This is a genomic window from Mycoplasma sp. 773, from assembly GCF_053851515.1.
In genome coordinates this window covers 1-57671 of sequence record NZ_JBSQAV010000001.1, presented here as the reverse complement: position 1 = coordinate 57671, position 57671 = coordinate 1, and the positions used below count along the sequence as shown (strand labels likewise).

Below are 57671 nucleotides of genomic sequence, written 5' to 3'. Positions count from 1 at the left end.
TCGATGACATTTGTTGTATAAATAAGCTTTCTAATTTCGGTCAGAAAGTTAAAGAAAGTAATTAGTTCATCGATGTTTTTTGTCAACTTTTAAGCGCATAGTGATATTTAGAATCTCATTTTTCTTTGAAAATATCTAGGAATCTAGATACTTCATCTTAGGGACTATAGATATTTTTGTTTTGTTTACAATTAATGTTTTATATAGTGCATTTTCTATTAATGTTACTTTAATTTATTTGCTTTATCGCTAAACATAATATAAATATAAGCTTCAATAATTTGATTTATACGTGCATCAATAGATTTTTTTATTTTTTAAAATTTTCTCACTTTTAATATCTTTTCAGCCAAGTGTTGGACTAAAAGATATTTCAGTAAAATTACCATCTTTATCTGGTAGCAAGGACATTAAATCTGGTGTGCTTAATTCAACATTTGTTTTTGATTCGATATTTTTATCGTGTTTAATTTGATCTTTATCATTTTTATTACCTAATCTTGAATTATCTGATTTATACATTAAATCGCCATTACCGATCTTGTAAACTAATGTCATATAGTATGTATTGAAATCCTTATTCATTTTTTAAATATTCACGCACTTCCTTTGAAGCTTTTTGAGGAATTATGTGTTCATAACTTAAATTTATATAGTTTGAATTTAAATCATTTTAACGTTCATATTCACTTCTAAACTTTTCATATCAAAAGGGCTGTTCGCGCTTATTTTTGAAACCGCTAAATACACGTGCAATAATTAATTTATACAGTTTATTTGACACTGGTTTAAATGATGAATTCTCATCAGTTATTTCATAATTAAATTTATTATTAAGATGTTCGCGCAATAACTTAATATTTTTATCGTCTTCATCATTTAACGATAGCATCTTAATAAGTTCTTTATAAATTTGATTTGCAAATTAATAAAATTAATATATTTAATTTTTTGTATTTCATCTTTCGGACTAAAAAAGTGTGTTTTAATTTTGTAATTAAATATATTTGTAACCTTAATATCCCCTATTGCAAAATCTACTATAAAAAAATATAAATATAAAACTTTTTTTACATCATTAATAAACTGTTAGTGTCTATAATTATTAAATATGAAAAATATTAAGCTAAGAATAAAGTCAGCAATGATTTTAGCATTAATTTTATTGCCTTTTTTATTTATAACATATTTTGGAAAAACACCAGGAAAAGTTATTGGCTTCTCCTTCTTTGCTATCATTTCTGCATGAGCAACTTATGAGGTTCTTTCTCATAACATTTTAAAAAGATGGGAAAATATTCTTATAGCTATTTTAACAGTATTAGTTTGGGCTTTTCCGTTGGATTGGTTCTCGGCGCAACCAGAACATAGTAATTTTATAGGTCTCGCAAAAACAACTGGTTCAAATATATTGATAGTAACAAAACAAATAAAAAAATCAATTTTTTTTGGATATGATAGTCTATCTAAATTTAGAGCATTACAGCTATTGCTAATAATTCTCTTTATAACTTGCATATTTCTAGTAAATCTTTTCATTACTAAAACCATAAAAAGAGACTTTATTTTTTCTTATTTTATTGCTATTTTTTCAACATGATTTATCCCACTTGCTTTTAAAAGCTTGTTTATATATAACGCTGCAAATTTATATTTTGTCTTCGCTATTATTATAATACCAGTTATCACTGATACGATGGCCTATGTCGGCGGTTCTTTATTTGGAAAAAAATTAATTAAACGAGGGATGGCTCCTAAAATAAGTCCAAAGAAGTCATGAGAGGGCGCTTTTGTAGGTTTTATATTTGGATCGATTTTTGTATTTATAACAATGTATTTAGGCCATATAACACAAAACAAAACATTTTCTATTTTTACTAATTGAAAACAATTAATAGCTGGCATATTCCTTTTACCATTTATATCTATTCTAGGCGATCTTGTTTTTTCGCTAATCAAAAGATTATATAGAATAAAGGATTTTTCAAATTTAATACCAGGGCATGGTGGTTTTATGGATCGTTTTGATTCAACTTCATTTGTTGTAATCATGACTTCAATAATATTATTTATCAATTAGATTTGGAGGTAATTCATATGATGGATGAATATTTTAAACAACTATGTAAAGAAGTAAAATTTGAGCCATCTAATGAATTTGATGGTGCTAAACTTTTATTAGTACATCCCGCTATTAAAGAGGGATTTGAAAACTGAGTTTTTGATGTACAATTTGATCAACATATTAACATCAATGAATATAAGAAATTTCATAAAGCTGTCGAGTCTCGATTTCCAAAATGCCGCATTAATTTAATTATTCAAAATGTTATTTTAGATAAAAAAAACATTGCTGACTATCTAAAATATGTTATTGATAAAAGTTTTCCTTCATTGAATGACATTTCTGGTTTTATAAATTCGGCTCATATAGAAGTGACTGACAATGAAATAAATTTTCTTATTCCATTAAAAACTGCATATGAAAAATTCAAACAAAATAATAACCTAATTGTTCAAGGACTAGAAAAAATAGGATTTGAATTTCTTAAACCTATTTATAAATTAGCTGATAATTCAAATAATAGTAAGAAAAAAACCATAAACAATTTAATAAACTCCTACTCAATTCAACAAAAAGAGGAATTAAGTTTTTCACAAAAAAATCCAGATAAAAATATAACAAATAGTAGCGGCCAAAAATATTACGCAAAACCTAAGGCTAAATTAGTTGAAATGGATATTGCTACCGCCTTAACAACATTTGAAGAACTAAGAGTTATTGTAAAGGGGGAAATTTATTTTTTAGAATGGAAATCGTTAAAAAATAACAAACGCCTTTTAACATTAAAAATTTCAGATTATAACGAAGCTATTTCTGTCAATTTTATTCAAAACGAATCAGAAGAAAAACCTTCTATCAATGAAGGCGATACGATTTATGTAACGGGTATGCTAACTGATGACAAATTTACACAAGCTAAGGTTATAATGGCATACGGTGCGCAAGCGTTTACCAAAACAGAGCCAATAACTTCATTAGCCGAAGATAATGAGGTTGAAAAAAGAATAGATTTAGCCACAAGAACACACATGAGTGTTCAAGACGGAATTTCTTCCCCAAATGAATATATAAAAGCCGCCATAAAATATGGCCATGAATTTATCGCAATTACGGATTTAGATAATGTGCAAAGTTTTCCATCTTTCTATAATGCCTTAAAAAAAGAAAAAAGAATTAAACCTATATACGGAGCAACACTATCTACAATTTCAAAGAAAAATTTAATTTTTAAAGGATATGAAAAATTTAAGGATTTTGATTTAAAAGAAGCTGAGTACGTTGTTTTTGACCTCGAAACTACAGGACTATCATGCCGCTTTGACGATATTATTGAGTTTGGAGCTACAATAATTAAAAATGGCATAATAGTAGAAAAAATTCAGTTTTTTATCAAAACAAAAAAGACACTAAGCCAAAAAATCAAAGAACTAACCAAAATAAATGAACAACTTTTAGAAGGGGGGCTATCCCCTGAAGAGGGAATTAAAAAAATCCATTCTATTTTAAACGGGCGCATTGGTGTAGCGCACAATGCTGCGTTTGATATAAATATGTGTATGGAAAAATTTAGACAATTAGGTCTTGATACAAGCAATCTAATTTGTGTTGACTCCTTATGGGTTTCATATTTTTTAGATAAAAGTGAAGCAAGGCATAAAATGAATTATGTATGTAAGAGACATAATGTTATTTATACATTTAGCGACGCTCATAGGGCTGATTATGATGCTCATGCTTTGGCTCAAGTCTGATTAAAAATGATCACAAGATTAGCCATTGAAAAAAACATCTTTAGTGCATCCGAGCTGTTAAATGCTGATGCTACACAATGATCAAACAGAATAATGTCTTCCGAAATAAGAGTATTAGCAAAAAACCAAAGAGGGCTTAAAGAATTATTCAATATTCTATCTTCATCACTAACAAAAAATTATAATGACGGTCCAAAGTTTTACATTGAGGATAAAATAAAATACAATAATATTTTGTTTGGTTCAGGGACACATCGCTCAAAATTATGGGACAAAATAATCCTGGGTACAAATGAATCAATAGAAAAAGAAATTGTTAACTTTGATTATATTGAATTGCCACCGATTTCATCTTTTGTGTATTTAGTAGAGGGCGAGGAACTTATCTCATGAGAAAATCTTAAATTCGCATATCATGACTTAATCGAAAAATGCAAAAAGCTTAACAAAATGTGTGTCGCAACATCTGACTCAAGATATGTTTATGATTTTCAAAAAACTATTCATGCCATTTACATTAACGCTCCTTCGCTTGGCGGTGGGGTACATTGATTAAAAAGAAAAACACAACCAAAGTTGCAATATCTAACAACTAGACAAATGTTAGATGAGTTCGCTTTTTTAGGCGATGAAAAATTAATTAAAGATATTGTTATTTATAATCCCAAAAAAATTGCTAATCAAATTGAGAACATACAAGTTATTAAAGATAAATTGTATGTTCCGACCTTTGATGATTCACCAACTAAATTGCGTAATTTAGTATATGAAAATCTTTATAAAAAATATGGAAAAAGTCCTGATCCAATAATCATTGAAAGAATAGAAAAAGAGTTAAACCCTATTATTAAGTATGGTTACTCAGTAATTTATTGAATTAGCCATAAATTAGTTAAACGTTCAAATGAAGATGGTTATCAAGTGGGTAGTCGTGGCTCAGTAGGTTCCTCGATAGTAGCTAACCTATCAGAAATATCAGAAGTTAATCCACTTGAACCACATTATTTATGTTTGGAATGCAAATATTTTGAATGAAATAATGATCCCAATATATATTCAGGATGGGATCTCCCTAATAAGAATTGTCCAAATTGCAATAAAAAACTCTCAAAAGATGGGCATAATATACCTTTCGAAACCTTTTTAGGTTTTGAAGCTAACAAAGTTCCGGACATTGATTTAAATTTCAGTGGTGATTATCAACCAAAAATTCACAATTTAGTTAAGGAATTATTTGGTGAAAATCATTCATTCAGGGCCGGAACTATATCTAAAATTGCCTTAAAAACCGCATATGGTTTTTGCCGAAAATATATGGAAGAAGTGCGATTAAGTGAAACACCGTGATCAAGAACTTTTCTTGATTTCTTAGCAAATAAATCGGCCGGGGTTAAAAGAACAACAGGGCAACACCCGGGAGGAATTATTATTATTCCCAAGGAATTTGATGTTGAGGACTTTACACCTGTTAATTATCCTGCAAATGATGTTAATAGTTCATGAAAAACTACACACCTTAATTTTGAATCCATTCATGATAATGTTTTAAAACTTGATTTACTAGGTCACGATGATCCAACAACAATAAAAATGCTTGAAGATTTAACAAAAACAAATGCCAAAGACATACCAAAATCTGACCCAGAAGTTATGAAGTTATTCTATACAACTGAGTCGCTAAAAATCGATCCAAAAATGATTGATGGTGAAACTACAGGTGCTTATGGTTTGCCAGAGTTTGGAACGGGTTTTGTTAGAAACATGTTAAGAGAAGCGCAACCACGCACATTTAATGATTTAATCTTATTAAGTGGTCTAAGTCACGGAACTAATGTGTGGGCCGGAAATGCTGAAGAGTTAGTCAAAAAAGGATTTAAATTAAAAGATTGTGTATGTTGTCGTGATGATATTATGCAAGAATTAATAAGAAAAAATATCGAACCATTAAAAGCCTTTGAAATAATGGAAAAAGTCCGTAAGGGTAAGGGCTTATCCGCAGAGCAAGAGGAACTATTAATAAAAAATAATGTTCCAGACTGATACATTAATTCACTAAAAAAAATTGAATATATGTTTCCTAAGGCTCATGCAACGGCTTATGTTATTATGGCCTGAAGAATTGCTTGGTATAAACTTTATTATCCTCTACAATTTTACGCTTCATATTTTTCAATAAGACCAGATGCAATTGATATTGAAACAATGTCAAAAGGGTATACTAGCGTTGATATAAAACTAATGAATTTAAAAAAGAGAAAGAACGATATAAGTAATGCGCTTTCAACAAAAGAGTCAGCATTAATTACCACATTTGAAATAACAAAGGAAATGTATGCTCGAGGGTTTAAAATTCAAAACGTTTCTTTATCAATATCTCATTCCAAAGATTGAATTGTTGATGAAAAAACCAAATCCTTAATACCGCCATTTATTGTTGTTGATGGACTAGGTGATACCGTTGCAGAACAAATAGTTAATGCTCGAAATCAGCAAGAATTTTTATCTATCGAAGATCTTTGCCAGAGAGGAAAAGTAAATTCTAAGATTTGTTCCGAACTAAAAAAACTAGGTATATTAGATAATTTAAATGATACAAATCAAGTTGAATTATTTTAACAAAATAACCTTAATTATAATTAAAAAACGTCTTGTATGTATTCAACATAAAAGACGTTTTTATTTATTTTCTTCTTAATTTTTTCAACGCATTAATTGCAGCATTGGTTTCAGCTTCTTTTTTAGATTTACCATAACCCTCGCCATATCTTTGAGATTCATGCAACACAATAGAACCAAATTCATTGTTAGGAAGCATTTCGGTAACATACTCAATTCTAGAATGACTAAATTGTTGTAGCAATTCTTGCAACTCGCTTTTAGGATGCACATGGGTCTTGTTACATTGCAAATTAAATGATTCTCATAATGTTAGGTCAGTAATTTTCTTTACCCCCTCAATACCATAAACCAAATATATAGCACCTATAAATGCTTCATAAAGATTAGATTTTGTTTTGATATTAGTTCCATTGGAAAATGCAGAATTACCATATCTTAATCATTTAAATAATGAGTACTTTTCAACAATTTTGGCAAGGTTATTTTTATCTACTATACTACTTCTTAATTTACTTGCTAAACCTGCCTCATATTGCGGAAATTTATTGGCAATTCAACTTGTTACAATAAATTGTAATACACCATCTCCAATGAATTCAAGATATTCATTATGAGGTCTTGTCTTATGTTCATTCGTAAAAGATTTATGTGTAAATGCAGTTATTAAAATAAACAAATGTTCATCACTTAATTCTTTTGTTTTTACTCCCAATTGTTTTAAAAAGGGCAAGACATTATCTAGGATTTTTAAATCACTACCATTAAATTTCATTATTTTCAATATCCCCCAATTGCTTTGAAAGGTTCTTTATAAAATCTTCCTTTTCTAGCAAAAGCTTAATTTGGTTTAATGCGTTTTCAAATGCTAATTCATCAGAACCGCCGTGAGCTTTAACAACAATTTTTTCTAAACCAATTATATATGCACCGCCAATATTTCGGTAGTCAAATTTTTCTTTAAATTTTTTCAAATCATTTTTTAAAAAAAGACCCGCTATCTTTGTTTTTATATTTTTATAAATTATTTTCTTGAGAAGTTTCCCAAAATTAATAAATGAAGATTCAAGAGTTTTTAGAAATATATTTCCTTGTTGTCCTTCAGCTAAAATAATATCAACCTTTCCGGCAATAGCATCATTAGGCTCAATAAATCCATAAAAATTAATTTTCTTATTTTCCTTTAATAGCGTGTAAGCGTTTTTGATATTTTGGCTACCCTTATATTCCTCAGTGCCAACATTTAACAATCCAATACTTGGGTTAAATTTTTTAAAAATTAATTCAAAATATTTACTAGCTACAATAGCTCAGTTGTTAATATATTGAGCTGGTGTATCAATATTTGCGCCGGCATCTAATAACAGGGAAAAATGGTCAGACATTGTAGGCAATATGGGCATAAAAGCAGGTCTAAAAACGTTTGGTAATCTTTTTGTTTTTAGGGTTGCTAATGAAATAAAAGACCCGCTATCACCGCTGCTCAAGATTGCATCAAAATCATTCTCATTTAAATAATTAAAAGCATCCAACATTGATGATGGCTTTTTTAAAACGTCTCTTATCGAAGAATTGATGGTTGCTAAATTGGGCGAATCAATAATTATAAAATCTTCTTTTTTTATTAAATAAGTATTGTTTTTAATTTCTTTTTCAATAAGTTTTTTATCGCCAACTAAGGCAATTTGATAATCCTTATTTTTACTCATAAAAGCCAATGCGCCTTGGATTGCCTCTTTATAACCATTATCATTATTCATTACATCGAAAACTATTTTTTTCATTTCAATTCTCCTATTCCGCTGAAATTAAATAAGGATAAATACTTTGACCACCATTGTGTATTTCGATATCTACATCAAAATTTATTTCAATATAATTTTGTAATTCATCTATATCTGACTCAGTAACATCTTGGCCATAAAAAATGTTAACTAATTGCGTTTCGGGAGTAATTAATTCATGAAGTAATTTTATTGCTGCACCATTAAATGTTGGATCTGTATCTTTCAATCTCCCTTCTTTTATAGCCATAAAATCACCGGCTTTAACCTTAATACCGTTGAGTTTAGTAGTTTTAATTGAAGGAGAAACCTCGCCATAATGAATATTTAAAAGAGCATCATTCATTAGCTGTTGATTATCAGAAACACTATTTTCCTCACTATAGTTAAATAAAATACTTAGTGTTTGAGCCTGTGATTTTGTTGGAATTACTATAATTTCTTTATCTTGCACGATAGTTGAGGCTTGTTGGGCTGAGAGGATAATATTTTTATTATTTGGAAGAATAAAAATAGTTTCAGCTCTTACGGCGTTAATAGCGGATACAATGTCATTTATTGATGGGTTATTAGTTTGCCCACCTTCAACAATATACGAGACACCATTTTCTTTCAAAAGATCAATAATGCCAGTTCCAGAATTGCATGAGATTACAGCGGTCTTTTTTATTGGGCCGCAATCATGTTGATTATCGTCACAACATTGATCATTACTATTATTATCATTTTTATTTCTTTTACTATCATTAGCTTGTAAGGTCATATTTTCAATCTTAATTTTTATAAATTGTCCCAAGCTGTTGGCAATATTTAAAACATCACCAGGTCTAGTGACATGAATATGAACCTTTAAAAATGAGTCATCCTGCACAAGAACCATTGAACTACCATGTTTCTCTAATTTCGAAATTAATAAATCCTTTTTGAATTTTTTCTTATTTTTTAATTCGACAATAAACTCGGTGCAATAACCAAACTCACCATCAAAAACTTCATTATCAGATATAAATTTATTTACCTCAGTTTGTTTTTCCAAAAGCGTAATAGGTTGACCTTGAAAGTATAAATGCATTCCCTCAAGAATAACATACAAACCTTCACCTCCTGAATCAGTAACCTCAACTTCTTTTAAAACCGGTAATAGATCAGGTGTATGATCGCAACTTATTCTAGCAAGTTCCACGGCAACACGTGAAACGTCAGTAATATCACTATCAATAAGAATTTTTTCTTTCAACCCTTCTGATGTTTGTCTAATAACAGTTAATATTGTCCCCTCAACAGGTTTTAAAACAGCTTTGTAAGCGTATTTATAAGCCTCCTCAAACCCTTTTACCAAATCATAAGAATTTATCTCTTTTTTATCCTTGAAAGCAACTGCGAAACCTTTGAAAATTTGGCTTAAAATTACCCCAGAGTTACCTCTGGCGGAAAATAATAATGATTGACCTATTTGACTGGAAATATCAGAAATATTGCTAAATTCATCTGCCTTAATATTTTCAACTGCAATAATTGTTGATGTCATATTCGACCCTGTATCACCATCAGGCACAGGGAAAACATTCAATGCATTAATAAGATTTTGTTTGTTGCTTAAATTATAAGCACCAGACAAAATAGCGCCCAGCCATTGTTTTCCGTTAATTTTTTTCATTACTTATTCCTTTTATAAAAACACAAAGTTTTGATAATTTTATATTTTCGCTTTTTAGCTTGTAGGTTAAGATTTGGTATATTTCTTCCACTAGGTTTTTTGCATTTAAGTTTATCAAAATTATTAATCCAATAGTTACAGAAATTCCGTTTTTTTGTTTCGGCATCTTTTCCACAACTATTCCCGTATTAGCAAAATTAACCATATTTGTTTCATCCAAAGCCTTAAAATCAACTACGCCAGCAATTGAACCAATTCAGTTCTTAATATCTGTTTCTAATTTTTCTAACATTGAAACCTCTAACATTAATTTTTGATGTAACTTCTTTTTATTGGAAACATATTAGTTAGTTTAGCTACTTCTTTTTTAATAACTGTTTTTAAATTCTCATTATTTGGATCTCTTAACAACTTATCCATTAGGTTAGCTAAAATGATAAATTCATCTTCGCCAAAACCACGAGAAGTCATGGCGGCCGACCCTAATCTAATGCCACTAGATACTAATGGTGTTTCTGTATCGTTCGGTATTGAATTCTTATTAACGGTGATATTGCATTCTTGTAATACTCTTGATGCTTCTTTACCAGTTAAACCATATGTACTTTTAACATCAATCATAAAAAGATGATTTGCTGTTAAACCAGAAATAACTTTCGCTCCTTTATTCATAAAAGTTTGACAAAAAACTTTTGAATTAATCAATAACTGTTTTTGATAATCAATAAATTCAGGTTGAAGCGCTTCATAAAAAGAAACAGCTTTACCAGCAATTTGATGAAACAAGGCTCCCCCTTGGCAACCAGGAAAAACTGCCTTATCAATCTTTTTAGCCAATTCTTCATCATTTGTTAGAATAATTGCACCTCTTGTCCCTCTTAGTGTTTTATGAGTTGTTGTCATAATCACATCGGCATAACCTACTGGTGATGGATGCAATTTTGCTATCACTAACCCCGAGATGTGCGATATGTCTGCAAATAAATATGCACCTACTTCATCTGCAATATCTCGAAATCTATCAAATTCTACAATTTGCGAATAGGCTGAGTATCCGCATATAATCATCTTAGGTTTAACCTTTTTGGCTATTTTTAAGACTTCATCAAAGTCTATTACTCCATTTTCGTCAACCGAATAAGTATATGATTCATAAAAAATTCCGCTAAAAGAGATTTTGTAACCATGAGTCAAATGACCTCCTGAATCAAGAGAAAGACCTAATACTCTATCGCCCGGTTTTAACAAGGCCATGTAAACAGCGGCGTTAGCAACTGATCCTGAATATGGTTGAACATTTGCAAATTTAGTACCAAAGAGTTTTTTTGCCCTTTCCTGTGCTAATGTTTCAATTTGGTCAATAAATTCGCAACCTCCATAGTATCTTTTATTAGGGTATCCTTCACCATATTTATTTGTCAAACACGATCCAACAGCATTTAGTACTTGCTCAGAAACGTAATTTTCTGAGGCAATTAATTCAATATGGTCAGTTTGTCTCTTTGCTTCATTATTGATTATTTCTGCAATTTCTTTATCAATTAGCGAAATTTTCTTATACATATAATCTCCTTGGAAAGTAAATATTTTATTTTGGCTTAATTTAAAACTAATTTAGATATAAAATAAAAAACTAAACTTAATTTAGTCTAGTAATGTTCTTTTTGCTCTTTCTTCTTGTTCAAACTGTAATTTTTGTTTTTCTTTTTTCTTTTTTTCAATATGTTTAAACACAAGCAATATTGGTAACGATAAAAATGCAAGACCAACAGCTGGCATGACTCTGTAAGGCCACTCTTCAACGCCTGATGAAACTAAGAACGAAGCCATAGCAATTGCGAATGGAACTAAAAAAACAAATGAACTACTGCTATAAACCTTAAATTTAAAAACTATTAAAGAAACAACTGCAGTTTGAATAATAACAATACCAATAGCAATAGGCAAGAGCATAGACCATCTTTCCATTTTTTTTGTTATTTCAAATGCCCATCCATCTCGGCCGAGCAAAATAAATAAAATAAATGAAGGAATTGCTACTAGGAATAAACCAGTTAAAGCTATCTTTCAAGAGCTAGATAATGCTTTTCTTTGCTTTTGAACCTCAAGTGTTCTATAGTTATTAATGTTAATTTTTTTATTTTTTCATTTTTTATTATTGGACATATTGGTACCTCAATACTAATAAAGCTTTATTTTTATTAATTTTATCAAAATTAAAAAAATATTTAACTATAAGGCTTTTTACAATAAACTTACACTTTTTTTAAAAAGTTATTTTATATGCTTTAATGATTAATTTTTATTCTTATTTTTACTCTTAAAACTTTAATAAAAATTACTAACAAACTTGTATTGTAAAATGAATAATCGTGCTTAAAATAAAATGAAAACAATTTATTAATTCATTATAAATTTATTATCAAAAATGGCTTTTATAACAACAACATTGAAAAAAATATTTTTTGCTAAGCCTTTTTAAAATAGTTATTATAATAATTTATATTATTATTTTTAAGTCTTCATTGAAAAACGGAAAGGAAAATAATGAAATTAATTCAAGTTGAATCACATGGTTTTAAATCCTTTGCTGATAAGGTTACATTAAAATTCGACGGCGGTGTTGTTGCAATTATTGGACCAAATGGCTCAGGTAAATCAAACATTAATGATGCTATCAGATGAGTTTTAGGTGAAACTAGTTCAAAAGTTTTACGTGGTGACAATATGGAGGACGTAATTTTTGCGGGCTCAAAAACAGAAAAGGAAATGAATCGCGCAGAAGTCATACTTACTTTTGATAATCGTGATCGTGCCGCTAATATTCCCCATGATTTTTTTACAATTTCTCGTGTCTTAAATAGAGGAAAAGGTGCTAATGAGTACTATATAAATGGCGAAGTAGCAAGACAAAAGGACATTAAAGAAATTGCTATGCAAAGTGGCATTTCAAAATCATCATTAGCAATTATAGGGCAAGGAACTATTTCTGATATCGCTGAGGCAACACCTGAAAGAAGAAGAGAAATTTTTGAGGAAGCATCTGGAACATCGATGTATCGCTCAAAAAAACAAGAAGCATTGCGCAAATTAGAAAGAACGCAAGAAGCCTTAGATCAAATAGCAATTGTTGTACAGGAATTAGAAAAACAAATAAAACCTTTGCAAAAACAGGCTGAGAAAGCAAAGAAATATAAAATAATGAGCGAACAACTTAAAGAAGTTGAAGTCTCATTGTTAGTTCACGATTTTATGGCTCATTCAGAAAAGTTAGATGAACTAAACGCTAATTCAATGATTTATAGTCAAAAAAAAGAGGATCTTGAAATAAAAATCAAACTTTACAATGATATAACAAAGCAAAAAAACGATCTCATGGTCGAACTCGATGCTGCGATTATTAATCTAACTTCTCGCATTGATGAAATAAGTAGAGAAATTAATGATTTAGAAATAAGATCTGCAAGGGAATCAAAACAACGTGAAATGCTTATTAGTGGAAGTATTGAAGCAAACGTAGAGCAAAAAAGAGAAGCCCTAAAAGACGAATTAAGTAGCCTAAACACAAAAATTTCACTTTCTAAAAATTTTATTAAACAACAAAAAGAAAAAATCAACACCATTAATCAATCTATCTTAAATATTTCGGCTCAAAAAAATGACCTTAAAAGAGAACTAGATAACGACAAAGAAAAGCTACAAAAAATAAATTCAAAATTAGATTATATTCATGAAGTAAAACAAAGCAAAAGCAATTTACAAAAAGGGACAAAAAATATTGTTGAAAACTCGCATTTATTTAAAGGATATAAGGCTCTAGTTTCAGAAATTATAAGCGTTGATGCTAAATTTGGCCTTGCTATTGAAACAATTCTAGCAGGAGCCTTACAACATATAGTTGTTGATAATTCTGAAACAGCTGTTAAGGCTATTGAATTCCTAAAAGAAAATAATGGTGGTAGAGCAACTTTTATTCCATTAGCATCCATAAATCCTAAATACGTTTCGGAACACCATATTGTTGTAGCCCAAACTCAAAAAGGGTTTTTGGGTATTGCATCAGAGTTAGTTTATACTGAACGTGAGTTTGATATTTTAAGAAAATTTTTATTAGGCAATATCTTGGTTGCGGATAATATTGAAAATGCTAATAGATTATCACAGCTACTTGAAAAACGCTATATGGTTGTCACTCTCGAAGGAGACATAATTAGAGTTGGTGGTGTTTTAAGTGGGGGGCAAAAAAGCGACAACATATCAGCATTTGGCCTTGATGAGCAAATAAAAAAGATTGAATCACTGAAACCAGAACTGTTAAAAATAATTTCTGAACGTCAAACAAAATTAAATGATCTAGAACAAGAAATTCAAAAATTACTTAGTTTATTCTCAAACTTAAGCCTTAATTTATCAAAACAAGAACTTATACAAAACGATGATTTGGCAAAATTTGATGAATTAAGAATTCAATATGAAAATATATCAAAAGAAAAAATAGAAGAGCTAGAGACTGTTAACATTGCATATGAAATTCAAAAACTAGTACTTGAAAGAAGCCATCTTTTAACAAACAAAACTTCTCAAAATGAATTATTACAAGTTGCTAAAAAAGAGTTTGCAGAAGCAAACACAAAACAAAGCGCGGCTAATAATGATTTAAATAAACTCATTAGTGAAAATGCTATCCAAATAGCAGAAAAAGCAAAATCAGAAGCAGCTATTAATTATGCAAAACAAAGACTTTCAGAACAATATAATATGCTTTTTGAGACAGCAAAAGAGTTTTATATAGCAGATTTAGATTTTGAAATAGCAAGAAAAATCGTTTCTGATTTAAAAAATGATATAAAAGATCTTGGCCATGTAAGTTTGGACTCAATCGAACAACTCAAAGAAACAGAGGATAGATACGATGAAGTCAAAAAGCAGGAAAAAGATATTGTTGAAGCAAAAACAACAATTGAAGAAGTTATTAGTGAAATGGATAAGATAATAATTGAAAGAATAACTAACACCGTTGATCTTGCAAATAAGGAAATAAAGTTTGTTTTCTCAAAAATGTTCGGTGGTGGAATGGCAGAAATCAGATACACAGATCCAGAGAATCTTCTAGATAGTGGAATTGATGTTGTGGCACAGCCGCCTGGCAAATCTATCAAAAATTTAAAACTTTTTTCTGGGGGTGAGAAAGCACTTATTGCAATTTCACTATTATTCTCCCTATTAAAAGCAAAGCCATTGCCATTATGTATATTAGATGAAGTAGAAGCCGCACTTGATGAAGCAAATGTAATCCGTTTTGCAGAATTCTTACAAAATCTTAAAGAAAAAACACAATTTATCGTTATCACTCATCGCCAAGGCACAATGGAAAGGGTTGATAAACTTTATGGTGCAACAATGCAGAAAAGAGGTGTTACAACTTTCTTTAGCGTAAACCTAGCTGAAGCATCAAGATTAATTGAAAAGAATTAAATTAAAGCAATTAAAAAATGATGCAATATAGGTTTGTTATGTACAAAAATAGCAAGATGAAAAAGTAGACATCCCTCCTATGAGGGTGTCTACTTTTTCCTATGTTTTCTAATTAAATCTTAAACTTTTTGTGGTTTTTTAACTAAAACAAGTTTATATTGATTTTTCGGTACCGTAGATAATTTTTATTTATTTTTATTTTGCGTTTTTAGGTGTTTTTAGAAATCCAAGATGACCAACACCTGTTCGATGAAGAAATGTATATTTTATTAAAAATTCATCTGTTTCTTTATTGTCAAACGTTATTTTGGTTAAAAGAAAAATTCCTGGTTTAGTTTGGTTTTTGTATTTATGAACTCAAGCCTTAAATTCCAAAATATAATTTTTATTTCTATCTCATCTTGTATTTTTTTCTTTTGGGTCAAAAATATTTGTAAAATGTTTATCTTTATATTGAGCATAAAAGGCAGCTTCTGTTTGTTTTTTTGTTTCAGGTTTTTTTAGCATTTCAATAACTTGATCTTCAGTGTACATGGTTGTTTCTAATTTTGTTTTATCTATTTTTATTAGATTAGCACCATTTTTTAGCTCATCAATAAATGTTCACAATTGTGTTAATGCAATATTGTAATCGTGCATTTTATGAATATCTAAATTTGTTGACAAGGTATAGTAAGCATCATTTTGGTTTTGTAACCAAGTTTTATATGTGATTTTTTCTCCTAATTTTTTAATAGCGTTTTTACGATATTGAATTAATTTGCCAAAATCTCCGTGAGTGATTTTTCTTTCATCTATTTGTTGTTTGGTTATAAATTTATTTTGTTGAAAAAGTGGAAATTTTTCTCCGAATTCTTTAAGATCTGCAAAACTAAATAGCAAAATGTTTAACATTCTAAAATAGTTATTGACATCTTTTTTGTCTTGTAATAATTGTCTTATCGTTCTTTTTGATGGATCAATTTGTTTATAATAGTTATTTATGCTATTTTTAATGTCATTAGCAGCGACACCGTTAGACGTAAATAAAGACTCATCATAAATATTATTCATCTTTTGTCATTCTTTATTTATATATTCTTCAAAAGTATCTAGGATTTGTTTTTGCTTTTGTTTTTCAAATGAAGATATTAAAACCTTACTATATTTTTCACTTAAATATGTTTTACTGTTATTTTTCAAAGCAAAAACTATCTCGTCTGCTAATGAGTTTAAATGTTTTTGTTTGTTTTCATCTACCTTAATCTTATTGACATTAATATCTTTATTAAAGATGTATTCCTGTCCTTCTAATGAAAAAGAAAATCTAATTCCTTCTTCCTCTTTTGAGGGGTCGTATTTTTGATATAGATATTGATTATAATAATTATTAACTATCTTTTGGATCTGTTCATTTGAAGGCTCATTATAATCAAAAATAATATCTGGAGCAATGTTTTTGAAAGCATTCTCGTCTAACTTTATAGATGGTTTATGAGGTTTTTTATCATCTGTTGAAGGATTCGTTTGTTTTTGTGAATTTTGTTTTCCTATTTGTCTATTAAAATCTTCTTCTGTAATCGATTTATCGATAGAAGGCTTATTTAATTCTTCTTTATCAAAACCTAACAGTTCAATTGATGAAGGTGTTTGGGGTGTCTTTTTTGGTTTTTGAGAATCTTGCGGATTAACTGGATTTGATGGGTTATTTGGTTCTTTTTTTGTAGCGCAAGATATTGTCATAATAGGAACTAATAATGCAGATGAAGTTCCTAAAAGAAAAAGTTTAGATTTTTTTGTCATCTTATTACTCCTTAATATAAAAAATATTTATTGTAATATTATATATATATATATATATATATATATGTTGCATTTTTATGCAATTTTGATACGTAAGACATAACAAATAAAAACAATTCATTTTTTAAAAAGATTTTAAAGCCAATAATCAATTATTAAAAATATATTCTTATCTATATTTTTGTAACAAAAACCAATATTTATTGAAGCTATTTCTATGATTTACTTTGCGTTAATATTTTTTTTAAAAATTAATAAAAATAAAAAAAGACTTGAATTTCAATAAAACTTTCAAGTCTTTTGTTTCATCAGGTTTTTTAATTTTCTTATTAATTTTTAAATTTAATAAAAAGTAACTACTTTTTTAAGGGTATATTTTTTAAGGGTAATGGTGGTATAATTAAATATATATTTTTTACATTATAGAGGTATATATGTACGGTCTTGTTTTTTATCTAAAAAAAGAATTATTAATTAGAGAATATGGAGTCGGCGAGGAAAATTATAAACAAGCATATGAAGAAATAAGGGATATTTTAAGACACTATGGTTTTCACTGATTGTCAAACAGCTTTTATTTCTCACGTTCAATAAATAATTTATTACAAATTACAAAAGCCTTACAACATATAAAAACTATTCCTTGATTTAAAAAATCACTAGTTTCGCTTCATGTTTTTAAAATGGAAGACTTATCAAACTTTACTGAATATATAATTGATGAAAAGTAAGTTTTTGACTTACTTTTTTAAATTTAAATTTTATTAAGATTTCTTTTCTAGTAAAACTAGAGTTTCAATATGTTGAGTTTGTGGAAACATATCGTAAGGCTGTACTTCTATTAATTCATATCCGAAACTTGTTATATTCTGTAGATCACGAACTAATGTTTTAGGCTCACAACTTAAATATATTATTTTCTTAATATCAGAATCCTTAATTGATTTAATAGTTTCTGAATCTAAACCTTCTCGAGGCGGATCAAAAATCACTAGATCAATTTTTTCTTTATTTAAAATAAGCCACTTATTTGCATCATCATTTATTACTTCGATATTAGAAATTTTATTTTCTTTAATATTTTCAATAGCCATTAATGATGATTTTTTGTTTATCTCAACCGAATAAACCTTACGACATTTATGCGCAATAAAGCAAGCGATTGTGCCAACTCCACCAAAAGCATCCAAAACATTCAATTCATTACTAGGTATTCAATCACTTATCTTTTTATATATATTATTCATAACCGTTTCGTTTATTTGATAAAAAGTATCATTAACAACATTAAACACTAATTTTCCAAGTTCATATTTTATGCCATTATGATTTAGCAAATTAATCCACTTATTAGAAGTTGTATTAAAGAAAGTTACTTTATAGCTTAGATTGTCCTTTAATAAGGCTTCAAATAATTTTATATTTTCAGGACTTAAATCTTCCTTAATATGAAGAATTATTTCAATACAACAAAATGAGCTTTTTGGCGATCTTAAAGTAATTTTAAATGGTTTAACCTGAAATATAAGATTTTTAAAATCTTTTTCAAAATCTGTTTTTGGACTAATTAGCACTTTTTTATAAAATTCCCTAATTGCAACAACCGCAAGTTCCATTTCTGTTTGCTCAACTAGATCATGGCTATATTTTTTAAAAAAACCTATTTTTGGACCTTTTTCATCATATTTTATTTGCAACGAAATTTTATTGCGGTAAAACCATTGGCAATTTGATTCAAGTATAGGTAAAACTTTTGTGTAATTTAAATTTCTTTCAAATAAATTCTTAATAATATATTGCTTAAATTTTAACTGGTTTTCATAATTAATCCCAGCTAGTGGAGTAGAACCTGTTTCATACAATAAAACTCTTGAAGGTTCCATTTTTTCTCTCAATAATGAACAAGTTCTATATTTTTTTACTTTTGCAAAACAACATTTTTTAGAGCAATATGTTATTTCGATATCGACTTCTTCATCAGGCAGTAAATTATAAACAAATATAGGAACTTTAAAATCTCTTATTATCCCTAAACCTTCATATGAAAGACCTAAATAAAAGGGTTTTGATTCATTTTTAACCCATTTCAATATTTGGCCTTCTTTTAGTTCGACTTTTCTACTATAACCCATTTTTCACCTTTTTTTACTTTCCTAAACAAAATTTATTAAACATATTATCCAATAGAGATTCGTTATCATGCTCTTTGTTTAAAATTTCTCTAAGTAGTGACCATGCTTTATTAATATCAAGTATTACAATCTCAGGGCCGAAACCTTTATTCATACTTAAAATCGCATTATTTAATTCAATATAGCACTGCTTTAACAAACCTAATCTTCTAGTATTATAAATTAATTCCTTGTCATTATAATCAAGATTTAAATAGTTTTTTACCAAACTATTCTTTAACTCTCAAATATTTTTATTTTTTGCTGATGTTAATATATAATCAGATGAAACTTTATCATTTAATAAATCACTTTTATTCAATACTGGAATATATATTTTTCCTTTTGACATTTCTTTTATTAATTCATCTTCTTTGTTTTCTTTTTGACCTGGGTTAAATAAATGGACAATAATTTTTGCTTCTTTAATTGCATTTAATGAACGATCTATTCCGATTGATTCTATTTTATCTTGAGTTTTTCTAATTCCTGCAGTATCTATTATTTTAAAAGGAATTCCATTTATTTCATAATCGCCTTCAATAATATCTCTTGTTGTTCCTTCGATATCTGTAACAATTGCTTTTTCTTTATTTAATAATAAATTTAAAATTGAAGATTTCCCGGTATTAGGTCTTCCGACGATAGCCACTTTTATTCCATTATATACATCAGTTGCAAATTCTGATTTTTTTATTATTATTTCAATATATTGTTTTAAATTTGTTATTAACTTTAAAAGTTTTGTTTTATCCATTTGCTCAATATCATTATATTCTGAGTAGTCAATGTTTATTTCTATAATTGAAATAATATTAATTAGTTGCTCTTCTAATTTATTAATTAATTCATTATCTTTATCTTCAAATTGATTAATAGCAATTTCTGCTTGTATATTAGTTTTTGCATGTATAAGAGAATTTATAGCTTCTGCTTTTTCAAGACTAATTTTGCCATTTATGAATGCTCGTCTTGTAAACTCACCACGAGTTGCTAATCTTGCTCCATTTGAAATTATTAAATTTAAAATTTTATTTGTAACAATTATTCCACCATGAGCATTTATTTCGATTGTATCTTCTCCTACATAGTTTTTATTACCGATAAAAAAACTAACTAAGACTTCATCTATTTTTTTGTTAGTTATTGGATCTATTATAAATCCATAAGTTATTGTTTTATCTTTCCCGATTTTTCCTGTATAAATTTTTTTAATTATACTTATTGCCTCAGGTCCTGATATTCTTATAATCGATATGGCTTGATTAATATTGCCAGAAGAAATAGCTGCTATAGTATCATTATAATAATTAATATTCATAGAATTTTAATTATATTAAAATTATTAGAAAATAATTTAAAATAAAAAAGAAAAATATATGTTTATTCTTTTGTTTAATTAATAATAAAAATAATAAATGTCGATAAGTCGAAAAAAATAAAAAAACCTTAATTTTAAAAGAAAAAAAGTTTTTTTAGTGTCAATTGTTTTGTTTTTTATTTACTATTTAATAACATTTCTATTCTTTGTTACTTTATTGCTAAAAAACAGAATTATTTTTTAAAAAGCATTTTGTTAATTAATGCTATACTAATATAAGCAATGTGGAAAAAATGTAAATATTTTTTGTATGTTTTTTTGATAATAAGTATTATGCTATTTATCTTAAGTTTTTCGATTATGTTGCCAATAATTATTAAACCTTTTTACTATTATCATTTATCTAATCTGGATTACAAAAATATCAAATTTAATAATGGTGAACTAAATTATGATCAACTTAAATTAGCATATAACGAACTTTTTAATTATTTAGTTTTGTTTAAGAAATTTGGGACTGGGAAATTAGATTATTCATCTTTAGGGATGGCGCATTTCGCAGATGTGAAAAGACTGATTTTAATAGATTTTATTATTTTGGGTTTTTCTTTATTTACAATTCTTTTAGTTTTTTTAATATCAAAATTTACAAAAATAAGAATAAAAATTATTAAATCTTGTTTTATTGCTTCGACAATTTTACTAGGGGTGCTGATTATTGTTATAGGGTTGGTAATTAGTAATTATGATGTTGCTTTCCGTAAGTTTCATGAATTATTTTTTGCTGGTAAAACAAATTGAATATTTGAACCTTCAAAAGATGAAATTATTAAAATTTTACCTTCTACTTTTTTTAAGAACAGTGCTATTTTTATAGCATCAGTAATTATTTTTTGAATTTCTCTTTTTATTTTTTTACAATTAATTTTATTTTTAAAACGAAAGAGAAAACAATCTGTTTTGTTACATTAAAAAAACCTCCTTCTTTTTTAAAATACAAGAAGGAGGTTTTAATTATCAAATTTTTACTCTTTTTTTCGGGCTTAGGAACATTTGGTCAGACTCTGATATTTTAAAAGTCTTATAAAAATCGTCAGAGTTTTGTACCTGGATGTTTGTTCTCAATATAGCAGGAGCATGAACATCAGAAGCTAATAGTAATTTTTGGAGTTCAGGTCTTTGTTTAGATCTTCAGGTGATAGCATAGTTTATGTAAAAATGTTTTGGGTTGTAATCTTTTTCGCTTTTTGCTGCTTCAAGGGCACATGATAACCCACCTGCATCTGCGATGTTTTCGGATACTGTTAGTCTTCCGTCACATTTACCAACTTCTGTTTTTTTATTATCAAATAATTTAACCATTTTTTCAGCTCTTTTGTTAAATTCTTTTTTATCATCTTCGGTTCACCAATTTACCATATTACCTACTTCATCAAAGTTAGCCCCATTATTATCAAAGGCATGTGATATTTCATGAGCAATAACTGCCCCTATACCACCGTAGTTTGAAGAAGAGGATTGTTTTGAACTATAAAATGGAGATTGTAAAATGCCTGCTGGGAAAACTATTTTATTACTCGAAGGGTTATAATAAGCATTAATTATAGCCGGAGACATTGACCAAAGATTAATATCTTTCTTTTTACCATATTCAGCAAATTTCGCTTTTTGAACAGCCATTGTGAAATTAAGGGCATTTGTTATTAGATCATCATAGCCATTATACTTTTGAACAATAAATTCCTTATAAAAATCTTCAATAATTTCTGGGTAGCCTACATAAACGCCGATTTTAGAAAGTTTTAATATAGCTTTGTCTTTTGTTTGTTTTGATAGTCAGGTGTTTTCTTTTAAGCGGTCCTCGTATATTTTGACCATTTTATGAATCATTTGCTCGACATTCTTTTTGTTTTGGGGACCAAAATATGTTTCACCGTAATATTTACCAAAAGGCATAGAAAAAACATTATCAACAACAAATTTTACGGCTATTTTTTTCTTGCTAAAAGGTTTTCTTTGACCACTTAAAGCTCTTGAAAATTCCCCAGAAATTACTAAGCTTTCGTAATCTAATAAGCGAGATAATTCAATTAATGATGAAATATATAGAAAAGCTTTATAAAGTTCAAAATTTTCTTTTGTTAATAATTTCGAATAATTGTCAACTAAATCTTTCGAAACGCAAATAACTTCACTAATGCTATCATTGATTAATGAATTTAAAATATTAGATAAATTTATTTCTTTTATTTTTTTATTGAAATCATCAACTTTTCTAGGGTGATAAATGTTAGTTATAATTGCTCATTCTTGCGCTGAAAGAATATATTTTGATGCCTCGTTATCTCATAGGAGAGCTTTGTTAACTAAATCATTTGCTCATTTTTCATCATTATTTACTTTTAACAGCATTTTTTTAACCATATTAACTCAAATTCTATAAAATGAGTTCTTTTTTTCTTCATCACTATAATAACTTTTTTCTGGAAGGATAACAGAAGGGGTCGAAACAAAAAGGGTTTGTTTTTCATTGTTTTTAAAATCTGTGTGTATAAAAAAAGGAATAGGAACTTCAAAATTTCTTAAGCATAAGCTAGTATAGTTATTTTCAATATCATTTCATGATTGATATGACTCTATTTCTTTTAGTATTGGAATAATAGGCTTTATTGAGTGTTTTTTTCTATCGTTTCAATTATTAACTAAATTATAAAATTTAACCATTTCTAGAAGAATTTTATTTTCAGTTATTTCGGATGAGTCGATTGATCATTTTGTTATAAGTTTAGTTTTTAATCTTGTTAAACTTTCATCTAATCTTTCAAACGTGCCGACTGAGGTTTTGTTATCAGCAATTTTATGCTTATTTAATCATTCTCCATTAATTGCCTCAAAAAAATTTTCTTTAATTTTAGCTTTATTCATAATTTACCTTTCAAATTTAATGTTATTTTTTTCTTTCGCTTGAGTAAAACATTTTAATTTTTTTGTTAAATAAAACTTTTTTATAGTTTTTGAAATCTAAATTCTCAAAAACAATTGAGATTTTTAAATGCTCTGCCTTTTTGAGTATAAGACCAATATATAACATTGTTTCTGGGTTATTAAGCATTTTAGTAAGCGACTTATCAAATCATATAATTCCCACTCATTTACCAATTAGTGAAATAATATCATTATTGATTTCGGTTAATTTTATTCCTATAGCCGCCTTTGGATAGTTTTCTTTAATTTGTTCTATTTTTTTCTTAACTCTTAACATACTTTTTTTTGAATTAAGTGAAACTAATTGAACAAAGGAACGATCAATTTTAATAGAATTTTCAATACTTTTATTATCAATATAATTAAAAATAAAATCTTGTATATTTAAAACTTTTCCATGAATATCTTGTGATTTGATGTTTTCATATATTTGCATAAAAAAATTTTTATAAATGTCTAAGGAAGCTATGATATTTTCATCTTTTATATTTAAAATTTCAAATTTTCTTTTAACTAATAATAAATTGAGTTTAGTATTTTCATCGCCAAAATTATTTATAGACACAGCTTTAAAATCAATATTATTGCTTTGTTTTATTTCGTCAAGTGTATATTCATATTTTTCTTTAAAAATTTTAAAATCTTTGTTATCTTCTATGTTATTCGGAATTCAATAATCAACCATAGGTGTAAGTGTTTTGACAAAGTCAAAGACCGTTTCATAATACAATTGATTTTTGTTGGTTAAAAGCTCATTGTTAAATGAAAAAAAGGTAGAGTAAAGATTTTTGTAAAGAGTAGCAGTGTTTGCAAAGATTTTAGTTGCATAGTAAGAATGGCCACTTTGAAATCTATCAGAGGGAAAGACGAAAAAGATCTTATTTCAATCAAGAAAAACTTTGACGCCTTTTATTTGATTATAAACGCAACTATCTTGGAAAAGTTTTATAAAGTTATTAATACTATTAATATTTTTTATGTTTAAAATAAAACCACATGCTATATATTTGCTGTTTGGCGAAAAAAGGTAAGAAATGTTGGTGTTTAAAGCCTCGAAAACTTCATTTTTAATAGTATCATTTCTGTTTCAATTAACTGTCATAAAAGCTTTTTGATCATTTATGAAATTTATTTCAAAACTAACCTTTGTTTTGAATGTTGAATGCTTGTTATGTGTTGTTTCAAAACTAATAATCGTATTTTCTTTATTTTTTAAAGCACTTAAAAAAAGAAGTTTATATTTTTTTTCTAAAATCTCACATAAGTCATCTAATTTTCTTCATTTATTATTTAGAAGGTTTAATTTTTTTATAAATGTGGGTTCATTTGAAATGTTGGGAATACCATTCAGATGTTTAATTCTATTTTGTTTCAAATCAATTTCTAAACAGAGGAAACCACTTTCGTTTTTAATATTATTTTGTGTTCTTATTAAAAATAAAATAAATCAAAAAGAAAAAATGAATATTATGGAAGAGAATGCAATAATTCAGATTAGCAAATTAAATTAACTCCTTAGTCATTAAGGTCACCATCTCATTTTTTAATTGAGTGATGCGATTTTTCAAATTGTTTTGTGGTTTTTTGTTGTGGAAAGGTTACAGTAATTATTGAGTCAACCATATCAATAATTTCACCGCGTCCATAGATTTTATGCATTATATAATCTCCGACAACTAAATGGCTATTGTTTTGGTGATTTTCTTCAGCAATAGAAAAATCATTTGCAAGTGTTACAGAACCATTTTGTTCTTTTATACCTGCCTCTCCTAAAAATCTGCTACGTTTAGTAAAACCAGATCTATTAATTGCAAATGAAAGGAAAAGCTTTTTCTTAGCTCTTGTAATTGCAACATATGCAAGCCGTCTTTCTTCTTCAAGACCTTCAATATTTTCTTCATGTGTATTTGAATTAGTTAAAAATGTAAAATCTTTACTTGGTGAAATAGAAATTGCTCTTTTTAGAGGGAATAAACCTTCAGCAAGCCCACAAATAAAAACATAATCAAATTCTAATCCCTTAGCATTGTGCACTGTCATCAATGAAACAAAACTTGTTGCATCGTTTTCGACGTCTCTATCTGTTATTAGTGTAATTTCTTGTAGATATTCATCTATAGTACCGTGAGAATTGTTTTTTTCTCATAACTCAATAGCGTTTATTAAACTTTGAAAATTTTCTTGTTTTGATTCATAATCTTCTTCGGAAATTTTAAATGTATCAAAATAGTTTATTTTTTTATACATAAACTCTTTGAGCGTGCTGCTTATTGAATTAGTTTTTAAGGCTGCTCTCGCTCACCGAATATCATTAATTAGTGAAGCTAATTTTTGAAGTGTAGTTGTTGAAATACTTAAAGTTTCTTGCAGTTCATCAATATGCGCTTCAATTGCATTGAATAATGTTGTACCCTTATTTCTTGCAAATTCAATTAACTTATCAACGGTTACCTCCCCAATTTTTCTTGAAGGTTTATTTATGATACGTAGAAGCATAATTTCACTACCATCATGAATAACTCTTAAGTATGCTAAAGCATCTTTAATTTCTTCACGTTGATAAAATTTGATTGAGCCAAAAAGCTTGTATATTGTACTTTCTCTAATCAAAGCTTCTTCAATTGCTCTTGAGTAGCTATTGGTTCTAAATAAAATAGCAATATTTTTTAATTGCACTCTCGAACGTTTTAATTCTGAAATTTTTCGCGCTATTCACCGGGCTTCAGCTTCTTCGCTATGACCACAGTAAAATTCAACATCTTCTCCTTCTTCATTTTCTGTGTATAAGTTTTTTTCTAGTCTTAATTTATTTTTAATGATTAATTTATTTGCGTAATAAAGAATTTTTTTAGTTGATCGATAATTTTCTTCAAGTTTAATTGTGATAGCATCTGGATAATCCTTGTGAAAATTAATAATTATATTGATATCAGCATTTCTTCAACTATAGATTGTTTGGTCGGGATCTCCTACAATTGTTAATTTATTTGTTGAACAAAGTTTTTGTAGTATTTTGTATTGAATAATGCTTGTGTCTTGAAATTCATCAATTAATAAATAGTCATATCGTTTAGCCCATTTGTTGGCTATATGCTCATATTTTGGGTCATAAAAAAGTTTGTAAACAAAGACTAGTAAGTCATCAAAATCAAGCGCTTTTGATCGTTGCAATCTTTCTTGATAATGCTTGTAAATCAATTCCTTTGTTTCGATAGCTTTTCTTTCTTGTAGAGATAAAGATGTGTCAATATTTTCGTTTTCAATATTTAAAAATTCAAATAATGAATTCTTTTTGTTTTGAATGAATGAAATGATTGAACTATAACTGAATTCATTATTAGATATTTCTAATTCATTATAGACTGATTTAAGGATTGCTTTTTGGTCTATTTCGTCAATAATTTGGAAATCGTTCTCATAACCTAGCAAATGAATTTCATATCTTAATATTTTTGCACAAATAGCATGGAAAGTACTTATGACAGGAAGTTGTTCAGGATTATTCACCATTGTGATAACGCGCTGTTTCATTTCATTAGCTGCTTTGTTTGAAAAAGTTAGAGCTAAAACGCGTGAAGGTTTTATTCCCAATTCATCAATTAAATATGATATTTTATATGTTAAAACTCTTGTTTTTCCTGAACCTGCACCAGCAATTATACGAAGTGGTCCGTCATTGTATTCTACTGCTTCTCGTTGTTGTTTATTTAGTTTTTCTAGTTCTATCATCTTCACCCCTTATAATTAAATATACTTTATAATTATAACCTAATTAAACCTATTAATATTTAGTAATAAAAAATAGCCTTAATTTTTGGCTATTTTGTGATATTGATTTTAGGAAGTTCACGTTTTTTTGGTTTAATTTTAAACGTTAAATTTTCATCTTCAATAATATCTTCATATCTATTTTTTCAAACGGTTTTTGTTCGCGATAATTTATCATTTCAACTTAGTCTTGTTGATGAAATACCAGAAATAATTAGCAGTATTTGAAGATTTATAGAAATCGTAGCTAGTGCTGTTGGTAATATAACAACAAGCTTTTCAACATTATTTAATTTTCCACCGCGAGCAGCTTTTAAAAATGCATCAGTAGACATTAACATGAAACTCATAAAAACAAAAATTCATAAGAATGCAAATAGTCTTTGCCGATCAAAAATAAATTTGGAAGTTCTTCTTTTTTCTTCATCGGAAAGAATTTTGATTTTACATATTAACATTCCAATTGTTTGGCCTTTTAGTATTGTTGGAATAACAATGTATTCAAATATACATAAAAAAATCATCAATAATAGCCAAAGGCGAAAGTATATTTCTTTTAGTGTGGTACTTTGTGTGCGAAATTCAGCTTTTTTGTAATTGAATATTATAAAAGAAGTCGCTACAATTAAAACTATGAAAATAAGAAGATCAATTAATGTAGCTAATAATCTTATTCAAAAATTAGCCTTAACATTTTGCTTTATGGTCATATAAATTTTTTAATAATGTGGTCTCATTTTTTACTAAAACCAGACGTTAAATCATAAAGTTTTTGAATATTAAATTCTTTAAAAAAGTGATTTATTTGGAGTTGCTCTACTCAAAAAGGTCTTAGTATTGAAATTTCTTGAATAAGAGAGTTTTTAATGCTAATTAGTGTTTTTTCATCTAATGGATTCTTATTATGTTTTAATGAGCCGACAATTGCAGCAATATAATAGCAATAATTTAGACATTTAGCCAATTCGAGAGCATTTTTAGTTTCAATATCTATTGTATTGAAGGAATTGAATATATTATTTCAATTGCGAGTCAAGGATTTAGGGTTAAAAATTAATGGATTATCATTATTATTAATGATTCATGTGTCTTCGAAAAAAGCATATGTTTTTGAATAAAGAAGGCTTTGAAAAACAGGATTGGGTGAATATTCTAGATTGAGATCCTTTGTTTTAGGTAAGAAAAAAACTTTCTTTAAAATATTTGTCTTAACAATTGAATTGAACATAAAAGGGCTAGTTAATATAAAAGGTAGTTTATTGGTTTCTAAATTGACTAAACCTAACATTGATAAGTGGGCTGACTTGAATAATAATTTGTTTATTACTTGGTTATATCCGGGAACTTGTATGAAATCTGCTTTTTTGGGCGAAGATTTAATAAAATTATCAAATCTTTGAATAAACTCATTTTTTAAATTGGCATATGAGTAAAGAATGAACGTATAAGGGGTTTCAATAAGATCTAAAGCTTGTTTTATTACAACATCGAAATGTTGATGGCCCGAATTAAAGATAATTTTTAATCTTTCGCCTAGCTTTGATTGTAGTTTATCAATTTCTATATAATCCTTTTCTTTCGGTCTATCAAAGGTCAAAATGATATTAAAATTTTGTGATTTTTGTTTATAGATATTGTAAAAAATTTTATTTAGAGGTATTTTTACGTTGTAAATAGGAATAATTATAGTTAGATTTTTTTTCATTAATATCCTTGTTACATTTTAATTTGTCCAGCAACTCTTGGGAAGGGGATGACATCCTTAATGTTAGCAATACCTGTCACATACATCACTAGTCTTTCAAAACCAATCCCAAAACCACTTGATGGTGCATATCCAAATCTACGCAAGTCTATGTATCATTGCAAGGGTTCTTGTGAAATTTTTAAGTCATGCATTCTTTGAACAAGTTTGCTATATCTTGATTCTCTTTGACTACCACCAATTAATTCCCCTATCCCTGGAACTAATAAATCAAAAGCTGCAACAGTTTTGTTGTCATCATTTTGGTACATATAAAAAGCTTTAATATCTTTTGGATAATTTGTAACAGCGACTGGCCCATTTACAATTTTTTCAGAAAGGAATTTTTCATGTTCTGAAGCTAGATCCATACCAAAAAAAATGTTTTTTTCTTCAAATTGGTCGCTAAAAGGTTTAAGTTTTTCAACCACATCTTTATAATCAATAACTGTTAGTTTGTTATCAAGAAATCTGTTTAATGTTTCCAGTAGATCAGGATTGTAAGATTGCAATACCTTCATTTCATCTAAATGTTTGCTTATAGTGTTTTTAATGACAGTTTTTAATAAATCATCTGCAAGGTTAATAATATCCTTTAATTCATAAAAAGCAACCTCAGGTTCAATCATTCAAAACTCAGCTAAATGGCGTGATGTGTGCGAATTTTCGGCTCGAAATGTAGGCCCAAAGGTATAAACCTTCTTAAAACTAGCTGCATATGCTTCAGCATGAAGCTGTCCTGTAACTCCTAGGAATGCTTTTTGCTTGAAAAAGTACTCTTTTGTTTCATCATCAACCAACAAAGTTTCGCCGGCTCCTTCACCATCATTTGAAGTGATAATTGGTGATGCCATGTAAAGAAATTCATGTTCTTGAAAATATTTGTGAATTTCAAAAGAAAGAGTATTTCTTATTAACATTATACTTTTGAATAAGCTTGTTCTATTTCTTAAGTGAGGAATTTCTCTTAAAAAATCAAGTGAAGTTTCTTTTTTTTGTATAGGAAAATCGTTGTCAACTTGATTGATAACAATTAATGTTTCTAAAATAAGTTCAAGCGGTTGTTGGGCATCTGGTGTGAGGTGAATAATTCCTCTAGCAATTAATGAGGTTCCTAGCGAAATTTGCGCGACATTGAGTTTTTGAATCATTTCTCCTTTAACTACTATTTGTAATGTTGCAACAGTACTCCCATCATTAACAGTTAAGAATCTAATTTTTTCATTTCCTCTATTAGAAACTAATCAACCTTTAACCTCAAACTTTTCATTTTCTCTTATTGTTTCAATGTTTTGTAATAACTTTTTAATTGTCATAACATTGCTCCTAACCAATTCTTTTAATCTAATTTATAATTTATAATTATACTTAAATTTTGTTACTATTTAATTTTTGATAACATTATTAAATGTTTAAATGTTTTTATTCTTAAATTTAAAAGAAAAAATAGGATTAACCTATTTATGATTTTGTTGCTTCGAAATAGTAGGCTGCAATCTTTGTTCGCAGGTTGTTTTCGATAATTGGATATGTGAATAAATGGTAATTCTCATTTGTCGAGGGTTGCTTGAAAATAGATTTGGCAATTTCATCATTTCCAAAATACCATTCATCTAAAAATTTATATGTTAAAAGATCTGTTGGTGTATATGAAATATATTCAAAGTTTATTAGTTCACCTAAGTCGCTTTTAGTAAAAACTTCTTCAAAACTATCTGAAAAAATATCTGTTCCCTTATCAGAATTATTTCTTATAATTCGTAAAAATTCAATATTATCCTCAGTAATTTCACTTTTAAAACTTCTTAAGAATTTTTTTCAATTTTCCAGATTGTTTCAATCAATGCTTTTTAATTTTTGTGATTTTGAAAGAAGTTTGATAATTTCTTGTCTGCTATCACTGTTGAAAATTAACGTTAAAGTATCGATGGAACTATTTAGGTCTTCATTGGTCAGGAATTTTTTTAATGTTTCAAAGAAACGCTTTTCTAGTAATTTCAATCTTTTTTCAATGCTCTCGGCCGATCTGATAATAACGTTGTTGTTATTATATATCAAAGAGCTAATGCTATCTAAAAATTTGGAAGTGTCTTCATCACTTAGTTTATGGGATATAATTCAACCATCGACAAGGTAATAATTGTTTTTAGGCCGCACAAATCTAATTGTTCCTTCTTCAACTGAAGCAAAATTATCTTCTGAATAATAAGCGTCTAAGGCATCGCCATTATAAATAACTGATGAATCTGAGCGCCCTTGTTTTGGTTCAATAAGGTAGTTAAGCAATTCTAATCCATCGCCACTTAGGTGATTATATGCTGTGTTTTTAATATCATAACCAGAAGAATTTTTGACAAATGCTACGAAAGAATCAATTGCTAGCTTGTAATTATTCTCGTTAAAGTCAAAGAGTTTTCCCTCTCCATTGAAGGTAAATAATTGTTTTCAATTTTTATTATCTCGCGATTTATAATTAATGGCCCCAATCATTAAGTTATCAACAAACGCATTAGTTCAACCAATGTGTTGATATTTATTTTCTTTTAGGGTATCAAAAATTTGATTTCAATCGAGTTGCATTGATTTGTTTTCTAATTCTTGAATTGAGGAATTGTTTAGTGTTAAATTAGGTCTACTATTTTTATTAACATTATATGCAACTCCTTTGTCTTGCGCATAATACGGTATAAAGAAGTCATAAAAATGTTCTCATTGGGCGCTAGTATTACTTTTTCAAAGTTTTTTATTTTTGTCTAAAATAAAACCTTTTGAATCTAATTCGTGTTTAGGTAGGTTTACTAGCTTATTGTATATTAGATTATCAAAGTTTTCAAGGTGTTTTCTAACATTTTCTGTGTAAAAAAACTTTCTAACATTTCAGTCATTGGCATCACTTTTTCCGTATAATCTAGCAAAATCAACTTTTCTGACCTTTTTTTCTATAATGAGTTGTGCTGTTTGAAAATCACTTCCAACACCAGCGATCGCTTTGTCTTGGGTTAATGCTTGGGTAAATTCGTTGATTTCCTTGAATTCTTTATAGTTGTAGTCTTTTTTTAGTTTTTCTTTTATAGAAGGCGCTAAATAAGATTCGTAATTATAAATACTTGGTCGGTACTTATTTGAAAGTTTAATTGAGATTGCAAAAATAAAAATTATGGTTATAACAAAAAAGGAAAGTATAAATATTAAGACCTTAAAAATTCTTTTGTTCAATTTATAAGACCTCCTTATAAAAATCCTTTTGTGCTTGTTTTTTACTTAAAACTAGGGATTTTTTAGCTAATTTATTTTGTGTTCCTTTAAAAATAATATATAGTGTATTTATAAATATTACTATTAAAAGCGATATTGCACCAATAGCCAGCGATCATGCCTGAAATTGACCTTCATACAATTGTGTTCCTAACGTTTCCGTATTAGAAACAATTCTTGTAATAATAAAATCATCAAATGACAAAGTCATAGTCATAACAAATGTAAAAATTATAGATCCTAGCATATAAATAAAATATGTTTTAAATCATGTTCTAAATTTTGAATATCCTAAATCCTGACTTGCTTCAAAAATATTTTTGGAAAATTTATCGCTTTTAGGTAGCATTATTAAAATTCCGTATGGAAGACACATAACAGTATGTCCAATAATAGATCTAAAAAAACCTTCACTCGTTGCTTTTAGGGTTCCAAAAAATAAGAAGTTTAGAACAATAGCAAGTGTCAATCCTGTAATAACATCAGGATTTATCATAGGCACATTTGAGGTTGCTTGCACAAAAGATCTTGCCCCTTTATTCTTGTGTCTTCATAGAGCAAAAACAGTTAGTAAGGAGATACTAATAACAAGGACAGAAGTTGCGATCCCAAGAAGAAATGAGTTAACAAATGCTAGACTATGTGATTTAGAAAACAGTTCCTTGTATGCATCAAAAGAAGTTCTATTTCAAGTTGTTACTGAAAAAATTCCTTTATCTGAAGGGGAATTAAAACTGTAAATCGTTCCAAAAATTATTGGTATATAAAGAAAAGCAAGAATCACAAAAACATATGAATATTTTAAAAAGTTTTTAAATTTAGTCATAATTTCCTCCTTGTCTTTTTTTTCTAATTAAGAATGGTATTCCATAAATGATTGCATATATTGATAATAGAACTGCAAGAGTGATAATAACTAATGTTGAAGAATTTGCTAAATCAAACGGGTTGGCTGTGTTGGCAAACTGGTTTATTAGGTTACCAATTAGTTGTTTTTGACTGCCATTTGGTAAGAGTTTGTCTGAAATAATAATAGAGGTTGCAGATATCATTAAAACAATTCCGAAACCACTTAATATTGCTTTGGATGTGTAAGGAATTATAACTTTAAAAACTGTTTTAAATTTTGAATACCCTAAATCCTCCGAGGCTTCCAAAATGTTATTTGGCATATCTTTAATAACCTGGTACAATGGTAGAACCATGAATGGTAGATAAAGATAAACCATACCAAAAACAATAAAGAAATTGTTATTTAACTGATTTTCATCGAAAATTGCCGAGAATAAACCTCTAACTGCTAAAGCTTTTGATATTGTAAAAATAGCTAAGGGGCTAAGAATTAGAGTTAAACCCAATATTTTAATAATCTTATATTTAGATCTTGAAACAATATATGCATACGGGAAACCGATTATTAGCGATACAGTTGCAGCAAATAATCCAGTCAGCAGAGACCTTCCTATTATTACTCATGTTGAAGGTTTTAGAGCAATTTCTCAATTTTCTAGTTTTGTTTGTCCTTCTAACGGTTTAAATGCATAAATGCATACAAACACCATAGGTAGGATAATAAATAAAACCGCAAAAACAACATATGGAACTATAAATGTAAATTGCAATTTTGACATCGGTGAAGAAAGTTTTTTGATTTTTTTTACATTTCTTGTACTAGACTTCATTTGTTTGACCTAATTCATTTTCTAATAATTCAAGTTTTTTATCTTTCTTCATTAGGTGGATAGCATCAATATCCCAATCTAAAAATACCTCTTTGCCGACAGCGTATTTTGAAGAAGTTTCTACATAAATAATTTTATCCTTACATTGGACCTCATAATTATAGTAGCTGCCTCCATAGGTTGATTTTATAATTTCTCCCGTTAGCTTAGCTTTTGATTTTACTCTTGTTATAATAATATCTTCTGGTCTTATAAGGGCATCCAAACTTTCCCCGGGCTCAAATTCGTCATGAATAGTGTCAAAAGTCCTTGACATAAATTTTACCTTGTTTGCTTTTATGAAAGTAGCGTTAAAAAAGTTTGAATCTCCAATAAAGTTTGCTACTCATTTATTAACTGGAAAATCATAAAGTTCCTTCGGAGTAGTAAATTGTTCTACTTTTCCATCACGAATAACAGCAATTCTATCGCTCAGTTGCAGTGCTTCATTTCGGTCATGAGTTACAAAAATAAAAGTAAGTTTCAGCTTTTGTTGAATGTCCCTTAAAAGAGTTTGCATTTTTTCTCTTATTTTAGCATCAAGAGCACTTAATGGTTCGTCTAATAAGAGAATTTCGGGTTCAATAACTAGTGATCTTGCGAGTGCTACTCTTTGTTTCATACCACCTGATAAAAAGTTAACGTTTTTCTTTTCGTTGCCGCTTAAGCCAACGAGATCCATAATTTGTTTAACTTCTTTATCCATTTCTTCATTAGTAATTTTTCTAGTTAGGTATCTTTTTTCAAATGCCTCAGTTTTTAAGTCAACATAGTTTTCTCAATATGAATATTTAAAATCCATATCATCAATTCATTGCTGGTATTTTTGTTTCTTTCTTTTTGAAAGCGATGAATTATTATTTAATTCTCTTTCATATAATTCGAATTCTTTGTCGAGATTTTTCATTTTTTGATCGGCAAATTTTCTTCATTTTCTTCTTTGCAGTGTTAATTTATTATGAAATGATTTTGGAAGATTTTCTTTGTTAATTCTTTTAAGTCTTAGACCATATTTAATATTGTTTTCAACATTTAAGTGTGGAAATAGGGCATAGTCTTGGAATATAGTAGAAACATCCCTTTTATGTGGGGAAAGATCCTTAATATCTTTGCCATGAAGTTTAACTTCTCCACGAGTAACCCATTCAAAACCACCAATAATTCTTAAAATAGTAGTTTTGCCAGATCCAGAAGGTCCTAAAAGAGTAATAAATTCACCTTTTTCGATACTAAGATTGACATTGTCTAAAACTAGTTTGTCTTCAAACTCTTTGACAACATCAACAAGTTCAATGATTGCTGAGTTTGTCTTTTTAACTTTCTTTTTTTCCATAATTGTTCCTTTCACCATTATGATTTGGTTATTTGATAATAGTAATCAATCATTTTTGTTCTCAATTCAGGATTGAGCGGCTGATATGGTCTAAAATTTATGTCTTTGTTTTCTTTTATATCAAAAATAGAAATTGCTTTTTGATCTTGATTTTTATTGCTATCAATGAAATAAGTTTCTAATAAAAAGAACTTTATAGTCTTAAAACTAGGTGTGTAATTTATTACATCAAAGTTTGCAACATTTTGTAAATTTTCGTTTGAAAAGGCATTTCTAAAAAATCTATAGTATTTTTTATAAAATGATAAATCAATGTCTTTTAATGATTTGGCAATTTTATTTTTATCTTTTTTGTTAAAAAGATTTTTTTCTATTTCTTCTTCTGAAATCCCACTATTTTTAATTTCTTTATAAACATTATTTATGTATTTATTATATATTTGTTGGTAGCTTAAACTAACATCCCCAAAAACAAGGTTTTTTAGTGTTTCTAGAAGAGCGTCTGATTCTTTATCATCTGTGTCTTGTGAAATGATTCATGCATCAATATTTTTATATGTATTTTTAGGCCGAACAAACGATATATTATTACTTTGATTTAAATTTGCAAAGTTATCCTTTCCATAATAAGCATCAAGTGCATCACCATTATACATTATTGCAACATCAGCTTTTCCACGTGCTGGCTCAATTATGCCCGATACAATTTCCTGTCCATCAGTTATAAGTTTATTTCTTTTTGTGTCTTTTATATTGTTGCCAGTTGAAACATTGACAAATTTTGCAAAGTGATCAATAATATTTTTGTAGTTCTCTTTGTTTAAATCTTTTCATTTTCCGAATGAGTTTTTTTGGCTTCCATTGCCAATTAGATTTTTATAAAATTGACCAATCATGGCATTGTCAAGAAATCAATCAGTTCAGTAAAATTTTGGATTTTTATATTTTTTTGATAATGAATTTATTAGATCAAATCAATTTTTTCCGTCTTTAATATCACTAAAATCAGCATTTTCCTTAATATTATTTCTTGTAGATTTTGAAATTTCTGAATTTTCAGGATTATAGGCTATACCTTTGTCAAGAGTAAAATAAGGAATTAAAAATTCATAGAAATGGTCCATACCTTCTTTATTATCTGCTTCAAAGCCAATAACTTCCTTATCTTTATAATAAAGAAAAGGTTTAAAGTTTAACTTGTCAATTTTATTATTTGGATTAATTCTCTTTATTTCCTCTATTATTCAACTATCAAAAAAATCAAATTGTTTTTTTACGTCATTAGTATAAAGATTTAATATGATCTCTTTTTTATTTTTTGCATCATAATTAACATCAAAAACTTTTTTAAAATTAATCTTTTTTAACTTGTTTTCAACGATAAGTTGAGCTATTTGATAATCAGAATTTACCCCTGCTACAGCTTTTTTATTTTTTATTGCTCTTGTAAATTCATCAAGATTCTTAAATGTATGATATGAATAGTTTTTTTTGATCTTGTTAATAGTATTTTTATTAAGGTATGATTCATAGTTATAAATACTTATTTTATAAGGGTTGCTTATTTTTAAAAAAAGTATAATAATAAAAACTACAAAAATAATGCTGATTAAAATAAAGAGGAGTGAAAGCTTTAATTTATGAGTTATTTGAATTTTCATTTTAATATCCAGCTTTCTTAATTTTTTCCTCTTTATCCACTCAATCCTCATCAACTTTAACTCTTAAAAACAAATTAATAGGATGTTTTAAAACACTGGCAATTTTTTCTCTTGAAGACATTGAAATTGTTTTTATTTTTTGTGCCCCTTTACCAATTACAATACCTTTTTGTGATTCGCTTTTTACATAAATAGTAGCTGAAATTGTATACGGAATTGTTTCGCTATCATTTTCTTTAAATTCATCAATTAGCACAGCGATTGAATGCGGCACTTCATGATATAAATTTTTAATTGCATATTCTCTAATAATTTCTTTAGCTATAAATCTAAGAGAGACATCGCTTAATTGATCTTCCTCAAAAGGCAAATCATCTTCATAAGAATATTTTTTAATTTCATCAATTAAATCAATATAGGATTGTTTATAATCTTTGCCAATACCCAAAACGGTATTAATTCCTAAACTTTTTAATTCATGAGCTTTTTCATCTAATTTTATTTTGTTATCAATTAAATCAATTTTAGTTATTATTGCTATTATTTCGCTATCTGTTGTTTCCTTAATTTTGTTAATAATAAATTTATCGCCTTTTCCTATTTCTTCATTAGCTGGCGTTAAAAATAAGACAATATCAACAGCTTTCATTGTTTCATAACTTTTTTGATTTAGCTTTTCTGATAATAAGAATTCTGCCTTATGGACTCCAGGGGTATCAATAAAAATTATTTGGACTTCATCATCATTGTATATACCTTTAATATTATCTCTTGTTGTTTGGGCAACATTGGAAACTATTGCCAACTCAAAATCTAAAATGTTATTTATTAGCGTACTTTTTCCTACATTTGGTCTTCCTACTAAACCAACATAACAAATTTTTTTCATTTATAAACCTCATAAAAATTTTTATTAATATCTAGTGATGTTTAAACGTTTCATAATGTTTTCTACATGTGTATTCATAACTAAAGTTTCTGCTTCTGTTTGGTGGTCAAAACCAAAAAGGTGTGCAACTCCATGGGCAAAAATATAGCAATATTCTCTTTTTAAACTATGATTAAATTTTTTTGCTTGTTTTTTAATTTTTCATGGCGAAATAATTATTTGACCAAGCTCTAAATTTTCAAGAAAATCTAACTCATTAGCTGCTTCTAGTGGGAAGCTTAAAATATCAGTTGTATAGTTTTTGTTTCTATGCAAATTATTAAGTTTTTTCATTTTGAATCTATTAACAAAAAGAAGGTCAACAGACAAATCTTTTGTACTATTAAACTCTGCCTTTGCTTCATTGAGTATATTGCAAAAATCTTTCTCAAATTTAAACGTGCTAAAACTGTTATTTTTAATGGTTAATTTATTCATAAAAATAATTATAAATTAACACAAAAAAAATGAAAAAAATTTAATTTTATTTTTTTAGAAAAATAGTTGGGGAATTTTTTAGTAAAAATCTTTTATTATGGCTTGTTTCAATAATAATAGAATTTTCTTGTTTTTTGCATATTAATCTAGATATAAGTTCAAACATTTGCTGTGATAAAAATTCAAAACTTTCATCAAGCAAAACCAATTGATATTTTTTTATTAATAGAGGCAATAATTTTATAATTTGTTTTTGTCCCATAGAAAACTTATTTGAGTTTAAAAGTAGATTAGAAAATATATTTATATTTAGCGAATTTATAACACTGATGAAATCTGTATCTTTTAATATTTTTTCTTTTTCCTTATTATTAACATCTGAAAATAAATATGTATATAAATCTATGTTTGGCATATTAAATTCATTACCTGAAAAATAAATTTTTTCCTTAAATCAAGACTTATTTATCTCTTTGATTTCAATATTATTAAAAATAATTGACCCTTTGTAATTTAAATAAAAACCACTTAATAATTTAAACAAAGTACTTTTTCCGGAACCGTTTGGGCCTTGCAATTTCGCACCTTTATCAATAATAAAATTTAAATCATTAATTATATTGCGACGTTCAAATCCAAAGCAAAGCCCTTTGAATTTAATTGTTTTTAAATCTATTATATTATTAATAGAATTTCTTAATCTTGATTGTGGAATATTGATTATAAAATTTAATCTAGTTGAACCGTTCTTAAAAATTTTTCATCCTATAAAAAATTCTTGAAGATTATTGCTTGGTTCAGAAATAATTGTTTGTATTTGCAATATGAAAAATAATTGGCCTAGGTTAGATGTTTTTTGTAATAAAAAAAAGCAATAAATTATTATTGTTGCCATCAAATTTAAAAACCTTAAAATTAAATTTTTTATTGAACTTAATTTATTGATATTAAGATCATCATTTCTATAACTTTTTATATTGTTTAAAAAACTTTGTTTTTCAAGATTTTCTCACAGCATTAGTCCATAAGAATCTTCATTTTTTACTATAAACGAAAGTTTATTTATTTCTTCAACGCTTTTCTGTGTTAGCTTTTTTGATAAAAGGCTAATTTTATTGTTTATAAAATAGCTAACCAAGGTCTTGATTATATTAACAAGTATTACTATTAATATGAATTTTATTTTTACAAAAAATAATAAAGGTATAACTAAGATAATAGAAAATAAAAAGGAAGAGATAAAAGAAATCATAAACGATAAAAAACCGGCTATTGATTCAATCGACAGATATCTTAAGAGAATTTCATTCTTGCTAATTTTTAAAATTTGTTTGTATTCCGCTCCCTCAATGCTATTTATAAATTGTTCTTTTATTGTTGCTGATATTAAATTTTTTAATTTTGTTAATAAAAAATTATTTAATAAGGAAACAACAAGCAAAACCATTGAAATTCAAAAGAAAAACATTATTGTTTTTTGTCCTTCTGATATTTTTATTTGTTGAATACTTGCAAATATATTTTTATTAATAAATGAAAGTAAAAAATTTAAAAAGATAGTAATGAAACTAAATAGGACGCCAATGACTAATGACTTTAAATTAAGTTTAAATTTAAAAGAAAAAAACTTTTCATAAATATTTTTTTGATTACATTCTTGCTGTTTTTTAACTATTATAATTAGGCCAGTAAATTGTTTTTTAAATTGTTTAATCTCTATTTTTCTTTTTCCTTTTGTTGAATCTAAAGTAAATACAAAATTATCACTTATGTTTTCAATAATTACATAATGTAGAAAATTATCTATCTTTGAAATAGCAATTAATGGAAAAGAAGTTTTGAGTTTTAATATTTCTTCTCATTCAATTTTAAATGCTTCTGTATGGAGACCAATTTTACTAGCTAACAAACAAAGATTGGTAATATTAATCCCATCCTCAGAATAGGTTGATTCATATTTTAAAAAATTTATATCAACTCATTTTTTTCAATAAAATTTGTGTAATGATTGTAATACATAAAGTCCACAATCTTTAATATCTTCTTGGAACCGAATTTTCATATATTCAATTGTTTCATTATTTAATTTTAACTATGTCTAAATAAAGAAAAAAAAGAGAAATTCTAATTACTTAACAACATTAAAATTTTAAATTTTAGTAAAATTAATAATTATGAAAAAATCTAAAATTAAAAGAAAAATGTTAATTTTTTCTTTATTAGGATCATTGGGCGCGATCTTAGCTCCCTCTGTTTTATCAGCGGCTTGCACGTTTGATTTACCGGTTATATCAATTGTTGATGATCCAAATTTTGTTAGCATAAATGAAAAAGGAGAAAAAATAATTAAAAAACGTAGTGCTAGTTCATTTTACGAATTAAATTCAAAACGTTTATTTAATCCAATTAGCCAGTTTGATGATAAATATAGGCTATTCACAAATGATAGGAAATTAAATAATACACATGATACATCTCATGTTTATAAGATTAAACCTGATTTTCAGTTTTTAAAATTTGCTAATTTATCAGGTCAATATGATTATCGCCTTTTTTCATTTAGATATGATGAATTAGTCGCAAACATTCCTGGCGCTGCTATTCCCAAATATTCTCAATATAAACATAACCCCAAGGCAGTTTTTATTATGTTGTATTGAATTAGAAAAAATGTTGAAGCAGCACCTAATTTTATTAATGATGTTATTAGTCCATCAAAATCTCGATTTCCAGAATCTCGCCCTGAAATCGAAGAAGCACCATGAGCTTTCGTTAGAAATACTTCACCTTCGTTAAAAGGCTTTTGACAAGATGTTACTGAACCATTAGTTTTACTTTTTGAAGAGGAATAATTATGAAAACAATAAGAACAAGATATGCCCCAAGTCCAACAGGCTATTTACATATTGGCGGTGCTAGAACCGCTCTATTTAATTATTTATTTGCAAAACATTTTAATGGAACTTTTATTTTTAGATTAGAAGATACTGATGTTGCTAGAAATGTCGAGGGTGGGGAAGAGAGTCAGCTTGAAAACCTTGCTTGACTGGGTATAATACCAGATGAAAGCCCGCTAAAACCTAATAAAAAATACGGCAACTATCGACAATCTGAAAAATTAGCAATTTATAGAGACATTGCTAATAAGTTAATTGCCAAAGGCTTCGCTTATAAGGCATATGATAATTCGCAGGAATTAGAGCAACAGCATAAAGAACAAGAAGAAGCTAAAATTGCTTCGTTTAGATATGACCCTAATTGATTGAAAATTTCTGATGAAGAAAAGAAACGCAGGGATGAGAATAATGAATATTCAATAAGGCTAAGATTGAAAAAAAATACTATTTACGGATGAAGCGATTTAGTTAGAGGTTGAATAGAAGTTAATAGCGATGATATTGGTGATTTTGTTATTATTAAGAGCGATGGTTATCCGACATACAACTTTGCTGTTGTCGTCGATGATCACCAAATGGAAATTAGCCATGTTCTAAGAGGCGAAGAACATATAACAAATACGCCTAAGCAATTAGCAATATATGAGTCTTTAAATTGAACTCCTCCTGTATTCGGACATTTAACCATTATTACTAATATGGAAGGTAAAAAACTTTCAAAAAGAGATAAAACTTTGAAGCAATTTATTGAAGATTATAAGAATGAGGGATATAACAGCCATGCAATTTTTAACTTTTTATCTTTATTAGGTTGAACTTCCAAAGATAGCCAAGAAATAATGAGTCATGAGGAATTAATTGAAAAATTTGATCCAGAAAGGTTATCTAAATCACCTTCTAAATTTGATATAGTTAAGATGGATTGATTTTCAAAACAATATATGAAAAAAGTGGAAAACCAAGAAATTATAAAATTAATTAATTCACCATTTTCTGACGAATGAAACAATTTATTTGTTGAAACTTACAAGCAATCAGCGTCAACAATCAACGAGATCAAAAATAATTTAAAAATATATACCAAGCCAAAAGATAATACTACATTGGTGATATCCAATATAGATGTTGTAAAAACATTTAGTAAATTATTGCATCAAAATGATTTTGATATTCAAAACATTCAAATGTGTATTGAACACACAAAGCAGGAATTAAATGTAAAAGGTAAGGATTTATTTATGCCTATTAGAATTGCTGCAACATATGAGGAGCATGGACCAGAATTAGCTAAGGCTATCTATCTTTTTGGCAAAGACATTGTATTTGAAAGACTAAAAAAATGAAGCTAAAATATATCTTAATTTCAGAACAAGAAGGCGAAATATTAAGCAAAGTGGAGACTGATTTTGTCGATTTTAAAGAAAGTAATAGCACTGAATTTACACATATTGAATTTACTGATGAAAAAGTTATGGACTGTATTTTAGATATTAAAAACGATGAAGTAAGAATCTCATATGCCGGTCAATATTTAGAAATGAAGCAGAATGAATTTGTGCCCAATAAACTTATTGTTTCATTTGATCCAAAGAATAAGACAAATAACATTCAGCAAATTCATATTGATATATATTTAATTGAAACAAAAATATCTAATAAAGAAATATCATTTATGTATGATATTTTACAATCAAAAAAAATTCTTGTAAGAAACACTGTTAAACTAGTCTTTGAATAAACAAAAAATCTAATCGATAATTCCGATTAGATTTTTATTTTTTTATACTTAAAGTGGGAAACACAGGAATAAATTAAATGTGATTCCTAATAATTAGGGTTAATTTTAGAAATTCTACAATACCTTAAGAATGTGAAAATTAAAAACCTTGATTTTGAAGATAGTTTTAAAAAGTTGATAAGGGGATTTTGTATTTTTTTGATAATCCTTATGTAAAAAGAAACTATACACCGTTTTCAAATAAAACCGTTTTATTAAAATCTTTAAAGAAATCATCTTGTTTAGATAAAATTTTAAGATTTTGTCTGAAAGATTTTTCTTGGTTTGGATATAACTCTTTATTACTTCCATCTATTAAATTATGTTTTGGTCCATAGAATAAATCGTTGGAATTTTGAACTAAGAAAGTAAAGGCGCCTCATTTTGTTGTATCTTTAATGTTGGGGGTTAGTGCTGAAAGAGATGAATATATTCCAACAGGCATTCCAAATTCATTTACAGCAAGAGAACCACTTGCCCCATAATATAAACTGCTATTTAGAACTTGTGCCTGTACACCGATGCCATATGATATGGTTTTTTCAGATAATAGATTTTCAACTGGCGCACTACTTAAGAAGCTTTTATTTGTGAAAGTGTAATCTTCGATTTTTATGTTCTTAGGATAGTTTTTTCAGAAGTATTGATTATTTCCACTATCATTATCAGAAGGGAAACCTGCTATATATATTCTTTTTGCATTTGGACTTAAAATTTCATTTTCGCTATCAAGGTTTTTATATTGTTCCTTGTGAAGATAGGCTGAGTAGTAGTCATATGTAATATAGGGAACTTTTGATTTATCATGGTTAGGATATTGCTTTGATGAAAATAATGTTACATCATTATTAATGCTGTTGATGCCTTTATTAATATGTTCTAGTAATTTCTTTAAATCTTGATTTGTTTCGGCTTGTTTTTTAAGTTCGTTGAATTTAATTTTTATAGCAAATACAGCAAAGTCTTTTCCGATTCTTTGGGTTTTATTGATATTAGGTTGATAGTTTGGGTGCTTCTTTAATATTTCTTCATTTGTTTTCTTATCAAAGAAGTCCGTTGCGACAAAAACAGTTTTTGGATTTGAAAAAATTTGATCTCCAACAAGTTTTACATCTCTTACACCATTTTTATATTTTTGATCATTTGAATTTATAAAATAGCTAACAATATTTTCGTTGCCTTCGTGTTTTCCTGACTCGATAGGTTCTAAATTAGCATCACCCAGAGGTATGCCAATACCAAATGAAACAACTCTAGCATCTTTTTGCTCTTCGCTAGTAAAATATTCCGGAAACGTTTCTTTTAATTTATTGTCTAATGCATTGTATGCATATTGATATACATGAGCATTTGTTGCTATATATAACATTAGTTCTTCAGAATTTTCAACTCCATTTTTTCAAGCATAATCAAGTATTCAACCAGTTCCAGTTGATAAGAAAGGAATTTCATCTTTATCTCTTTTTCCATCATCAAGACTTTGCGTAATGGTATTAAATGAAATAGCAAAAGATCTGTCTAATATTTTTCTATATGCTTCAGTTTGTTTTATCTCTAACTCCGGTTTATTAATTGCTGGTTTTGGTTTTTGCAATCCTGGGAAGTTTGGCGGTATTATAGGGAATTGAGGTATTTGCGGGGTGCTATTGTCTTTTTTACTATGCGGATTTAATGGATTTTCCCGCGAAGATTGCTCTTTAGAAATTTCGGGTTGCTTAGGTGTTGGCAACGGTAACGGAATTGGTTCTTGGTTTTCTGGCTTTTTGTTTGAATTTATAGAATCAGTATTTGTATTATCATTATTTTCTTTTTTGTTATCATCTTCAGACTTCGGTTCATGGTTTGGTTGTTTAGTTTCGATACATGAAGTGGTTAACAGTGCTAATGTAGGAATTCAACTAAGTAATAATAATTTCTTTTTCATATTGCTCCTATTTTTACTTATTATTTTTTACAATAATTTTATATTATTTTTTCTAATAAAATAATTTAGGTTTCCTTAATTTGGCTAATCTTATTTTTTTACACAATAATTAATAAAAATATTTTAGTATTTAAAAATTATTTAAATAAAAACATAAGTATGCTCTTTTTTAAAAAAATAAAACATAATTTTTTGTTGTATTAAAATATGTGTTATGAAATCAATAATAAGAAAATCTTTATTTAATAAAAAATTAAGTTTTTTATCGATCGGGTTATGCATAGCAATTAGTCCTGTTTTGATATCATGTGCTAATTCTAATAAAATAGATGATAGTCAGCAACAAAAACCTATGTTACTTAATGCTTCGCAACTATCAAGCATTAGAAATGAATTTGTTTTTAAGTTATCTGATGAAGCACAAAAAGAATATAATGCCGAGCAAGATAATGCAATGGCGAGATTTATTCAAGTAATAGAAAAGCTTAACAAAAAATACAATAATAAGAAACATGATGATGGCGATAAGATTGCTAATGATGTTGAATTTAAAAAGTATTTTTTTCTTCATAAACCCGATATAACAAAAGTTAGCAAATCTCATCGGATTGATATTAGATTTAAGGTTGATACTATTACGAGACAGATCGATTTATTTTATGATGTAATTTGTTTTGATTTACGTGTTAACGAGGAAGTTAATGCCAAAATCCCAATGGAAATTGATTAAGTTTTTTCTCTTAAGTTTTTTATTTATTTTAATAGCTTGCAGTCAATTGGGCTACAAGCTATATTTAATATTTTTTTAGACCTATAGTAGAAGTTAAAAGAATTCTTGTTGGTTGTTTTCTTCAAGATTAGAAATTATTAAATCAATATTAACGTCAAGATTTACATGGTTGATATTGTCATAAATGAAAATTTTTGCCTTGTGATATTCATTTAAGAAGTTTTTAAGTTCTTGTTTCTTTATCATGTTTGATATTTGCGCTAGTTTTTCTTTTAAGGCAATCATTAAATTTTTAATTGGTATTTTTTTAGCTGCGTAAATGTTATCAGCAAAATCCTTGTTATAGATATATTGTTTAAAATCATCATCTAGTTTGCTAGTATATTGATCTTTTGCCAGTTTTTTTAAGTTATCATTATCAAATTTGAATTGTTCCAAATAAAAATTAAGATTTGATAGAGATTTAATAGCTGAATTAAATAGATTGTAAAAATCATCAAGCAGTCTTGAAAAATCATTGAGTAATTTAGGATTTTTGTTATGTCAAAAAGAATTGTAATATTTTGTTAGCCCATCTTTATTTTGACTTATGCTTTGCTCTTCAATTAATTCTTTTAGTTTATCTTTGACTATATCATAGTTTTCAAAAAAGGTATAGTAAGCATAATTAAAAGTCCGCATTGTTTTTTTTATTTCTAAAGCAGTTTTTGTTATTTTTTTATCAAATTGTATTTCTAAGGGATTGAGATCTTCATTTGCCTTAAAACCTTGTACATTTTTTGACGATTTTATTTCGATGCCGCTTGTTGCGTTGCATGAGATAGTTAGTAACCCGATTGAAGGAATTAAAAGGGAAGCTAAAATATTATATTTTTTCATTATAGTGTCCTTTAGAAACAATTGTAAAAACTGGTGTTTCGTTACTAAACTCAAATAAATTTTTTACTTTCATATCTATATAATAAAAAGGTTTTTCACCCTTGTTTTTGTAAAGAAAATCTTTTTCTGAGTTAAATTTGTAAAAATAAAATTTTAAAGTAGTTTCATCTCCAACGGTTTCATTTTTGGCTAATTCTATCTTTTTGATTCCGCTATTAAGATTTGAATTTTGAATTTCGAGAGCATATGCAAGAAGGTAATTGTTCAAATAAGCAGTTAAGAGTTTTAATTGATCCTGTGTATTGCTATTCGGATTAACAATGTGTTTTTTTCAATTTATTAAGGCATAATTTATTAGCGAATTAAATAAGGGGTTATTAACAAAATCATCTAGTTTTATGCCGTTGAAGGTTGGTTTTTTTTCTTTTCTATATATTGCATAGTCACTACTTTCTAATTTATCAACAGCTGCCAGCTTAGTTGATATAGCCTTTAAAAAGTGTCCATGGTCGTCAAAGTTTGAACTTAATAATACATAGTCTTTTGTTGTTTTATCTTTTTTAAAAACTCTAATAATCATTTTGATTAATTGGCTAGTTTCATAGTAATTTGTAAATTGAATATCTATTACTTTATATTTTTCATCAATATTTTTATATATCTCTGGAATATCGAATTCTAGGTAATCTTTAAAATTAGAAAATAAATATACCAAACCTCTCGAGTTTCAATAATCGATGCTATTATAGCCTTTGATAAATGAATTTATATCCTTTCCTAGGTTTATGTTTTCATTTTGTTTTATGATTAAAAATGGATTTTTTACATAATCATTAAATAAAGGTAGTGTTTCGCTAAGACCATTATTGCCAACACCGAACTTTTGTTCAGTGGCATAATTTCTAAAACCATTAATATAAAAGGTTTTATTTTTAATTGCATTATTTATAATGCTTTTATCATCAAAATCAATAATGTCTTCAATTTGAAAACTAATAAAACTTTGGTTTGAAAAATCATTTTCCTGAACTCTTGCCTTTGTTCAATCTATGTTAATTTTTTTAATATTAAGATCAAATTTATTTAAATATAAAATAAGAAAATTAATAAATGTATTTCTAAAAATTTCATTTTTAGGCCTTAATCAAGAACTGGCTTGAATGAATTCATTGTTAAAAATATTACGCGTAATAAAGGCTTCACCCGCTTTGTTTAGAAGGGAATTTTTATTCATTAATCCACTGTTTGTTTTTATATCGTTAACAAGGCGAAATATTACTGTTTGAAAATCAAAAAAATATGGATCATAAACACGGTAATAATCTGTATCTTTGTTTTTGTTAGCAAGGAAATAAAATCAAAGGTTAGAATATCCTCCTGCTTTTCTTATTTCCTTAAAGTCATATTGAGTAAATAAGTCATCAAAATTTTTAAAAGTAGAGTTATTTGTCCGTTCTATTTTGTAATTATCATATTTGGTTCTTATTTGTTTTCACGATTTTTGCAATTTGAATTCTGGTTTAAATTTGAGAGTGAGGTTAAATTCTAATTCATTGTTATTTGTAACCTTTTTAACTTGACCCAAATATTTTAAATAAGTTTTGCTAGATTGATTTTGATTAATAAAAATGGGTTCAAAATTGTGTAATGATGCTAGTTGTTGAGCATTTAGTTTTGTTAAGTATTTAGTGTTAATTTTTGATTCATCAATTAGAATTTTTTGTTGTCTTGCGCATGATATAGAAATAATTGGAAGCGCTAAACTTCCAATTATTCCGGCAAGTATTAATTTACTTGTTTTCATATTATTTATCAATAGGTAGTGTTAAATCTACAAAACCATGCCCTTCAGTTTGCTTTCCATCCAAACATTTAATTTTAAAGAAGTAAAAAATATTTCTTTTTTCGCTATTATAACCGAAGTAGCATTTTACATTATGGTTTCCAGCAAAATATTCTAAATTAGGAATATAAACTCTTATGTATTCATTAAAATCTGCATTGCGTAAGTCTTCAGGTGTAAAAAAGAATTTATCTTTATCATCTGAATCTTGATTTTTAGAGAATCATTTTATAATTTTTTCTCATAAACCATTAATATATTCATCTCTTGCAATATCATCAGTAAGATTGCTATACTCATCCCTAGCCTTGTCAGTCATAGTGAAGTTAGCGTTAGCAATTGTATCATTTACTTTAGCTCGCAATTCTTCCCCAATTAAAGAACCATCGCGATTAATAGAAGCATCAATGCTATTGCTTTGTTGAACGCCGCTATCTTTTTCTTGTTTATTTGTAGTTTGACTGCAGCTAGTTAGCAAAATAGCTCCTGTAATAATGGGCGTTGCAGATAAAAAAAGTTTCAATATAGTCTTCTTCTTTTTAAATGTTTTCATAATTTAATACCTCTTTTAACATAATTATAAACTTTTTAGAAAAGATATATAAAAAAATAAAACACTGAAATTTTGGAAAATATGCATTATTTATTAAAGCGTAACTAGATTATATTTGTCAAACTGTTAATATTTTTATTATGTAAATCTTATATCAGGAAACGAATATTGCTTAATTCGATTAAGAAATTTGTATCATGCTTTTTTTAAAAGATATCTTAATTTTAATTGAAAAATTGTTATTATTAATATATTTATTATAAATATTTTTTTGTTTAATCTGGTCGATTTTGTGTATAAAAAAATAATATAGTTTAAAATATATTTATATTTTACAAATTGCTGAATGTTATTTTGTACAAATATAAAACAATTTAAGAAAGGAAATAGTTTATGAAACGTTCAATTAAGGGACTAATTGCCATGGGGGGGGCACTAACTGGCATTGCACTACCAATAATGGCAATCTCATGTTCAAATCCAAATAATCCAAAATCCACTGATGAAGTAGGGCTAAGAAATACATTTACAAATTTCTTGACTACTGTTCATGGTAGAAAAGCAGGAGATGATAATAACTTTAAAAAAACGTCATTAGCGACAACAACTCTTAAGTACAACCCTAAAAAACTTTTGAATGATGGAATAAAGTTAGAAAAAGATAAAAGATTAACAACAGAAATAGTTGAAAAGAATTTACTATACAAATTTGGCGAAAAAGTAGATCAAAAAGTTAATAATTATGGTAGCTATTATGCATATAAATATTTAGTTAAAGAAATCGCAGATATGGGTTATACTAATTACACTCCAAATGGAATCACATATCCTGAATATGCTCATGCAAGAACTGTGCAATACGATGAAACCAAAGATAAAGCAATAGTTGATTCAATGAAGCAAAATTTAAAGAATGATGGCTTCTTTACACAAGGTTTTTTATTTGCAAATAATGGATACAATAATGTGGGTAACAATATTGTGGTAACAATTAACCCAAGTGCTAAATTAACTGATAATGGTAAAAGAAAAATTAAAGATTTTTACATTGTTTCTCATTATGACTCAATGAATAATGTAGGACCAGAAGGTATTTCATGAGGTGCAACTGATAATGCTACCGGTGTTACTGTTAATTTAAATTTATTAAAGTATTTCTCAGATCCTAAAAATAGAGATAATCTAAGTGTTAGATTACATTTAATTTTTGTTGATGGTGAAGAGCTTGGAAAACTAGGTTCAGAAGCATTCGTAAAGCAATTCTTAACTGGCGAAAAAAATGAATTACGCGATAATTCTTTAGGAATGATTAATATGGATACAGTTGCAGGCGGTGATTATATGTATATTCACTCTCCTAATACTGTTGATGATTTGAATGAGGAGTATGGCAAGGTTAAAAAGGATGAATGAAATTTATCTCCATTACTACGTAACCACATCAATATGCTTTCAAAAGAAAGAGCTAACAAAATAAAGGATGCTGATCAAGAATTAAAAATTCATCCGCAATTTGTTAAAACCGAATATAAAGAAGGTGAAACTGGAGACTGATCAGACCATGCTCCATTCTATCAAATCGCTAAATTACCAGTGGCTTATGTTGAATCAACAAACTTTGCAATTAAGGCAAAATCAGGTTTATATGATGGTTATGCTCAAACTATTAATCCTAAGGCTTGAGTATTAAAAAACGGTAAAACAATAGAAAAATTAAAAGAAAGAAAATTGGAAAATGGCCAAATTGTTCATGATTGACCTGATGGATTAAAGAAAGAAGATTTTGCGATCCTTGGAGATATTTGACACAGTGATTTAGATACTCTAAAATGGGTTAATGATAACATTGGTCCAAAATTTTATAAACAACTAGATACTGTATTTCAAACTTTAAAGGCAACAGTAACATCATTACATAAAATTGAAGGAAATAACTTTAGTTACATTAAGCTATAAGCTAAAAATCTTTGTTTTCAAAAAACATTGCCTAATTACTAAGCAGGTAATGTTTTTTGTTTAATTTTTTGATGTATACTTGTCTTAATTTTGAATAATGATTTACTAAAATAATGTATTATTTTATTTATGTTCAATTGAAAATACGTGTGAGTTAATTTAATAATTTTAATACTAGGCTACTTAATTGGCTCGATTAATATTAGCATAATTATTTCAAAAAGAAAAAAACGTGATATTAGAAATTTTGGTTCAAAAAATGCAGGTGCGACAAATGCTTTAAGAGTCTTTGGTTTTAAATTTGCATTACTTGTTTTTTGCTTTGATATTTTTAAGTCTTTTATTCCCACAATCATTGTTTTTGCTATCAAAAAAGGAGTAAATAGTAATTTTATAATTCCTTTATTTGCAGGTTTGGGAGCATTAATAGGACATATTTTTCCTTGTTACTTTAATTTTAAAGGCGGCAAAGGTGTTGCTTCATTTTTTGGAATGATTTTGGCATTTGATTTTCCAACATTTTTATTGCTTGTATTGGTTTATATAACCTTAGTTTTAATCATAAGATATATTTCAATTTCATCCGTGGTTATATCAATTATTTTTGCTTTTTATTCATTTATTCCTTATTTTTATACATCTTGAATTCTTTCGTTTATAAACCATAATATTCCACTATGATCACATAGTTACATTTTAGTTTTTGCTTCTATATTAATTTTGTTGAAACACATTCCAAATTACATTAGATTATCAAATAAAGAAGAAAAGAAACTTAACTTATTTAGTAGTAAAATTAGCAATTAACTTTATAAAGTGCTAAAATAGTGCTAAAATATATATTATTAAATTTTAAGGAGGTGTTTTTTGTTTTATGGAATTAAAGGCACGCCACATAGAAATTTTTAAGATGATTGTTGAAAAATTTTTTGAGACAGGAGAACCTGTTGGATCTAAAAAATTAGTTGAATCAAAACACTTGACTTCTTCATCTGCAACTATTAGAAATATTATGTCTGATCTTGAAAAGATTGGTTTTCTAGAAAAACCGCATGTATCTGGTGGGAGAATACCTTCAACTAAAGGCCTTGAATACTATACGAAATATATTGCATATAATCCAAAGAAGTTTTTTAATAAAAGTTTGAGTGATATTCTTGTAAAGAAAAGATTGAGTGTAGATTCTACATTAGATGAAGCTGCTAATTTGATTAGTAAAATGGCACATTTTACTGTTGTTGCAACCTCCAATAATAAAGATGAAAAATTAAAAAGTATTCAATTGACACCTCTTGATACGTCTTCAGCAGTTATTGTTATTGTTACCAGTAGTGGTAATGTGCAAAATAAAATTTTTGATTTTAGCGATGATATTGCTTTAAATGATTTGAGAATTGCCGTGCGACTATTTAAAGAAAGACTAATTGATACGCCTTTAATTGAATTGGCTGAAAGAGCTAAGGCTTTGTTACCTTTATTTAAAGAAAGAATAGGCAATTATGAAAAAATATTAGAAAAGTTTGTAAAAACTATTTTCGTTTTTGAAGAAAAGATTCAAAATAAAACCTATAACAAAAACGCAATGATTTTATCAAAAGATATATCTCGTGAAGAATTGGTTGACTTATTAGATCTCATCGAAAAACATTCGGTATGATCAATGATTGAAAATAATTTGGATGAAGACAATAAAATTAAGCTTGATTTTTCAAGAGAAAATTTAAATATTATTAGTAAAAAAATTGACTTTGAGAACGATAAAAATATTAAGGAAATCTCAATTATGGGTCCTAAAAATATTGATATTGATGAATCATTAGAAACGTTAGACATATTGGCAAAAATAGTGCAAAAAGGAGATAAATAATGTGAGATTTTAAAAAATACGAAAAAGTAAATTTTGAGCTATGTGAGAAAGAAAATCACAAAGAAAAAATAACACACTTTTCATACGTTTGAGATTATGATGATGTTGATCCTATTATTAATGAAATATTAAACAAAGGTAAGAGTGAAGCTGACGATTTACTTAGTTATAGGATTAAGAAAAAAAGTTATGTTCTTAAATTGGTTTCAGTCGTTGGCCTAGATGATTGAACAAAAAAATTAATTGAAAAAAATATCATTCTTACAAATGAACTTTCAGAAAAAAAAGATAGAATTAAATCTTTGGAGGAAACTATCGAAAAAATTAACAACGAAAAAGAGGAGTTAAGAGTTAAATCAATAATCGAAGCTAATAAATTTAAGGATGAGGTTATTGCAATTCAAAAGAAGGCCCAAGACTTAATTAGTGATCATAAACAAAAAAATAATGATCATCAAGAAAAACAAATTGCTGAAGCAAAGAAATATGCGCTTCAATCTTTTATGGAAAATATAATTCAACCTATAAATAATTTTGAAAAAGCAATTCTTGCTGCTAAAAAAATTGATAATGATACATTGAAAAATTTTATTGTCGGATTTCATATGTTATATAATCAGGTTGAAAATATTCTGTTTGATTTTGGATTGAATAAAATTATTCCAAATGTTGGTGATAAGTTTGATTCTAATATTCATCAAGTTTATGAATTGGTTGCATCAGATTTAGAAAAAGATACAATTTTAGAAGTAAAAAATATTGGTTATAAACTAAATGATAGAACTATTAAACCGGCATTAGTTATTGTTTCAAAATAATTCGCTATTTTTTCCTAAATTAGCAAATAAAAATAATAACGTAAATAGAATTTAATAAAATGAAATGAGGAAAAAAATGCAATTACCTTTTATACCAGTTAAGAAGCAGATAATACTGCCACAATCAATGGATGAAATAAGAGTGGGAAAGAAAAATTCGGTTCTTGCCTTACAAAGTGCATTGGATAGTAAGGAATCTAATAATAAGATATTAATAACTTTTATTAAGGAACAATATATAAATGCCGAAGTAATTACCTCTTCGTCAATGCTAGAAGATTATGGCATTGTAGCTCTTATCAAAGAATCATCGGAAAATAAAGGTGTTTATAAAATAAGCCTTGATGCAGATAAAATTGTTAAAATTAATGAAATTCATTCGTCTGATACCAACCCGGAAGCACCGCTAATATATGCTTCATTTGAATACAAAAACGAAAAAGGGCAAAAGGTCGATATTGAAAAAATAAAAAATTCTATTGAATACTTAAATAATTTTGTTTTAAAACTTGAACCGCAAACAGATAAAAATTTTTCGTCAATTTCTAAACAGGTATTTAACTTTGAAAAAGTCAAAGATTTTGCAATGCAAATGAATTCACTGGTTAAATATAACAAGGAAGAAAAAATCGATGAATTGATATGAAAAAATTTTGCAATTATTAGAGAAGCCTTTACTCGAGATGAACTATTAGGTTTTTTGTCTTTAGATATTTACGATCTTATTAAAAATATCGCCGATAGATTAGCTTGAAAAAAAGAGTCAACAAATATTGACATAGAAATAACTAAGAAATTAAATGAAGAAATGGAAAGCTCACAAAGAGATTTTCTTCTTCGTGAAAAGATGAAGCAGTTAAGACAAATGCTTAATGATGAATCACAAAATAATGCCGAAAATATGGAAAAAGACCCAGAAACTAGCCGCAAGTTTCCTAAATATGTAATCGAAGCATTGAAGACTGAACAAGCTCGCTTGGCTGCCATGATGGCTTCGAGCCCAGAGGCAAATATCTCTAAAACATACATTGATTTAATTTTGGCATTACCATGAAGAAAAGTAAGCAAAGAATTAATTGATATAAATCATGTTAGAGAAGTCTTAAATAAACACCATTTTGGACTTGAAAAACCAAAAAAGAGAATTTTAGAATTTATTTCAGTTCTTACTCACAAACAAAATCAAAAAGAAACTGGTGATTATTTGCCTATTAAAAATGATTCTGACCATTTTATTGATACAAAATTATTCGTTCATAAAACTGGTGATACCTTGAATAATCCAGTTAATAATATTCCTATTTTAACCTTGATCGGTCCTCCAGGAACAGGAAAAACCACATTAGCAAAATCCATTGCAGAAGCTTTAAAAAGAAAATTTATCAAGGTATCGCTTGGTGGTGTAAAAGATGAAAGTGAAATTAGAGGGCATAGAAAAACCTATGTTGGGGCAATGCCTGGGAAAATTATCTCCGCTATTAAAAAGGCAGGTGTTTCTAACCCAGTTATTCTTCTTGACGAAATAGACAAAATGTCTTCTGATTTTAGAGGCGACCCAACTAGCGCTATGTTGGAGGTTCTTGACCCTGAACAAAATGCTAATTTTCAAGATCATTATCTTGACCTTGAATATGATTTATCAAAGGTTTTATTCATAGCTACTGCCAACTATTTTGATTCGATCCCACCTGCATTAGTTGATCGTGTTGAATTACTAGAATTGTCAACATATACCACTGCCGAAAAATTAGAAATAGCTAAAGCACACTTAATGCCCAAAGTTTTAGAACAGAATTCGCTTAAGGAATCGCAAATCCAAATTGATGATGAGATTATAAAATTTATAATTCTTTCATATACAAGAGAAAGTGGTGTCCGTGAGCTTAAACGTTTATTAGATAATATAGCTCGTAAAATAGTTGTGAAAATATTAGATAATGAAATTAAGGATGAATTTAGAGTTTCTAAAGATGTTGTTGTTGATTTCTTGGGCCCAATTAGATTCGAAGATGATGAAAACGAAAATAGAGATCAAATCGGTGTTGTTAATGGCCTTGCATATACAAGCTTTGGCGGCTCTACACTAGCTATTGAGGTTACTACATTTCCGGGCAAAGACGGGATAAAATTAACCGGTCATTTAAAGGAAGTTATGAAGGAATCTGCGCAAATTGCCTTAGGTTATGTGAGAGCAAATGCTGAAAAATTCGGAATTAATTTTGATTTTGATAATAAGGCAATTCACATCCACGTACCAGCGGGCGCTATTCCAAAAGACGGACCATCAGCCGGTGTTACATTTACTACTTCTATAATTAGCGCGCTAACTAGAAAACCGGTTCCCGCAAACATTGGTATGACTGGCGAGATAACGTTGAGAGGTAAAGTATTACCAATTGGTGGACTGAAAGAAAAATCATTAGCTGCATGTCAATTTGGAATTAAAAAAATATTTATTCCATATGACAATATTAAAAATTTAGTTGATGTACCAGAGGAAGTTAAAAAAGAAGTTACTTTTGTACCTGTGAAGTATTATGAAGAAATATTTGATGATATCTTTAAGACAAAATAATTAGAAAAAAACCTGCTTTAAAGCAGGTTTTTTTATTGTTTATTTTATGTTAACTAGATGCTTTAATGTTCTTATATATTGATTAACAAACGACGATTCGTTATCATATCATGCATAAACTTTGTATAATTTTTTGCCATCAACTTCTAATGCTTGAGTTAATTGAGCATCAAATATTGAACCAGCGGTTGAACCAATAATATCACTAGAAACAATAGGATCTTCAGTATAGAAAAAAGATTCTGAACTTGCATTTTTCATTGCCTTATTAATTTCCTCGACAGTTGTATCTTTTTTAAGTTCAACAGTAACATCGATAATTGACCCTGTAATAGTTGGAACTCTTAAAGCAATACCATTCATTTTACCCTTTAGCGTTGGGATAACCTTACCTATCGATTTAGCCGCACCTGTTGTGGTTGGAATCATATTTGAGGAAGCAGCTCTCGCTCTTCTTAAATCTGAATGAGGTGCATCTTGTAATCTTTGGTCTGCAGTGAATGAGTGTACAGTGGTCATGAAGCCTTTTTCAATACCGAATTCATTTTCTAAAACATTTAGAACAGGTGCTAGACAGTTTGTTGTACATGAGGCCCCAGAAACAACAACATCGTCTTTTGTTAAAATATTTTCATTAACTGAATAAACTATAGTTTTTACATCCGCACTTTTTGAAGGGGCCGTAATTAAAACTTTTTTTGCTCCAGCATTAATATGCAGTTGGGCTAGTTCAGTTGTTAAGAATCTACCTGTACCTTCAACAACCACATCGACTGCCAATTGTTTTCAAGGGAGTTGAGCCGGATCTTTTTCACTAAATATTGGAAACTCTTTACCCTCCACAATTATTGATTTTTCAGTGTTTGAAACACTAAATGGAAACACGCCGTGAGCTGTATCGTATTTTAATAAGTGCGCTAATGTTTTAGCATCAGTTAGGTCGTTGATTCCAACAATTTCAACATCTGCATCATTTCATATTTTTCTAAAGATTAAACGGCCTATTCTACCAAAGCCGTTAATTGCTATTTTTGCCTTCATTTTATTTATACTCCATAAATAATAAAATAATTAATTTAATATTAATAATTATAATTCTAAATAATTCTAAAATAACTTAAAAAAACAAAATATTAGGGATTTTTATAATATAGATAATTCCTTAAATTGTGTTATATTCTTAAACATTAAAATTTAACAAAATTAGCAATTTTGTCTTAAAAATTATAAATTCTATATTTTAAAAGAAAAAAATATTTTGTTTTTTGTTATTAAGTATTTTATTATTACAAATAATTATTTTTCAACTTAAATTAAGCTCTAAAAAAAAAAAAAAAAAAACATTTTTTAACCCAAAAATTAATTATTTTTTTAAAAAAAGCGCTTAAAATAAGCAA

At 27.6% G+C, this 57671-nt stretch carries 45 protein-coding genes (1 of these 45 running past the window's edge); 14 read left to right on the top strand and 31 right to left on the bottom strand.

The features are described 5' to 3' along the window. The 3 genes from ACWXVJ_RS00225 to ACWXVJ_RS00215 all read right to left on the bottom strand — a co-directional run. Positions 1–86, bottom strand: partial view of a transposase gene (locus ACWXVJ_RS00225; protein WP_455965956.1) — the 5' portion only. The gene continues 151 nt to the left of window position 1, outside the view; 86 of the gene's 237 nt are visible here — the first part of the coding sequence; its start codon is at positions 84–86; the stop codon falls past the left edge of the window. Between the two features lie 163 nt (positions 87–249). Continuing rightward, the gene (locus ACWXVJ_RS00220) at positions 250–585 is read right to left on the bottom strand and encodes a hypothetical protein (protein ID WP_455965954.1); all 336 of its coding nucleotides are present in this window, start codon (positions 583–585) and stop codon (positions 250–252) included. 88 nt (positions 586–673) lie between these two features. Further along, positions 674–892, bottom strand: coding sequence for a hypothetical protein (locus ACWXVJ_RS00215; protein ID WP_455965952.1), 219 nt, complete (start codon positions 890–892; stop codon positions 674–676). A gap of 219 nt (positions 893–1111) precedes the next feature. Here ACWXVJ_RS00215 and ACWXVJ_RS00210 point away from each other — a divergent pair, with 219 nt between their 5' ends. Beyond that, positions 1112–2080 carry a phosphatidate cytidylyltransferase gene (locus ACWXVJ_RS00210; protein ID WP_455965950.1) on the top strand — a complete coding sequence of 323 codons (969 nt, stop codon included), beginning with the start codon at positions 1112–1114 and terminating at the stop codon, positions 2078–2080. 17 nt (positions 2081–2097) lie between these two features. Beyond that, on the top strand, positions 2098–6432 hold the full coding sequence (locus tag ACWXVJ_RS00205; protein WP_455965948.1) for a PolC-type DNA polymerase III: 4335 nt from the start codon (positions 2098–2100) through the stop codon (positions 6430–6432). Positions 6433–6496: 64 nt separating this feature from the next. On the opposite strand, the gene rnc is transcribed toward ACWXVJ_RS00205, so the two are convergent. The 6 genes from rnc to ACWXVJ_RS00175 all read right to left on the bottom strand — a co-directional run bounded on the left by rnc (position 6497) and on the right by ACWXVJ_RS00175 (position 12039). Then, the gene (gene rnc / locus ACWXVJ_RS00200) at positions 6497–7207 is read right to left on the bottom strand and encodes a ribonuclease III (RefSeq protein ID WP_455965946.1); all 711 of its coding nucleotides are present in this window, start codon (positions 7205–7207) and stop codon (positions 6497–6499) included. Further along, on the bottom strand, positions 7197–8216 hold the full coding sequence (gene plsX, locus ACWXVJ_RS00195) for a phosphate acyltransferase PlsX (RefSeq protein WP_444704900.1): 1020 nt from the start codon (positions 8214–8216) through the stop codon (positions 7197–7199). The genes rnc and plsX overlap by 11 nt, the downstream gene beginning before the upstream one ends. A 10-nt stretch (positions 8217–8226) precedes the next feature. Further along, the gene (locus ACWXVJ_RS00190) at positions 8227–9873 is read right to left on the bottom strand and encodes a DAK2 domain-containing protein (protein WP_455965944.1); all 1647 of its coding nucleotides are present in this window, start codon (positions 9871–9873) and stop codon (positions 8227–8229) included. Continuing rightward, the gene (locus ACWXVJ_RS00185; RefSeq protein ID WP_438340502.1) at positions 9860–10165 is read right to left on the bottom strand and encodes a hypothetical protein; all 306 of its coding nucleotides are present in this window, start codon (positions 10163–10165) and stop codon (positions 9860–9862) included. The genes ACWXVJ_RS00190 and ACWXVJ_RS00185 overlap by 14 nt, the downstream gene beginning before the upstream one ends. Before the next feature lie 14 nt (positions 10166–10179). Beyond that, entirely contained in the window at positions 10180–11436 is a 1257-nt protein-coding gene (glyA, locus tag ACWXVJ_RS00180; RefSeq protein WP_455965942.1) for a serine hydroxymethyltransferase, read from the bottom strand. Between the two features lie 81 nt (positions 11437–11517). Further along, positions 11518–12039 carry a hypothetical protein gene (locus ACWXVJ_RS00175; protein WP_438340500.1) on the bottom strand — a complete coding sequence of 174 codons (522 nt, stop codon included), beginning with the start codon at positions 12037–12039 and terminating at the stop codon, positions 11518–11520. Between the two features lie 381 nt (positions 12040–12420). On the opposite strand from ACWXVJ_RS00175, the gene ACWXVJ_RS00170 reads away from it, so the two are divergent. Beyond that, positions 12421–15348: an AAA family ATPase gene (locus tag ACWXVJ_RS00170; RefSeq protein ID WP_455965940.1), complete on the top strand. Its 2928-nt coding sequence runs from the start codon at positions 12421–12423 to the stop codon at positions 15346–15348. A 195-nt stretch (positions 15349–15543) separates the two neighbouring features. Here the strand turns inward: ACWXVJ_RS00170 and ACWXVJ_RS00165 are convergent, their stop codons facing one another. Next, a complete protein-coding gene (locus tag ACWXVJ_RS00165; RefSeq protein WP_455965938.1) occupies positions 15544–17130 on the bottom strand; it encodes a hypothetical protein in 1587 nt (528 codons plus the stop codon). Positions 17131–17564: 434 nt separating this feature from the next. Between ACWXVJ_RS00165 and ACWXVJ_RS00160 the strand changes: the two genes are divergently transcribed. Further along, positions 17565–17861: a hypothetical protein gene (locus ACWXVJ_RS00160; protein WP_438340497.1), complete on the top strand. Its 297-nt coding sequence runs from the start codon at positions 17565–17567 to the stop codon at positions 17859–17861. 33 nt (positions 17862–17894) lie between these two features. Here the strand turns inward: ACWXVJ_RS00160 and rlmD are convergent, their stop codons facing one another. Beyond that, complete coding sequence (rlmD, locus tag ACWXVJ_RS00155; RefSeq protein ID WP_455965936.1) at positions 17895–19262, bottom strand: 23S rRNA (uracil(1939)-C(5))-methyltransferase RlmD; 1368 nt, start codon at positions 19260–19262, stop codon at positions 17895–17897. 13 nt (positions 19263–19275) lie between these two features. Continuing rightward, positions 19276–20622, bottom strand: a complete 1347-nt coding sequence (gene mnmE / locus ACWXVJ_RS00150; protein ID WP_455965934.1) for a tRNA uridine-5-carboxymethylaminomethyl(34) synthesis GTPase MnmE — start codon at positions 20620–20622, stop codon at positions 19276–19278. A 282-nt stretch (positions 20623–20904) separates the two neighbouring features. Here mnmE and ACWXVJ_RS00145 point away from each other — a divergent pair, with 282 nt between their 5' ends. After that, entirely contained in the window at positions 20905–21594 is a 690-nt protein-coding gene (locus tag ACWXVJ_RS00145) for a TIGR01906 family membrane protein (RefSeq protein ID WP_455965932.1), read from the top strand. Positions 21595–21636: 42 nt separating this feature from the next. Here the strand turns inward: ACWXVJ_RS00145 and ACWXVJ_RS00140 are convergent, their stop codons facing one another. From ACWXVJ_RS00140 to ACWXVJ_RS00075, 14 genes are all read right to left on the bottom strand, one after another. Beyond that, entirely contained in the window at positions 21637–23547 is a 1911-nt protein-coding gene (locus ACWXVJ_RS00140) for a M13 family metallopeptidase (protein WP_455965930.1), read from the bottom strand. A gap of 22 nt (positions 23548–23569) precedes the next feature. Then, positions 23570–25108 (bottom strand): MHO_4530 family protein, encoded by a 1539-nt coding sequence (locus tag ACWXVJ_RS00135; RefSeq protein WP_455965928.1) that lies wholly within the window; start codon positions 25106–25108, stop codon positions 23570–23572. Positions 25109–25122: 14 nt separating this feature from the next. Next, the gene (locus ACWXVJ_RS00130; protein ID WP_455965926.1) at positions 25123–27336 is read right to left on the bottom strand and encodes an ATP-dependent helicase; all 2214 of its coding nucleotides are present in this window, start codon (positions 27334–27336) and stop codon (positions 25123–25125) included. An 89-nt stretch (positions 27337–27425) separates the two neighbouring features. Next, entirely contained in the window at positions 27426–28085 is a 660-nt protein-coding gene (locus ACWXVJ_RS00125) for an RDD family protein (protein WP_438340490.1), read from the bottom strand. After that, positions 28076–29080 carry a hypothetical protein gene (locus ACWXVJ_RS00120; protein WP_455965924.1) on the bottom strand — a complete coding sequence of 335 codons (1005 nt, stop codon included), beginning with the start codon at positions 29078–29080 and terminating at the stop codon, positions 28076–28078. Before ACWXVJ_RS00120 ends, ACWXVJ_RS00125 begins: the two co-directional genes overlap by 10 nt. An 11-nt stretch (positions 29081–29091) precedes the next feature. Next, complete coding sequence (gene asnS, locus ACWXVJ_RS00115; RefSeq protein WP_438340488.1) at positions 29092–30435, bottom strand: asparagine--tRNA ligase; 1344 nt, start codon at positions 30433–30435, stop codon at positions 29092–29094. Positions 30436–30580: 145 nt separating this feature from the next. Next, entirely contained in the window at positions 30581–32335 is a 1755-nt protein-coding gene (locus ACWXVJ_RS00110; RefSeq protein WP_455965922.1) for a hypothetical protein, read from the bottom strand. A 1-nt stretch (position 32336) separates the two neighbouring features. Next, positions 32337–33200 carry an ABC transporter permease subunit gene (locus ACWXVJ_RS00105; protein ID WP_438340486.1) on the bottom strand — a complete coding sequence of 288 codons (864 nt, stop codon included), beginning with the start codon at positions 33198–33200 and terminating at the stop codon, positions 32337–32339. Beyond that, complete coding sequence (locus ACWXVJ_RS00100) at positions 33193–34056, bottom strand: ABC transporter permease (protein WP_444704883.1); 864 nt, start codon at positions 34054–34056, stop codon at positions 33193–33195. Before ACWXVJ_RS00100 ends, ACWXVJ_RS00105 begins: the two co-directional genes overlap by 8 nt. Beyond that, positions 34046–35428, bottom strand: coding sequence for an ABC transporter ATP-binding protein (locus ACWXVJ_RS00095; protein WP_444704882.1), 1383 nt, complete (start codon positions 35426–35428; stop codon positions 34046–34048). The genes ACWXVJ_RS00100 and ACWXVJ_RS00095 overlap by 11 nt, the downstream gene beginning before the upstream one ends. A 17-nt stretch (positions 35429–35445) precedes the next feature. Beyond that, the gene (locus ACWXVJ_RS00090) at positions 35446–37089 is read right to left on the bottom strand and encodes a hypothetical protein (RefSeq protein WP_455965920.1); all 1644 of its coding nucleotides are present in this window, start codon (positions 37087–37089) and stop codon (positions 35446–35448) included. 1 nt (position 37090) lies between these two features. After that, positions 37091–37978, bottom strand: a complete 888-nt coding sequence (gene era, locus ACWXVJ_RS00085; protein ID WP_444704880.1) for a GTPase Era — start codon at positions 37976–37978, stop codon at positions 37091–37093. A 24-nt stretch (positions 37979–38002) separates the two neighbouring features. After that, on the bottom strand, positions 38003–38455 hold the full coding sequence (gene ybeY, locus ACWXVJ_RS00080; protein WP_455965918.1) for an rRNA maturation RNase YbeY: 453 nt from the start codon (positions 38453–38455) through the stop codon (positions 38003–38005). A gap of 46 nt (positions 38456–38501) precedes the next feature. Continuing rightward, positions 38502–40517, bottom strand: a complete 2016-nt coding sequence (locus ACWXVJ_RS00075) for an Mbov_0121 family peptidase domain-containing ABC transporter (protein WP_455965916.1) — start codon at positions 40515–40517, stop codon at positions 38502–38504. Between the two features lie 112 nt (positions 40518–40629). Between ACWXVJ_RS00075 and ACWXVJ_RS00070 the strand changes: the two genes are divergently transcribed. The 3 genes from ACWXVJ_RS00070 to ACWXVJ_RS00060 are packed head-to-tail and all read left to right on the top strand — an operon-like array spanning position 40630 to position 43090. Next, complete coding sequence (locus ACWXVJ_RS00070; protein ID WP_438340479.1) at positions 40630–41307, top strand: hypothetical protein; 678 nt, start codon at positions 40630–40632, stop codon at positions 41305–41307. 2 nt (positions 41308–41309) lie between these two features. Then, entirely contained in the window at positions 41310–42701 is a 1392-nt protein-coding gene (gene gltX / locus ACWXVJ_RS00065) for a glutamate--tRNA ligase (RefSeq protein ID WP_455965914.1), read from the top strand. Further along, entirely contained in the window at positions 42692–43090 is a 399-nt protein-coding gene (locus ACWXVJ_RS00060) for a hypothetical protein (protein WP_438340477.1), read from the top strand. Before gltX ends, ACWXVJ_RS00060 begins: the two co-directional genes overlap by 10 nt. A 223-nt stretch (positions 43091–43313) precedes the next feature. Here ACWXVJ_RS00060 and ACWXVJ_RS00055 read toward each other — a convergent pair whose 3' ends face one another. Further along, the gene (locus ACWXVJ_RS00055) at positions 43314–45053 is read right to left on the bottom strand and encodes an MIP family Ig-specific serine endopeptidase (RefSeq protein WP_455965912.1); all 1740 of its coding nucleotides are present in this window, start codon (positions 45051–45053) and stop codon (positions 43314–43316) included. 214 nt (positions 45054–45267) lie between these two features. Here ACWXVJ_RS00055 and ACWXVJ_RS00050 point away from each other — a divergent pair, with 214 nt between their 5' ends. Beyond that, complete coding sequence (locus tag ACWXVJ_RS00050) at positions 45268–45783, top strand: hypothetical protein (RefSeq protein WP_455965910.1); 516 nt, start codon at positions 45268–45270, stop codon at positions 45781–45783. Positions 45784–45876: 93 nt separating this feature from the next. Here the strand turns inward: ACWXVJ_RS00050 and ACWXVJ_RS00045 are convergent, their stop codons facing one another. The 3 genes from ACWXVJ_RS00045 to ACWXVJ_RS00035 are packed head-to-tail and all read right to left on the bottom strand — an operon-like array spanning position 45877 to position 49058. Beyond that, positions 45877–46662, bottom strand: coding sequence for a hypothetical protein (locus tag ACWXVJ_RS00045; RefSeq protein WP_455965908.1), 786 nt, complete (start codon positions 46660–46662; stop codon positions 45877–45879). Next, positions 46649–48466: an MAG3240 family lipoprotein gene (locus ACWXVJ_RS00040; RefSeq protein ID WP_455965906.1), complete on the bottom strand. Its 1818-nt coding sequence runs from the start codon at positions 48464–48466 to the stop codon at positions 46649–46651. The genes ACWXVJ_RS00045 and ACWXVJ_RS00040 overlap by 14 nt, the downstream gene beginning before the upstream one ends. Position 48467: 1 nt before the next feature. Further along, on the bottom strand, positions 48468–49058 hold the full coding sequence (locus tag ACWXVJ_RS00035; RefSeq protein ID WP_455965904.1) for a hypothetical protein: 591 nt from the start codon (positions 49056–49058) through the stop codon (positions 48468–48470). A gap of 393 nt (positions 49059–49451) precedes the next feature. Between ACWXVJ_RS00035 and ACWXVJ_RS00030 the strand changes: the two genes are divergently transcribed. The 5 genes from ACWXVJ_RS00030 (at position 49452) to lon (ending at position 56274) form a co-directional block, all read left to right on the top strand. After that, positions 49452–51014 carry a M28 family metallopeptidase gene (locus tag ACWXVJ_RS00030; RefSeq protein WP_455965902.1) on the top strand — a complete coding sequence of 521 codons (1563 nt, stop codon included), beginning with the start codon at positions 49452–49454 and terminating at the stop codon, positions 51012–51014. Positions 51015–51143: 129 nt separating this feature from the next. Next, the gene (plsY, locus tag ACWXVJ_RS00025) at positions 51144–51821 is read left to right on the top strand and encodes a glycerol-3-phosphate 1-O-acyltransferase PlsY (protein WP_455965900.1); all 678 of its coding nucleotides are present in this window, start codon (positions 51144–51146) and stop codon (positions 51819–51821) included. Between the two features lie 67 nt (positions 51822–51888). After that, positions 51889–52881: a heat-inducible transcriptional repressor HrcA gene (gene hrcA, locus ACWXVJ_RS00020; RefSeq protein ID WP_438340469.1), complete on the top strand. Its 993-nt coding sequence runs from the start codon at positions 51889–51891 to the stop codon at positions 52879–52881. After that, positions 52881–53699, top strand: coding sequence for a nucleotide exchange factor GrpE (locus tag ACWXVJ_RS00015; protein ID WP_438340468.1), 819 nt, complete (start codon positions 52881–52883; stop codon positions 53697–53699). Before hrcA ends, ACWXVJ_RS00015 begins: the two co-directional genes overlap by 1 nt. 64 nt (positions 53700–53763) lie before the next feature. Further along, a complete protein-coding gene (gene lon, locus ACWXVJ_RS00010; protein WP_438340467.1) occupies positions 53764–56274 on the top strand; it encodes an endopeptidase La in 2511 nt (836 codons plus the stop codon). A 39-nt stretch (positions 56275–56313) separates the two neighbouring features. Here the strand turns inward: lon and gap are convergent, their stop codons facing one another. Then, positions 56314–57315, bottom strand: a complete 1002-nt coding sequence (gap, locus tag ACWXVJ_RS00005; protein WP_444704865.1) for a type I glyceraldehyde-3-phosphate dehydrogenase — start codon at positions 57313–57315, stop codon at positions 56314–56316. Positions 57316–57671 lie beyond the last annotated feature (356 nt).